Raw genomic sequence first — 44362 nt, forward strand, 5'->3', positions numbered from 1 at the left:
GAGCACCTGGACGCCATCGCCGATCAGATCAACGACAGGCCCAGGAAAGGCCTCGGGGTACGATCACCTCTGGCGGTCTACCGGGAGTTGCTCATCAACAGCCCGCAGCACTCCACCGAGATTCATTGAACCCAAGGTGTTGCACTTCACTTTTGAATCCGCCCTCCCTGATTTTTGAAAAGGGGATTTTTCAGGTGAATTTATGCAGGGTTAATGAATGATCGGCCTTTAAGGTAACTCAAGGTTAACAACCATCACGGAAAAAGGCCTGCGCGGACACCCGCGTAAATCAGTTGCGCCAGGCGAGCGAGCGGGCCTCGCCCTGGATCACCGGGGCCTGGGCATTGAGGGTTTCGCCCGCCAGCACGCGCTCGTACATGCGCAGGTAGTCGCGCGCCATGCGCTCGGCGCCGAAGTGGCGCACGGCATGGTCGTGGCAGGCCCGGGGGTCGAAACGGTTGGCGCGCACCGCCTCGGCCAGGGCGCCGGCGTTGTCGGCCAGCACGCCGCATTCCGCTGGCACCAGCTCGGGCAGTGCGCCGTAGGGGGTCGAAAACACCGGGCAGCCGAAGTACAGGCTTTCGATGACCGCCAGGCCGAAGGGCTCGTGCCAGCGCACGGGAAAGATCAGCCCGCGCGAGGCATTGAGCCGCTCGGTCTTCTGCGCGCCGCCCACCATGCCGAAGAAATGGATGCGGCGCGACAGCGTCCAGCGAAAGCCGCGGCGAAAGTTGATGCGGTCGCCGCCCAGCACGTCGAGCTCCACGCCCGCCAGTTGGGCCACGCGGATCGCGCCGCTCACGTTCTTCACGCGCCACGCGGCCTTGCCGAGGAAGTGGTAATGGTCGCGGGGCCGTGCAAAGTCCACGGCGCCGTAGCTCTCCCACTGCAGGCCGTTGTAGACGAACTCGGTGGAGCCGTAGCGCGCCGCGTGGTCGCGCGAGAGGAACACGGTGTTGCGCGGCAGCGGCTTGGGCTTTCGGGCGTTGCCGTGCTCGGTGACGAGGTAGGGCGTCGCGATCTCGGTGCGGGGGTTGAACTGAAAGTGCGTGATGTCCACGTCGGCGGGAATCTGCGAGTCCCACGGCGCATCGGGCCGGATGGGCAGCACGGCGCCGAAGTCGCAGGTGGAGCCTTCGGGCACGAGGTAGCTCACGCGGTGGCCCAGGCGCACCAGCATCTGGCCCAGGTCCCAGATGACCCGCTCGGTGCCGCCGTAGCCATAGACCGGGATCGGGGAATTGTTGACGAGCAGCACGTGCATGGCGGAACCCTTTATTCGGTCAGGCGGGTGGGACGGAATGCCCCGAAGCCACCGCGGGCGCGGTGGATGCCGACGGCCGCAGCCGCCGCCGCAGCGCCTCCCGCTCCCGGCCCTGCAGGATGGCCAGCACCAGCATGCCCATGAACAGGTAGAACATGGTGCCGCTGTTGTGGCCCAGGAATACCTGGGTGAAGCCGAAGCCGATGTAGCCGATCGGCAGCAGCACGCCCACCAGCCGCAGGCACAGCACCTGCGGGTCCATGCTGCCGTCTTCCGTGGCGCGGCAGACGCGCCGGCGCGTGGGCCAGAACAGGGCCAGCGGCACGGCGTAGAACAGCAGCAGAACCGCCACGCCCGGCAGGCCGCGCTTGGCGAAGATGTCCAGCACTTCGTTGTGCGCGTGGCTGAACTGCAGCACGAACGGATGGGCCAGGCCGGCGGCCACGCGCCGCTGCTTCTCGGCCTCGTAGCCGTAGCGGCCCCAGCCGGTCAGCGGCCGGTCGATGCCCATGGCCCAGGCCAGCTTCCAGTGGGCCAGCCGCTGCCCGACCGAGCTGGCGGCATCGCCCTTCGATTCGTATTGGGTGATCTCCTGGCGCGCCTCGTCCACGCGGCTGCGCACGTCGTGCGCGTTGAGCGCCATGAGCCCTGCCGCGCCCGCGAGGATCAGCGCCACGCCGGCCATGGCCAGCCTGCGCTGGCCGCAGCGGGCCTGCAGCCAGGCGCAGATGGGCAGCGCCAGCGGCAGCACCAGCCAGCCTCCGCGCGACTCCGACAGCAGCGAGCCTTCGAAGCCCAGCAGAATGCAAACGACCCAGCCCACGCGCTGCCAGGCTTTCCAGCGGCTCCACTGCACGAGCAGCGTGGTCGAGCACATCAGGCCCAGCAGCAGGCTCAGGCCGCCGAACTGGATCGCGTTGGTATAGCCGTTGGCGCGCAGCAGGTGCAGCACGCCGGTCTGGTAGATGCCGATGAGGCCCGCGCCGCATGCGCCCACCGCCAGGCCCCACCAGAGCCAGACGGCGCGGGGCGGATAGGCCAGCAGGTAGAACAGGCACGGCAGCGCCAGCAGGTATTTGGAGGGGCGGTCCAGGTTGGACCAGCCGCCCTGGGCGGGATCGAAGTCGAGCGCCCACACGAAGCCCATGGCCACGATGGAGGCGAAGAGCCACCACGCGTGGCGCCCCGGGGGCCGGCGCAGCCACACACCCGCCGTCGCCAGGCTGCACAGCAGCAAGACCGCCGCGCCCCACGAATAGCCGGAGCGCAGCCACAGCGCAAGGCCCGGCACCATGAAAGCCGCCACGCCGGACAGGCGCTCAAGAACATCCGAAGGTTTCACCGGCGCACGCTCTCGCTCAGGCGGTCCCGGTCGTACGCCAGCGCTGCGTACCGGAAGAACGCTTCCAGGGCGACGAACAGGCAATACAGAAAGCCGGCGCCGCCGCACAGAAACCCCAGCCGCAGCACATAAAGGCGCACGAACATGCTCGTGCCCGACGCCAGGCCGCGCACCACGCCGCCGCGCTTGCCGGCCGCCGCCCGCTTGGCGGCGCCCAGCATGGCGTACTGGGTGAGCTTTTCCAGGCTGCCGCGCACGGTCTCGCGCGAGTGGTGCAGCAGCTGCGCCCGCATCATGTGGCGGGGCACGCCGGGCTCGGTGAGCACGGCTTCCTCGTGGACCACGCCCACGTACTCGCGCACCATGTCGCGGCGAAACAGGCGCTCCACGGTCGAGGTGGTGCGCAGATGGCGCAGTTCGTGGCCGAAGGCCACCATGCGCCAGCGGATCTTCCAGACCGCGCGCTCGCCCGAGCGCACGATGGACTGCAGCTCCTCGCGAAAGGAAGGCGTCATCACCTCGTCGGCGTCGAGAAAGAAGATGTAGTCGCCCGTGGCATGCGCCAGCAGCCGGTTGCGCTGCACGGCGAAGCCCTGCCAGTCGGGATAGGAATGCACCTGCGCGCCCAGGCGCTGGGCAACGGCCACGGTGTCGTCCGTGCTGCCGCTGTCCACCACCACGATCTGGTCGGCGAACGAGGCGCTCGCCAGGCAGGCACCGATGCGGTGGCCTTCGTTCATCGTCAGCACCGCCACCGTGAGCGTGGCCCGTGCCACGCCGCCGTGTTCAGCCGGCATCAATCAGTGGCCGGAATGAACGCGCTCTCCCGCCTTCAGGCGGTACACCGTGCCGCAATACGGGCATTTGGCCTCGCCCGTGTGGGCGACGTCCAGGTACACCTTGGGGTGCGTGTTCCAGATCTTCATGTCCGCCTTGGGGCTGGGGCAGAAGACGCCGCCCTGGGGGTTGAGGTCTTTGGCGACCAGTTCGACGATGGCTTGCGACATGTTCTTCAGACCTTGGTGAGCCAGTGGGCGTATTGGGGGTTGCGGCCGTTCACGATGTCGAAGAAGGCGCTCTGGATCTTTTCGGTGATCGGGCCGCGCGAGCCGCTGCCGATGGCGAGGCGGTCGAGTTCGCGGATCGGCGTGACTTCGGCGGCGGTGCCGGTGAAGAAGGCTTCATCGGCGATGTACACCTCGTCGCGGGTGATTCGCTTTTGCACCAGCTCCAGGCCCAGGTCCTTGCAGATGTGCACGATGGTGTTGCGCGTGATGCCGTTGAGGGCGCCCGCCGACAGGTCGGGCGTGTACACCACGCCGTTCTTGATGATGAACACGTTCTCGCCCGCGCCCTCGGACACGAAGCCGGAGGCATCCAGCAGCAGGGCCTCGTCGTAGCCGTCGTCCAGGGCCTCCATGTTGGCCAGGATCGAATTGGTGTAGTTGCTCACCGCCTTGGCCTGCGTCATGGTGATGTTGACGTGGTGGCGCGTGTAGCTGCTGGTCTTGACGCGGATGCCGCGCTGCATGCCCTCTTCGCCCAGGTAGGCGCCCCAGGCCCAGGCCGCCACCATCAGGTGGATCTGGTTGCCCTTGGGCGACACGCCCAGCTTCTGCGAGCCGATCCAGGTCAGGGGGCGCAGGTAGCACGATTCGAGCTGGTTCTCGCGCACCACGGCCTTCTGGGCCTCGTTCACTTCTTCCTTGGTGAACGGAATGGTCATGCGCAGGATCTTGGCGCTGTTGAACAGGCGCTCGGTGTGCTCCTCGAGGCGGAAGATCGCCGTGCCGTCGGCCGTCTTGTAGGCGCGCACGCCTTCGAAGGCGCCGCAGCCGTAATGCAGCGTGTGGGTCAGCACATGGATCTTGGCGTCGCGCCAATCGACCATCTGGCCGTCCATCCATATCTTGCCGTCACGGTCGGCCATCGAGGGAGCTACGGGACTCATGGGTTTCCTTTGGAATTGCTGGAAGTCGCAAACCCGCGATTTTACGAGTCTGCGGGCATTCCGGCGCCAGGGCCCGGCACGTCGCCCTCTTGCACGGGCCGCACGAGTGCCCATTGCGCCAGCTTGCCACCCCGGAACTCGCACGTCACGTGCGACTGCGTGCCGTCGGTCCAGCGGTAGCGCTCGGGCTCCTCGCCGTCGGCCGACAGGGGCTCGCCCAGCGAGCGCGTCATGGCCACCACGTGCATGAGATTGACCCCCTTGCGCAGCTTGGCGTTGAGCATGACGGCGCTGCCCACGTGGCCGATGGGCCGGTCGGCCGCCTTGCGCATGACGTTCATGAGCCGGGTGAAATGCAGCATCGCCCACATGAACAGGCCGCCGCCCACGGCCAGGACGCCCTGCCAGGCATAAGAGCGGTAAGCGGCGAAGACCAGCACCGCGATGCCCACGGGAATGAAGAGGTTGCGCAGATTCATGGGGCGAGATTGTCCTATGGCCGCCGAAGCCCGCCGGTGTGGATGGTGCGTAGGGGCTTCAGCCCATGCCGCGCACCACTTCCATCGCCTCTTCCACCCGCTCCACCGCATGGATGGTGATGCCCTCGATGGGCTTTTTGGGCGCGTTGGCCTTGGGCACCACGGCCACGCTGAAGCCCAGCTTGGCGGCCTCCTTCAGCCGCTCCTGCCCGCGCGGGGCAGGACGCACCTCGCCGGCCAGGCCGACTTCGCCGAAGGCGATGAACCCGCGGGGGAGTGCTTTGCCGCGCAGGCTGGAGGTGATGGACAGCATCACCGCCAGATCGGCCGCCGGCTCGCTGATGCGCACGCCGCCCACCGCGTTCACGAACACGTCCTGGTCCATGCAGGCCACGCCGGCGTGGCGGTGCAGCACGGCCAGCAGCATGGCCAGCCGGTCGCGGTCCAGGCCCACCGACAGGCGGCGCGGGCTGGGGCCTCCCTCGTCCACCAGCGCCTGGATCTCCACCAGCATGGGCCGCGTGCCCTCCAGCGTGACCAGCACGCAGCTGCCGGGCACCGGCTCGCTGTGCTGGCTCAGGAAGATGGCGCTCGGGTTGGTCACGCCCTTGAGGCCCTTCTCGGTCATGGCGAACACGCCGATCTCGTTGACCGCGCCGAAGCGGTTCTTGATGGCGCGCACCAGGCGGAACTGGCTGTGCGTGTCGCCTTCGAAGTACAGCACCGTATCGACCATGTGCTCCAGCACGCGCGGGCCGGCGAGCGCGCCTTCCTTGGTGACATGGCCCACGAGGATGATGGTCACGCCCGAGGCCTTGGCCGCCCGCGTGAGGTGCGCCGCGCACTCGCGCACCTGGGCCACCGACCCCGGCGCGCTGGTGAGCTGGTCCGAATACACCGTCTGGATCGAGTCGATCACCGCCACGGCGGGCTGGGTGGCGTCGATGGTGGCCAGGATCTTCTCCAGCTGGATTTCGGCCAGCACGTTCACCTGGCTGTGGTCCAGGCCCAGGCGGCGTGAGCGCAGCGCCACCTGGGCGCCGCTTTCCTCGCCCGTCACGTAGAGCGTGGGCAGGCCCACGCGCTGCAGCGCGTCCAGCGCCTGCAGCAGCAGCGTGGACTTGCCGATGCCCGGGTCGCCGCCGATCAGCACCACGCCGCCCTCCACGATGCCGCCGCCCAGCACACGGTCCAGCTCGTCGATGCCGCTCGGGGTTCGGGCGATGTCGGTCGCCTCGATGGCCGCCAGCGGCATCACGGCCTGGGCCTGGGCCAGGCCCGAATACTGCGGCGCGCTCAGGCGGTTCTTGCCCGGGCCGGCCTCGGCCACGGTTTCGACCAGGGTGTTCCAGGCGCCGCACGCGGGACATTTGCCCAGCCAGCGCGGGCTGGTGCCGCCGCATTCGGAGCAGGTGAACAGGGTTTTTTCTTTGGCCATGGCAGGAAGCGGAAAAACGCGCAGGGGCGATGAAACAAGAAGGAAACGAGGGATGCACCGCGTTCGGCAGGCGGCCGGCACAGGGCCGAAGGCGCGAGGCCCGACGGACCGTATCGGCCCGCGGGAGCCCGCTGAGCAGGCCTGCCGGGAGCGCACGCGGCGCCTGGAAGTAAGCAATTGCGATGTCAACCCTATCCTACTCCGCAGTTCCGAAGCCCTGCCTAGCATGCTCACTCCAGCGGCAGTCCGCCGTACCCATCCAAGGAGATAAACCGATGTTCAACACCAACAAGACCCCTGCCCCCGCCTCGCGCCGCTGGCTCGCCGCCGCCCCGCTGATCGTCGTGTCCGCCCTGGCGCTCACCGCTTGCGACCGCAACAAGCCGGCCGACACGCCCACCAATTCGGCGCCAGCCGCCACGCCCGCGCCAACGACCCCTGCCACCCCCGCACCCACCACGCCGGCCACCCCTTCACCGGTCATGGGCGCGTCTTCCGCATCTTCCTCCGCACCCGCAGGCGGCGCCGTGTTCGGCGGCAGCAAGCCAGCGCCGGCCACGTCGGCCTCGGAGCCCGCCAGCGACGCCAAGTGATCGCGCGCTGGCCGCGCTGCCCCCTACGGAACACCCCGTACGCCGTGGGCAGCGCTTAACATCCACCGCTTCGCGGCCGCACGGCCGGTCATGCACAGGTGGATGTTTCGATGAAAGCATGTATCTATGGCGCGGGTGCCATCGGCGGCTGGCTCGCCGTGGCGCTGGCGCGCACGGGCTGCGAGGTCGCCATGGTGGCCCGCGGCGCCACGCTGCAGGCGCTGAGCGCGCACGGCCTTCGGCTCGTTCAATCCGATGGCACGGTCCACACGGCGCCGGTGCGCGCCCAGGCCGACCCGGCCGCTTTGGGCGTGCAGGACCTGGTGGTGCTGGCGGTCAAGGCGCCTGCGCTGCCCGACGTGGCGGCCCGCATAGCCCCGCTGATCGGCCCGCACACCCTGGTGCTCACCGCCATGAACGGCGTGCCCTGGTGGTTTCTGGACGGTTGCGGCGGCCCCGTGCAGGGGCGGGCGCTGCAGTCGGTCGATCCCTCGGGCGCCATCGCCCGGGCGATTCCGGCCGGCCAGGTGATCGGCGGCGTGGTCCACACCAGCTGCTCGCTCGACGCGCCCGGCGTGGTGCGCCACCATTTCGGCAACCGGCTCATCCTGGGCGAACCCGGCGGCGCTCCCACGCCGCGGCTGCAGGCGCTGGCCGATACGCTGCAGCGCGGCGGCATCGAGGCCGAAGTGTCCCCCCGCATTCAGCAGGACGTGTGGTTCAAGCTCTGGGGCAACATGACGGTGAACCCCATCAGCGCGCTGACCGGCGCCACCACCGACCACATCCTGGACGACGACCTGGTGCGCGCCTTCACCTCCGACGTGATGCGCGAGGCCAAGGCCATCGGCGAGCGGCTGGGCCTGCCCATCGACCAGCAACCCGAAGACCGCCATGCCGTGACCCGCAAGCTGGGCGCCTTCAAGACCTCGATGCTGCAGGACGTGGAAGCCGGCAAACCGCTGGAGATCGATGCCCTGGTGGGCGCCGTGCACGAGCTGGGCCGCCTCACCGCCGTGCCCACGCCGCACACCGACGCCCTGCTCGGCCTGGTGCGGCTGATGGCGCGCGAGCGCGGCCTGTACCGCACCCGGGTGACACAGCGCCGTGAACTCCTGAAAACATAGCTGCTTGTGCTTTATGGCAGGCGTTTTCCACGCTACAACGCATTGAACCCTTTGAATCACAAGCGCTACCAGCTTCTTTTTTTATAGCAAACCGCATTGAAGAGCCCACCATGCCGTCTCCACTGACCCTCTATTTCGCCCCTGGCACCTGCGCACTCGCCGTCCGGATCGCGCTGGAAGAAGCCCAGGCGCCCTACCAACTCCAGCGGGTGGATTTCCGCGCCCGGCAGCAGCAATCGGCCAGGTACCTGGCCCTCAACCCCAAGGGGCGCGTGCCGGTGCTGGTGACGGAAGAAGGCATCGTGCTCACCGAAACCCCGGCGCTGCTGGCGTATATCGCGCAGCGCTTTGCCTCGGCCCAGCTGGCGCCCACCGATGCGGTCGGTTTCGCGCGCATGCAGGAAGTGCATAGCTATTTGGCCTCGACCGTGCACGTGGCCCACGCCCACCGCCCGCGCGCCAGCCGCTGGGCCGATGAGCCCGAGGCCATCGTCGCCATGCAGACCAAGGTGCCGCAGAACATGACGGAATGCTTCGCGCTGATCGAACGCCACTACCTGCAGGGTCCCTGGGTGCTGGGCGAGGCGTACTCGGTGACCGACGGCTATCTCTTCACGATGGCCAGCTGGCTCGAAAGCGATGACGTGGACATCGGGCAGTTTCCGAAAGTGCAGGAGCACTTCGAGCGCATGGCGGTGCGCTCCGCCGTGCAACGCGCGCTGGCTGAGTAGCCAAGAGGCGAAGGTGCTCGACTCGCCGGATTCGGCACGGCCCTATGACACCCAGAGGCGGCTCGGGCCGCCTGGCTGGGGTAACGGCACGGCTCAGTTCACCTTCAGCAAACGCCAGTCGATCCGGTTGTCCGCGCGGTGAACGATCTCCACCTTCTGGGTGGCCGCCCACGGAATCACCTGGTTGTACAGCGGGATGTGCGAGATGAGCTGGTGGTCCTGCACCAGCGCCTGCTCGATCAGGCCGTTGCGCGTGGCGGTGTCGGTTTCCTTCTTGATGCGTTCGATCAGCGCGTCCTGCTGCGGGTCGCTGAAGCGGCCCAGGTTGAAATTGCCGTCGCCCCCGGCACCAGGCGAGCGGATCAGCGACTGCAGGGAATAGAACGCATCGAACGTGGGCACGCCCCAGCCCAGCAGGTAGATGCTGGCCTCGTTGCGCTGGATCATCGGGAAGTAGGTGGCGAACGGCAGCGAGCGCAGCCTGGCCTTCACGCCCACCTTGGCCCACTGCGCGGTGATGGCCTGGCACAGCTGCTCGTCGTTGATGTAGCGGCCCGCGCTGCAGGCGAAGTCCACGTCGAAGCCCTGCGGGTAGCCCGCATCGGCCAGCAGCTTCTGGGCCGCAGCGGGATCGTAGGGCCAGCGCACGTCGGCCTTCGGGGTCCAGCCGTTCACCTGCCGCGCGATGATCGCGCCGGTCGGCTGGGCCAGGCCGCGCAGCACCACGCGCTGGATGGCGTTGATGTCGATGGCCTGGTACAGGGCCTTGCGCACGCGCACGTCCTTGAGCGGGTTCTTGCCCTTCACGCTGGAGTTCTGCAGCTCGTCGCGGAACTGGTCCAGGCCCAGGAAGATGGTGCGGTTCTCGGCGCCGTCGAGCACCTTGAGCCCGGCGGTCTGGCGGATGCGGGGCACGTCCTGCAGGCTGGGGTCGAGCACGAAGTCCACCTCGCCCGACAGCAGCGCGGCCGTGCGCGTGGCGTCGGACTTGATGGGCGTGTAGACCACCTCGGTCACGTTGCCGCCGAACTGGCCCTTGCCCCACCAGTGCGGGTTGGCGGCCAGCACCAGCCGCTGGTCCGGCGACCACGACTTGAGCACGAACGGCCCGGTGCCCAGCGCGTTGCGGTGGGTGTAGGGCTCGTCGCTGGTCTTGATGTCCTTGGGGGTGCCTGCGTTGTTCTTGTCGGACCAGGCCTTGCTCATGATGCGCAGCTCGGTGAGCTGGTTCACCAGCACGGGGTTGGGCACGTCGGAGACGATGTCCAGCGTGCCGGCGTCGATCACCTCGACGCGGTCGATGCCCTGGGTGTACACGGCGTAGTTGGAGGTCTTGGCCTTGGCGCGCTCCAGGGAGAACTTCACGTCGTCGGCGGTCAGCACGGAGCCGTCGCTGAACTTCACGCCCTTCCTCAGCGTGATGCGCAGTTGCGTGGGGCTGATGCGCTTCCATTCGGCGGCCAGCTGCGGCTCGGGCTTGAAGGTTTTGCTGTTGTATTCGACCAGGGTCTCGTACACGGTGGAATGGATGGCGTTGTTGGGGCCGACGTTGTGGGCATGCACATCCCAGGTGGAGATGTCGGCCGAGCGGGCGAAGCGGAAGGCGGTGGCCTGTGCGGCCATCGGGGCGGTCACGGTCAGCACGGCGGCGGCCACGGCGGCCGCCAGGGAAGTCGAAAAGCGCATGGTGCAAAAGCCCTGAAGAAACGAACGGTGCGGGCACTATGCCCGGCGTTCATGGGTTGGCGAACGACTTGATCGTTCTAACGTTATGCAGGCCGTGGCATCGGGGCACCGCGCAGCGCAGCGCAACGACGCCGCCGCCCATCGCGCACCATCGCGCAAATCCAAGCTTCCATTTCAGCGCCCGCGCAGCATTCGCACGGCTTGCGGCAAGGAATTGGCGTGCGGCAGGAAGTGGTCGATGGTCCAGCCGAGCACCACGGCGCACAGCAGCGCCCCGAGCAGCGGCTTCCAGGTCAGCCGCACGGCGGCCGACAGCCACCCGGCCCGCTCCACGCCCATGGCCGCGCGCGCCGTGGCGTAGGAAAACGCCAGCTCCACCGCCACCGCCAGCAGCACGTCGAAACCGAAATACAGCAGCGCGAGCGCGCCCGCGCCCAACACCACGGCCGCGCCGATGAGGAAGATGGCCACCACGGGCACGATCACCACCGCGCCCTCGTCCGCACCGCTGGCGGCATCCAGCGCCCCGCTGGCCACGTCACCGAGGCCATCGCCCAGGCCGCTACCCAAGCCGTCACCCAGGCCATGACCCAGGCCGCCGCCGAAATCCCCGCTCGCCCCGCCCCCGCCGAAGTCCCCGCCGCCCCCGCTGCGCGGCCAGGGCGCACGCACGCCACCGGTGGGCAGGTCGGGCACCAGGTCGATGCCGTCCGCCAAGCCACCGTCGCCGCTGTCGCCGCCGTCGCGCCGGCCCGGGGGTCGCACCAGCCATGCCGCCCAGGCCCGCAGCACCAGCAGGTAGGCGAGGTAGCCCACGCCCAGGGTGATGCCGTAGCGCAGCGCGAGCGAGTCCACGCCCATCACCCTCTGCACGTGCGAGGTGGCCCACATGAGCGCCATCATGAAAGCGCCGATGCACCAGCCGTGCAGGTGCAGCCGGTGGCGCTGGCGCAGGGTGTGCACCAGTTCGCGGTCGGGCGCCTGCACCCGCCGCCAGGTCGAGGCCTTGCCGGGCCGGGGTGCCGGGGCGCGCTGGCCGGGCCGCATCAGGCCACCGCCACCGGCACGCGCGGGGCCAGGGCACACATCAGCTCCCAGCTCACCGTGCCGGCCGCGTGGGCCACTTCGTCGATGGAGAGCACGGCGCCGCTGGCGGCGCGCCCCCAGAGCGTGGCCTCGGCGCCGAAGCCGGCCTCCACGCCCGCATTCAGCACCGGCGTCAGGTCCACCGTGATCATGTCCATGCTCACCCGGCCCACCACGCGCGTGCGCACGCCGTTCACCAGCACCGGCGTGCCGGTGCCCGCGTGGCGCGGGTAGCCGTCGGCGTAGCCGCAGGCGATCACGCCGATGGTGAGCGGCGCATCGGCCGTGAAGGCCGAGCCATAGCCCACCGTGCCGCCGGCCGGCACGTGCTGCACCGCGATGACGCGGGCCGAGAGCGTCATCGACGGCTGCAGGTTCCAGTGGGCGGCGTCGTGCTCGGGATAGTCCGGCGCGCCGCCGTAGAGCACGATGCCGGCGCGGATCCAGTCGCCGCGCACGCGCGCATCGACCGCATGGCGCAGGGTGGCCGCGCTGTTGCACACGCTTTTCTCGCCGGGCAGGTCCTGCGTGGCGGTGTGAAAGGCCTGCATCTGGTGCGCGATGCCGCGGGGGCCGTCGGCGTCGCTGAAGTGCGTCATGTACGAGATTTCGTCCACCTGCGTGAGCGCGTTGAGCCGCGCCCAGGCCGAGCGGTAGCGCGCGGGCGTGAAGCCCAGTCGGTTCATGCCGGTGTTCATCTTGAGGAAGACGCGGTGCGGCGCCTGCGTCTTGTGCGCGGCCAGCCAGTCGATCTGCTCGTCGCAATGCACCGCGTGCCACAGCCCCAGGCGCGAGCACAGCTCCAGGTCGCGCGGCTCGAACACGCCCTCCAGCAGCAGGATGGGGCCGCGCCAGCCGAGGGCGCGCACACGCTCGGCTTCGGACAGATCCAGCAGCGCGAAGCCGTCGGCGCCGCGCAGCCCCTCGAACACGCGCTCGATGCCATGGCCGTAGGCATTGGCTTTCACCACGGCCCAGGCCAGCGCGTCCGGCGCACCGGCGCGCGCGCGCTCCAGATTTTGTTGCAGTGCAGCAGTGTGGATGGTGGCTTGGATGGGACGCGGCATGGGCTTGATCTGCGGAGCGAAAAGGAAGGAATTCTGGCATCGCCCTCTGGAAACCGCGTGATATAACCGCCAGTCACTTGCACCGGGTTCCGATATTTAACAGGGCATCAGGCCAACTGATGCACCCAACAGCCATTCGATGAAGCGCGGTTTCTACACCATCATGTCGGCGCAGTTTTTCAGCTCGCTGGCCGACAACGCACTTTTCGTGGCCGCCGTGGAACTGCTGCGCACCAACGGTTCGCCGGAATGGCAGCGCGCGGCGCTCGTGCCCATGTTCGCGCTGTTCTATGTGGTGCTCGCGCCCTTCGTGGGCGCCTTCGCCGACGCGCTGCCCAAAGGCAAGGTCATGTTCTTCAGCAACGCGATCAAGGTCGTGGGCTGCCTCATGATGCTGTTCGGCTCCCACCCGCTCATCGCGTATGCGGTCGTCGGCCTGGGTGCCGCGGCCTACTCGCCGGCCAAGTACGGCATCCTCACCGAACTGCTGCCGGCCTCGCAGCTGGTCAAGGCCAACGGGTGGATCGAGGGGCTGACCATCGCCTCCATCATTCTCGGTGTGCTGCTGGGCGGCCAGCTCGTGGGGCCCGCCATCTCGCACCTGCTGCTGTCGGTGGACCTGCCCTTCGTGGACACCGGCGTGGACACCGCGGCCGAAGCGGCCATCGCCGCGCTGATCGCGCTGTACCTGATCGCCGCGTGGTTCAACACCCGCATTCCCCACACCGGCGTGGAGATGCGCCCCCTGCCCCCCCATCCGCTGGCGATGCTGCCCGACTTCTGGGCCTGCAACAACCGCCTGTGGCGCGACAAGCTGGGCCAGATCTCGCTGTCCACCACCACCCTGTTCTGGGGCGCGGGCGGCAACCTCAAGTTCATCGTGCTGGCCTGGGCGGCGGCCGCGCTTTCCTACAACACCACGCAGGCCTCGGCCCTGACCGGGGTGGTGGCCATCGGCACCGCCGTGGGCGCGATGGTGGCGTCCATGCGCATGCGGCTCGACATGGCGACCAAGGTGATCCCGCTGGGCATCGCCATGGGCCTGCTGCTGGTGCTGATGGTGTTCATCAAGAGCATCTGGATCGCCATCCCGTTCCTGATCCTGCTGGGTGGCCTGGGCGGCTACCTCGTGGTGCCCATGAACGCGCTGCTGCAGCACCGGGGCCACAACCTGATGGGCGCGGGCCGCTCCATCGCGGTGCAGAATTTCAACGAGCAGGCCTGCATCCTGGCCCTGGGCGCGTTCTACAGCCTGTCGCTCAAGATGGGGCTGTCGGTCTTCGGGGCGATCACCGCTTTCGGTCTCGTGGTCGCCGGGGTGATGTGGCTCATCCGCCGCTGGCACCAGCACAACTGCGTGCGCTACCGCGAAGAGGTGGACCACCTGCTGCACCTGGCGCGGCACGACCACCACCACTGACCCCGGGCGCCGACGCACCGCCGGCCGGACGGCTTGCCGTGCTGCGGAATGGAAAGTACAACTTAACCACAGCCTGACATAGGGCCGTCTCGATTCCAAGGCAGAGAATCGGCCGATGCTGCGGCCCTTTCCTTCACATGCTCTCTCGACTGCCCGGCGGACGCACGGCTGCCGTCGCGCCACGATCTTCCATGCCCTCGCCGCTACCCGTTCTGGCCCTGCTGTTCAACGCCTTCGTCTGGGGGCTGGCGTGGTGGCCGTTTCGCGTGATGCACGGCGCGGGGCTGCACCCGCTGTGGGCGACCGCGGTGATGTACTGCGCCATCCTGCTCGGCCTGCTCGGCCTGCTGGCGCTGCGCCCCGGCCTGTGGGCCCAGGTGCGCCAGCACCCGCAGCTGTGGCTGCTGGCCCTGAGCTCGGGGCTGAACAACGTGGCGTTCAACTGGGCCGTGACGGTGGGCGACGTGGTCCGCGTGATCCTGCTGTTCTATCTCATGCCCGTCTGGGGACTGCTGCTGGCCTGGCGCGTGCTGGGCGAGCGGCCCACGCCCATGGCGCTGCTGCGGCTGGCCCTGGCCTTGACGGGCCTGGTGCTGGTGCTGCTGCCCGAGGGCGCATCGCCCGCCCGGCTCTGGGACAACCTGTCGATGGCCGACGGCCTGGCACTGATGGGCGGGTTCACCTTCGCGCTGACCAACGTCACGCTGCGGCGGCTGCACGCGGTGCCGGGCCAGGCGCGCATGTTCGTGATGTTCGGCGGCTGCATGCTGATGGCGCTGGCGGTCGCGTGCATCGGGCGGAAGGCGGGCATCGTGGAGCCGTTTCCCGCGGTGAACGCCACCTGGGCCGTCACGGCCGCCCTGCTGGCGGTGGCGCTGTGGCTGGGCAACGGGGCGCTGCAGTTCGGCGCGTCCCGGCTGGCGGCAGGCACCACGGCGGTGGTGCTGCTGTCCGAGGTGGTGTTCGCCAGCGTCTCGTCGGTGCTGCTCGCTGCCGCGCAATTGCAGCCGCGCACCTTGCTGGGGGGCGGGCTGATCGTGTTCGCGGCCCTGCTGGCCGCCCTGCGGCGCTGACGCGGCGCAGGGCGCATGCCCGGCACTTGACCGATTCGCACCCCGCGCCGCGCCAAGCACCGAACGCCGCAGGCAAGAAAACGGCTCTCACCGCCGTATTCAATGTGTCCAATGCTATTAATTCAATAGCAAATGCTTTATATGCACCCGCGCCGACCGGTCGCCGGTATAGTTATTGCAAGTTACACCCCAGTTACGCAAAGAGCGGCGGCCGTTGCCTTGCATTCGCAGGCCGGCTTCCCTCGCTACCGGAGATCTTTGTATGAAACGTCGTTCATGGTGTGCGCTTTTGCTGGCGCTCGGGCCCCTGGCTCTTTCGGGCGGGGCGTCGGCGCAGGCGCGCTGGACCCTCGCGACGGGCTATCTGCCCGAGGTGTTCCACACCGTCAACCTGCAGCAGTTCGCCAAGGAGGTGAACGAACGCACGAAGGGCTCGCTGGTCATCGACGTGCGGCCCGACAACAGCGTGGCCAAGCTGTCGGAGATCGCGGGCCAAGTCAGCGCCGGCAAGATCGCTGCCGGCGAAGTGCTGCTGAGCACGCTCGCGGCCGACACCAAGCTGGCCGGCGCCGACGCCATTCCGTTCATCGTGGGCAGCTACGACGACGCGCTGCGGCTGTGGAAGGCGCAGCGCCCCGTGCTGCAGGAAGCGCTGGATCGCCAGGGGCTCGTGCCGCTGTACGCCGTGCCGTGGCCGGCCCAGGGCCTGTTCACCACCAAACCCATCCGCCACGCCAGCGACCTGCGCGGCGCCAGGATGCGCAGCTACAGCCCCAGCACGGTGCGCATCGCCCAGCTGATGGGCGCCACGCCCGTGGATGTGCCCACCAAGGGCATCAACCAGGCGGTGCTGGACCGGCAGATCGACACCCTGTTCACCTCGCCCGTCACCGGCGTGGAGAACAAGGTCTGGGAGCTGCCCATCAAGTACTTCTACAACGTGCACGGCTGGTACCCCAAGAACCTCGTGTTGGTGAACAAGGCGCAATGGCAGGCGCTGCCGGAGGCCACGCGCAAGATCGTGCAGGAGGCCGCAGACAAGGCCCAGGCGCGCGGCTGGAGCGCGAGCGATGCGGCCTCCAGCGCGTCGATCGCGGAACTCGCCCGCAACGGCATCAAGGTGGAGACGCCCGACTTCGAGCTGCGGCGCGAACTGCGGCGCCTGGGCGAGCAGTTCTCGCTGGAATACATTCGCGAGACCGGCGCGGACGGCAACCGCATGATGATTCCGTACTTCGCCGGAGAGGCTGCCGCCGCCAAGACGCCGTGACGACCGCGGCGCTGGCTGCGCCGGCGCCCCGATCCACCGACCGTTTTGCAAGGATGCCCGCCATGACCTGCGCCTACGACTTCGAAGCCCGGCAGATGAACGGCCAGACCGTGCCGCTGCGGCAGTACCAGGGGCAGATCCTGCTCATCGTCAACACGGCCAGTGCCTGCGGCTTCACGCCGCAGTTCGCGGGGCTGGAGGCGCTGCACCAGCGATACGCCAGCCAGGGCCTGGCGGTGCTCGGGTTTCCCTGCAACCAGTTCGGCCGCCAGGACCCGGGCAGCAACGACGAGATCGCCAGCTTCTGCCAGCTCAACTACGGCGTGAGCTTTCCGATGATGGCCAAGATCGACGTGAACGGCGCACAGGCCGACCCGCTGTACCACTGGCTCAAGGCCGAAGCCCCGGGGCTGCTGGGCACGAAGGCCATCAAGTGGAACTTCACCAAGTTCCTGATCGGCCGCGACGGCCAGGTCCTGCGCCGCTACGGCCCGCGGGACACGCCGCAGTCGATGGCGGGCGACATCGAGGCAGCCCTCAAGCGCTGAGGCCGGCCGGCGCGGCGGCCACGGGCTTTTCGAGGTCGATGATCGCCATCGGCACCTTCTTGTAGGCCAGGTAGTCCCATTTCAGATACAGGAACTGTCCCCCGTCGGGTTGCGGGACCATTCCGTAGAAAGCCGGTCGCGGCGCTTTGGCATTGGTGACGATGAACTGCGCGGCGCGCATCAGGTCCTCCGTCTTGACCACGGCCATCGAACGCAGTGGGCCGCCCTGGCCGCTCAGGTACGCCTGCACCGTGAGGTGCGGGAACACGTAGCCTTCCTGCCGGGCATTGAGCGCCATCAGCCGCTTTTGGTATTCGGTCTCCGCGCCCGACGGGCGGGAATAGCGGATGGTGAAGCTGCGGTGGTTTTCATCGGTCCACTGCACACGGCTGGCCAGGCCCCGCAGCGCGCCGGGCTGGTTCATCACTTGCCAGGCATCGATGCCGGCCAGAAGATCCAGTTCGTCCTTGAAGTCGCGCGAAGCGTTGGCCTCGACCGAACGGATCTTGCCGCCTCCCACCAGCGGATCGTGCTGAATGGCGGGCCATACGATATTGGCGAAGTCCGCGGCGCTGGCGGACAGGTTTTTGAGCAACATGGTTTTCCTCCCGCGGGGATCTTAGCCGCCAGCGATTCGGCGACAGGAAGGCACCAGGCGCCGCGCCCGTTTCTGCAGGTTAGGCAGGTTCGGAGCGGGGCCTCTTTCCGTCAGCGCTGCGGCTGCGGATCGCCGCGCACCACGAAGTGCCGCGAAAAGCCGAGCGGCCGCGCCACGCCCTTCGGATCGGACACGAAGGGCATCCGAAAGCCCGGGGTTGGCAAGATCTCCACGCACCAGTCGGTGTCGCCGATGAAGCGAAAGCGCACGGCATTCCCCCCCTCGACCCCGATCAGCGAGAAACTGCCCGTCGTGTAGGCGCCGCCGAGGGTGGCCGCGTCCAGGGGCTGCCACTGCCCGTCGAACAGCGCGATGTGCAGCAGGTCTTCCTGCGGGATGTCGTCGGTGGTGAACAGCAGATAGAAATCGCGCCACTGGAAGGCCGCCTCCAGCACCACGCCGTCGGCACGCGACTCGGTGGGCTGGCCGTGCACGGTGATCCGGCTTTGCAGCGGGGCATCGCCGCCAGCGCTCGGCAAGGGCGCCAGGGCGACTTCGGCGCGGGTGAGGTTGCGCATCGCAGGCCCGCCGCTCACCACAGGAAGTCCACCCCGAAAGCCGCCAGCGCCCCGCCCACGAAGGCGCCGATGGCCACGCACGCCGGGGCGCCCGGGCCGCACGCCAGGCCCGCGAGCGCGCCCCCCGCGATGCCGCCGCCGATGCCGGCCCCGGTCACGGCGACCTCCTTGCCGGCCGCGGCGGTCTTGTCGGTCGCCGTGGCCACGTTGTAGACCGACAAAGCGATGGACAGCACGATCAGCCCCCGCCCCGCGCGCGACAGGCTGCGCATGGTCTGCGTCACGCGCGGATTGGATTTGCCGGCCGATTTGACGATCTCGCCATAGACCGCGTTCTGCTGCGCGGCGGTCAGGCGGTCGAACTGCACGGTGGGCCCGTGGATCTGCTGGGCCTTGCGGGCGATGAGCTCGTTGAGCGTCTTGCCCTCGGCCTTGAGGCTTTGCGCCATGGCCCGCCCGACCGGCGTGCTGCGCCCCCGGATGATCTCCATGATGGTGTTGCGCGCCTCCTGCGCCTGCTCGGCCGCCTGCGCCCAGGTGATGCGGCCGCTCATGGCCTCGAACTGCAGGTCGTTCGCCATCGCCTGGATCTGCCGGGTGTAGGCCAGGCGGGCCGAAGCGTCCAGCGAAAGGTGCGCCCCGGCATTGGCCACCTCGGCCTTCAGGGCCTGAATGGCCGAGTCGAAGGCGGCACGGTCTTTCGGATCGTCGTTTGCCATGGATTCTTGTCTCCTTCTCTGCTCTGGATGCGGTGCGTTGGGGGGCCGGTGGACGACCAGGGGAGGCCAGTCGCGGCTTTGTTGTGTGGCACCGGTGCGTGGGGACACGCACGCTGCCGAAATTAACCGCCAGCGCCCGATTTCTGGCGAAACCATTGGTCAAAGAAGTTTCAAACCGTGTGAAAACGGAACGGCTTGGGATGGGGCCGCAGCGCTTGTTGAAGGACGACGCACGGCAGCCCCCTGGCGCCAGCCTGCCGGCCGACTTGACAGGCCATGGGCCAAAAAGGCCTCCAGCGCATATTCCACTAGGGGATACCGCTATAAAAACAATAGCTTACATCGAGCAGCGCCCGGACACCGGGCACCCATTTTTCAACCGATGGCCGCTGCCCTGAAAGGCCGGCCCACTTCAAAGGAGCTTCTCACCGCCACGAACATCGACATGGTGGTGCGCGACAACGTCTTTCGCATGGACACGCGGACCGCGGACCTGCAGACGGCCTGCGAGTACCGCGGCACCTACCGCCTGTCGGGCGAGGGCCTGGACTCGGAAGGCACGCGCACCTGCACGGCCCCCAGCGGCACCACGAGCGAGGCCTACCGAGCCGAGCAATTCACGGTGGACCGCAATGGCCTGCTGCGCAGCATGGTGCGAACCGCATCCGGCAGCCGGTCTATCTTCCTGGGGGCTTGCTGGAACGGGCGCCTTTCCTTTGCACGCAGCCCGAACTGGAGCTACCACGCTGAAGCCACCGGCGGATCAGCCGGGGCCTGAGCCGGGGCCGGGTTCGGAATCCGCCCCGGCGCGGCGCCGGACCTCCCGCATCATGTCGGCCAGGGTGCGGCCCGGCTCCACCGCGAAGCGCTCCGGCCGCACGTCGAGCGACACGATGCGGTCCACGCGAAAACCGCGAAAGTCCTCGCGCAGTTCGCACCAGCTGGACAGCGTCCAGACCCTGCCCCCGTAAAAGCAACCCAGCGGCCGTACGCGGCGCTCGCTGGGGCGGCCCAGTTCGTCGGCATAGTTCAGCCGCACCACGTTGCGGGACTGCACCGCCTCGCGCAAAGGCCGCAGCAGGGCCTGGGTGCGCGGGTCCACCGCCATGGCCGGGGCGTAGAGCGCCTGCGCTTGGGCAGCGGCGCGCGCTGCGGGCGGCAGCACCGACAGGATCTTGCCCAGCGCGCTCTCCACCTGGACGGACAGGCCGGTGTCCAGCCAGGACTGCGCCAGCCGGGCGGCAGCGACCAGCGCGTTGGCCTCGCCCTGGCTGAACATGAGCGGCGGCAGGTCGAAGCCCGCGCCCAGGCGGTAGCCCACGCCGGCTTCGCCCTCGATGGGCACGCCCTGGTGCTGCAGGTCGGCCACATCGCGGTAGATGGTGCGGGCCGACACCTCCAGCCGCTTGGCCAGAAAGTCGGCCGTGGACAGCCGCCGCCCCCGGATGAGCTGGACGATCTGGAACAGGCGGTCGGCGCGGCGCATGGACGATGGCGGTCGAACGATGGAGATCGAAGGAGAAGCGTTCAGCCGAGCACGCCGATATAGACGGCGACCCGGTCCGGCCCTTCGTACGCTTCGAAATCGACGGCGAAGCGGCGGCGCACCGGAGGTTGCTGCTGCTGCTGTTGAAAGTAATGCCAGATGTCGATCCACGTGTCGATCACGGCCTGCGGCAGCGTGCCCTGCCGGCGAAACACGAGGTATTCGCCGGCCGGCACCGCCACCTGCGTGAAGCGGGGCGCCACGGGCACGTCAGGTACTTCAGGCACGCCGGTCGCGCCGCCGAGCGCCACGCCGGCCAGCACGTCGAAGTCACCGTCCTGGTCCGAGGCGTAGTGGCTGTACACGCCCATCACGCGCGGCTGCAGCGCACCGGGCTGCACCTGCTGCGCGATGCCTTCGGCAAAGAACCGCTGCCACAGGGCGCCGAGGCGGGCCTGCGCTGGGTCGCGTTCATCGCGGTTGTTGGTGCGCGTGGCGATGCCGGCCACGGTGAACGCGCCGACGGTTTCGCGGGTAGGGGTCATGGGGAAAAACTCCAGAACGGAAATGGAAAACTGCGGCGCTGCACCCTCGGTGCATGGTGCCAGCCGCTGCACTGCAGGGCGATGCAGGACGGGCAGCGGGCGCACCGGCCCGCATGCTACCGAACCGCGCCGCCCATCTGGTTGGAAAAAAAGCGGCTGCGCTCGGACGCGGCCAGCGCGATCAGCGCGCCATGGCGTGCAGCCCGACGGTGTTGCCCTCGGTGTCGCACACGTTGGCGATGAAGCCGATGCCGTTGGGCAGTTCGATGCAGGCGTCGATCACGCGGCCGCCAGAGGCCGCGATGCGTGAGACCGCGGCGTCCAGGCTTGCAGTCCAGGTAGATGCGCGTGCCGGCATCCGGCGCCACCTGGCGGCCCTCGATGAGGCAGCCGCCCGTGGCAGGCCGGTCGTAGGTGAAGACGGCCAGCGGATCGCCACCGCCGAAGGTCTGCCGGTGCATGGGGCGGCCGAGCACTTGTTCGTAGAACGCCTGCGCGCGGTCGAGATCGGCGCAGGGAATCTCGAACCAGGTAATGGCGCTGGTCGCCGCAGCGGGCGCGGCGCAGGAGGTGAAAGCGTGGGACGGTGCGGAAGTGAAAGCCATGGAGAAAGGTCCTTTCGGTCGTTGTTGCGAAGGACTCCATGGTGCGGGGGGGCTCCTGACAGCGTCATGTCAGTGGTGTGGCGCCCGAGCACCCACACCACTGAAAAAGCCCGCCCCCGCTGGCGGACTGACCAGCTGACGCGCTGGCGCGTTCAGGCTTCGACCGGGCCTTCCGATGCGGCTGGCGCGTCGAAGGCGTCGGGCGCATCGGATTCCTGCGGCGCCGCTGCTGGCGCGGCAGCGGGTGCGGCACGCAGTTGGCGGGCGCGGTGCAGCGAGCGTTCGGCGGTGCGCGGGTCCATGCCGTACATGTCGGCAAACTGCGCCACCGTGCTGCCGCTGGCCTCGAAGGCCCGCAGCAGCGCTTCGGCCTTGGCATCGCGCTCGGCCACTTCGGCGAAGGCTTCGTCCAGCAGCGCATTCGCGGCTTCGTCGCGGCCGCGCACCAGCGTGTCGTAGGCCTCGCGGGTGAGGCCCGAGGCTTCGTAGGCCAGCGCGATGCGGCGGCGCAGCTTGGCGGTCATGTCCTCGCCGTCGCGGGGCTTGCGGCGGCGGAACACTTCCAGCAGCGCATGGTGCACGTGCTCGGGCGCCATGGCCTCGACGGCATTGCCCTGCAGATCGTGGCGCTGGCGGCCTTCGGCCACCGCTTGCAGATAGCGCGTGGAGCGGGTGTGGATGCCCAGAGCGAGCTTGAGCGCATCGCGCTCGAACACCTCGGGGTGCGCTGCCAGCAGGTCCTGGAAGATGCCGCGCTTGAGCGGCAGGAACTGCGCGCCGAACAGGTGCGGGTACAGCGCGGCGAGCTGCTCCAGCGCCGGATGCGTGCGGCGCGGGCCTTGCGGGCCGGCGCCCTTCGGGTTCTGGGGGGCGGCCTGCGCTGCGGGCGCCGTGCCCGGCGCGCCTGCGCCGCCGGGCTTGCGGCGGTTGCGGCCGCCGCGGCGGGACGCGGGCCGGTCGCCGCGCGGTGCGGTGTCTTGCGCCGCTTCGCCGCCCGCCGGTTCGGCGGAGACGGGCGATTGCACTGCGGCAGTGTCAGGGGCGGTCGCAGCGGCATCGGTCCCGGCCGGTGCGGTGGGGGCCGGCGCGGGGACGTTGTTCTGTTGTTCTTGTGCGGTCACAGGGTCGGTCATGGCGAAGAAACGCGGTTGGTGCGCGGCAGCGCGGCGGTCAAAACCCGCCATCATGCCAGCCTTGGTGCGCGCAGGGTCAGCGGGCCGCGGCCGACAAGGCCTCGTCCAGCACTTCGATCCAGTGCCGCACAGGAATCGCCGTGCCGCTTTGCAGGTGGGTGATGCAGCCGATGTTGGCCGAAAGGATGGCCCCTGGCGGCTGCTCGCCGAACGCCTCGCCCAGCGCATCGAGCTTTCGGTCGCGCAGCGGATAGGCCAGCTCGGGCTGCAGCACCGAGTAGGTTCCGGCCGAGCCGCAGCACAGGTGCGATTCGGTGCGCGCCACCCGCACCCGAAACCCCAGTTCGCTCAGATGGCGCTCGACGACGCCGCGCAGTTTCTGGCCGTGCTGCAGCGTGCACGGCGGGTGGTAGGCGAACAGCGTGTCCGGCGGCACCACCCGGCCGTGCAGCGTGCCGGCCAGCTCGGACAGCAGTTCGGGCAGCCACTCGGACAGGTCCTGCGTCATGGCGCCGATGCGCGCGGCGCGCTCGGCATAGGCGGGCTCGTCCTTCAGCAGATGGCCGTAGTCCTTCACCGTGACGCCGCAGCCCGAGGCGTTCATGACGATGGCTTCGATGCCGCCCTGCTCCACATAGGGCCACCAGGCATCGATGTTGGCGCGCATCTGCGCCTTGCCGCCCTCCTGGTCGTTCAGGTGAAAGCGCACGGCGCCGCAGCAGCCGGCCTGCGGGGCGATCACCGCCTGGATGCCTGCCGCATCGAGCACGCGCGCCGTGGCCGCGTTGATGTTGGGCGCCATGGCAGGCTGCACGCAGCCCGCCAGCATGAGCACCTTGCGCGCGTGTTCACGCCCGGGCCACGTACCGGCCGCCTGCGGCGCCGGCACCTTGGCGCGCAGGCTTTTCGGCAGCAGCCCGCGCACGGCCTGGCCGGCTTTCATGGCGGGGCCGAACAGCGGCGAGGGCAAGCCTTCCTTCAAGGCCCAGCGCACGGCCCGCTCGCCGATGGGGCGCTCGACCTTTTCATCGACGATCTTGCGGCCGATGTCCACCAGGTGGCCGTACTGCACGCCGCTCGGGCAGGTCGTCTCGCAGTTGCGGCAGGTCAGGCAGCGGTCCAGGTGCAACTGGGTCTTGCGCGTGGGCTGCTCGCCCTCCAGCACCTGCTTGATGAGGTAGATGCGCCCGCGCGGGCCATCGAGTTCGTCGCCCAGCAACTGGTAGGTGGGACAGGTGGCGGTGCAAAAGCCGCAGTGCACGCATTTGCGCAGGATGGCTTCGGCCTCGCGGCCTTCGGGCGTGCCCTGGAATTCGGGAGCGAGCGTGGTTTGCATGGCGTGTCTCGAAGGGTGGGAAGGCCGTCACCGGGCCGGGGCGGCCGTAGCGCAGCGGGTGCAGGGGCAGACGCAGGGGCACGGCGCTACCGCCCGATGTCCATCCGGCCGGGGTTGAAGAGGCCCGCCGGATCGAAGGCCTGCTGGAGCCGGGCATGGATTTGTGCCAGCGCCCCGGCAGGATTTGGATCAAAACGTGCCGCTGCCGCCGTATCCACTGCGCTGGGTGCTATGAAAAGCGAAGCACCTCCCCCGACCGCCAGTGCGGCCTCGTGCAGCGCGGCACCGTCGCCCAGCGGGGCCTGCACCCAGCGCAGCGCGCCGTGCCATTCGATGAGCGGCGCCAGCGTGCCCGCAGGCAGCGCCAGCACGGGCGCGGCGGCCGGCACCGACAGGCGCCACAGCGCCAGATCCGGGCGGGCGACACGGCCGGCGAACCACGGCAGGGCCTGATCGCGGCAAGCCTGCCAATCGCGCGCGGCGGTGGGGGGGGCCACACGCTCGCCACCCATGCTGCGGCATGCGGCCTCCACGGCAGCCACCGCCCCGCGCAGGCGCACCCACAGCGACCCGGTGCCGCCCGCCCCGCCCTCCCAGCGGCTGGCATTGAGCGGCAGCGGCTGGCCGCCCCACGCCTGCAGACGGCGCAGCGCATCGGCCTGGTTGTTTTCAAAGCGCAAGGTGACCTCGGCCGGCGGCACCGGCAGCACCTTGAGGCTGACCTCGGTGATCAGGCCCAGCGTGCCCCAGGCGCCCACCATGAGCCGCGAGACGTCGTAGCCGGCCACGTTTTTCATCACCTGCCCGCCGAAGCGCAGCAGCTCGGCCCGGCCGTTGATCAGCTCCAGGCCCAGCACGTAGTCGCGCACGGCGCCCACGCTGGCGCGCGCCGGGCCCGACAGGCCCGCGGCCACCATGCCGCCCACGGTGGCGCCCGGCCCGAAATGCGGTGGCTCGAAAGGCAGGCATTGGCCCTGGGCGGCCAGCGCGGCTTCCAGGTCGGCCAGGGGCGTGCCGGCGCGGGCCGTGACGACCAGCTCGCTCGGCTCGTAATTCACGATGCCCGAGAGCGCGGAAGTGCTCAGCCGCTTGCCGTGCAGCGCCGCGCCGCCATGAAAGTCCTTGGTGCCCCCGCCGCAGATGCGCAAGGGGGTGCGCTGGCGGGCGCTTTCGCGCACGCGGTCGAGAATGTGGCTGAGGGCGGAATCCATGGCGTGGATCGTACCGGCCCGCTTTTGCCAGCGGGGCGCGGCGGGCCGTGAATTTTTTGAACGCCGTGCGTGAATCCCGGCGCGTGGGTCAATGCCAGTCAGTTAAACACTGAGTGGATGCGAAACCATCCGCAGGAACGCAAAGTAGCGCATCGCACTGGACAGCGATTCGGCTGGAGAGACTACGGCGCAATGCGGCGGGTCGAGCCCGCCTGCTCAGTCACCCATTCCAGGCTCTTGCCCTTGACGCACAAAGCCGGATCGCGCACCCAGTCGGTGAACCACATGGTGGGGTGGCCCTGCAGTTCTGAGCACACGGTATAGCCCACGCTGGGCATGTAGAAGCGCTGGGCCACCGACGTCACCGGGATCAGCACCATGGCGATCCCGCCCAACAGCACGGAGATCGTGAAGACCCGCTCGAATGGATAGATGACCTTATCGCTCGCGGGAATTGCCCTCATGCAGCTTATTACCGCCGCCAATATGCAGAAGACAGCGATGAACGGCGTGACCTGGGAGGCCGGCGCTATCCGCACCACAGGCGCGCGTGCCGCGATGGCTTCAAACGTCGGGATGACTGCATGCCATACCGCCCAGATGCAGCTCGCGGCGACTCCAATGAAAAGCGGGACACCCCATATCAAAGCTCTTCGGACTTTTTTTACTTCAAACATGGTCAATCGATTTTTTGACTAATAGCGCAAGCAACTGATGCGGCAAAGCCAATCCTTCATGCCTTGGTTAATCGCCTGACCCATTTCTGATTTCTTCTGCTCGACAGCAGTGCGGAGATCGTCTTGCCATGACTGGACCTTGGTGTCGATGTAATACACGCCTTGGGCCGTTTTTTCTGGCAGCATTTTCAGACCGGCAATGGCGTTGCCTTTTATCTTGTATTCGTTGTCTATCAGGTTCAGCACGATGCCGCCTCCGATAGCGACAACGGCCATGGCGATCAAAGGTGTGACAGCCACTGTCGTGACCAACGTTCCCAGTCCCGCAGCGATGCCATAGGCCACGAGTCCAGCCAATCCGCCCTTCACTGCCTCCACGCCGATACCGCCCACCAGGTCGTACATGGTCTTCTCGTCGTTGAACATGAAGTCCATCAACTCGATACCCGTGGATACCACCACACCCAGCATGAAGCCACCCTTGGCAATGCCCTGAAGGCTCTTGATCCCAAGGCCGAGCTGCAGCATCTTTGGATTGGTTGCCAGGTAACGGGTGCCCTGCAGGGCACTGCTGCGCCGTGCCGAATAACCTTTGATGATGATGTACGTGCCTGTCGCCGTGGTCTTGATATAGCTGCCGATGCCGGCCATGCCGATGGCGTTCAGCGTTTTGGTGATGGCAAGCGCATCATTGGCTCCCTGCGCTACCGGCCCAACCCACGGCTCACTTGCGTTGGGACTGAACTCCTTTTGCCAGTACTGGCCGAAGCTGGATTGGGACAGCATCTTGCGCAGGTTGAATTCCAGCGCCGCGTTGTTTCTGGCCTTGTCCTGCAGGATGCTCATGTACTGACTCTGTGTCAGCACCAGGACGTCCACCTGGTTCTTGTCCATGGACTGGGCCAATGTTTGCCCGTAGCCTGCGTTGAAGAACGTGGCCGCCAATTCTGCGCTCATGCAATCCTCCCTCAAAGATTTTTTTCGGGGCGGATGCTAACCACAGGCGCAAGCGGGACGGACGCCTTGATGCAACAAGGTGTTTAACCGGCTTTTCACCGTGCCAGAAAGGCACGCGGGCGCGTCTTTCCTGCCGGCTTGGTCAGGCGAGACCGGCGGGCAACTGCGCTTCTTCGTACCAGTTCACGGGCAGGCCGGCGACCGGCTGGCGCTCGCCGGCGGCCAGCAGGTGGCCGGAATGGGGAAGGCGCTCCAGCTCATCGGCAGGGCGGCCCTGGCGCGCGGTCGTGACGAACAGCGTGGCGCCATCCTGCCCATCGGCGGCCAGGCAGGGCATGGTCGGGCACAGGGCCGGCACGGCGATGTCGGCCACGATGCGTCCCTCCGGCGAGAGCCGCAGCACGCGCCCGCCCTCGTACATGGCGCACCAGTAGTGGCCTTCGGCGTCCACCGCAGCGCCGTCGGGCCGCCCGCCGTAGCCGGGATCGCCGGGTTTCCAGCCCTCGGGCTTGTGCGCGAAGGTGTGCAGCACGCGCGGCGCCCCGACGGGGTTGCCCGAATCGTCGCAGCGCCAGGCGCGGATCACATGCGAGGGCGTGTCCACCCAATACAGCGTGCGGCCGTCCGGCGACCACCCCAGGCCGTTGGCCGTGGCCACGCCGTCGAGCACCTGGCGCACGCCGGGCGCACCGGCCTGCCGCCCATCGACGCAGTACAGCGCGGCGACGGGCTGCCGCGGCCCCGACGCGGGTTCGTGCACCGTGCCCACCCAGAAGCGGCCCAGGGCGTCGCATTTGCCGTCGTTGGCGCGCTGCGTGGACGGGTCGATGGGCAGCCGGGCGATCGGCACCAGGGGCCCGCCCCAGGCCGTGGCCCGGCACAGGGTGTCCCGCAGCGCGATCACCAGGCCGCTGGGCTCGCCCGCGGTGCGGGCCGGCGCGATGCAGCCGGGCTCGGACGGCATGGCCCAGCGTTCGGCCCGGCCCGAGGCCGGGTGCAGCCGGCAGAGCGCGCGCCCGGCGATGTCCACCCAGTACAGGCGTGATTCGATCGGGTGCCAGAAAGGCGATTCGCCCAGTTGGTCGGGCTCGGAAACGGCGGGGCGCCAGTCCATGGGCATGTGGGGTGTCTCCTGGAAATCCGCACCATTATTCGCGGCACGCCCGCCGCGGCCAAAAAAAAGGCCCACCTTGCGGCGGGCCCAATGTCCAGGAGGAATATCTCGCTTGTTGTCGCACCGCCGCGATGCCACCAGTCACCGCGGCAGGGATCTCGCAAATCAGCGGTTGTAGGCGGTTTCGCCGTGCGACGTGATGTCCAGGCCCTCGCGCTCGGCTTCTTCCGGCACGCGCAGGCCCACCAGCAGGTCGGCGATCTTGTAGGCGATGAAGGCCACCACGCCGGACCACACGATGGTGACCAGCACGCTCTTGAGCTGAATCCACACTTGTGCGCCCATGGCGAAGGTGTCGGGGGTCAGGCCGCCCGTGCCGCCCAGGCCCTGCGATGCGAACACACCGGTCAGGATGGCACCGATGATGCCGCCCACGCCATGCACGCCGAACACGTCGAACGCATCGTCGGCGCCCAGCATCTTCTTGAGGCCACCCACGCCCCAGAGGCAGACCACGCCGGCGATCAGGCCGAGCACGATGGAGCCCATGGGACCGACGAAACCGGCGGCCGGCGTGACGGCCACCAGGCCAGCGACGGCACCGGAGGCTGCGCCCAGCATGGACGCCTTGCCCTTGTGCAGGGACTCGCCGGCCAGCCAGCTCAGCGTGGCGGCCGCGGTGGCCAGCACGGTGTTGATGAAGGCCAGGCCTGCGGCGCCGTTGGCGGCACCGGCGGAGCCGGCATTGAAGCCGAACCAGCCCACCCACAGCAGCGAGGCACCCACCATCGTCAGCGTCAGGCTGTGGGGCGTGAGCGCCTCCTTGCCGAAGCCGATGCGCTTGCCCACCATGTAGGCGCCCACCAGGCCGGCGATCCCGGCGTTGATGTGCACCACGGTGCCGCCGGCGAAGTCGAGCGCGCCGTCCTTCGCCAGAAGGCCGCCGCCCCACACCATGTGCGCCATGGGGATGTAGCTGAAGGTGAACCACAGCACGGCGAAGATCAGCACGGCGGCGAACTTGATCCGCTCGGCGAACGAGCCCACGATCAGCGCGACGGTGATGGCCGCGAAGGTGCCCTGGAAGGCCACGAACACGTATTCAGGGATGGTCGGCAGCGCGCCCGAGAGCGTGTCCGGCGCGATGCCCTTGAGGAAGATCTTGTCGAAGCCGCCGAAGAACGTGCCCTCGCCGCCGAACGTGAGGGTGTAGCCGTACACGGCCCACAGCACGCTCATCAGCGAAAAGATCACGAACACCTGCACCAGCACCGACAGCATGTTCTTGGAACGGGCCAGGCCGCCGTAGAACAGGGCCAGGCCCGGGATGGTCATGAGGATCACGAGCAGGGTCGAGGTCAGCATCCAGGCCGTGTCGCCCGAGTCGAGCTTTGGCGTGGGGGCTGCGGCCGGTGCAGCCGCTGCGGCGGCTTCGGCCGGTGCGGGCGCTGCGGCCATTGGAGCGGGAGCCGCAGCGGGCGCAGCGGCAGCCGGTGCCGTCGCGGCAGCGGGTTCGGACGCGGCGGGTGTCTGGGCCAGCACGGCAGTGCCGGAGGCCATCAGGCTCAACCCCAGCAGGAAGGAAGCAAGCATTTTTTTCATGGCGTTTTCTCTTGGGTCTGGTGAGAGGCGCGGGGGGCCGGGCCTTACAGGGCTTCCTTGCCGGTTTCGCCGGTGCGGATGCGAACGACCTGTTCCAGGTGGCACACGAAGACCTTGCCGTCGCCGATCTTGCCGGTGCGGGCAGCGCCTTCGATGGCTTCGATCACGCGGTCCACCAGCTCGTCGGACACGGCGGCCTCGATCTTCACCTTGGGCAGAAAATCGACCACGTACTCGGCGCCGCGGTACAGCTCGGTGTGGCCCTTCTGGCGGCCGAAGCCCTTGACCTCGGTCACCGTAATCCCTTGGACCCCGATGTCCGACAAGGCTTCGCGCACCTCGTCGAGCTTGAAGGGTTTGATGATGGCTGTCACCATTTTCATGTTGCTTTTCTCCATTGGAGGCACCCCTCGGCGCCTGTTGTCTTTACAGGGTTTTCGTGAGCGCAACGATCAGGCGCGACTTGTTGACCGGGCCGAAGAAGGCCTTCTTGTTGGCGCCCACCACGGCAGCCGACAGGGACAGGCCCGAGCCGAAGTCGTAGGCACCGCCCACGCTGTAGTCCATGTAGTTGGGCACGCCCAGGTCCTTGATGTCGCTGGCAAAGCGCGTGAAGCCGACGGAGGCCTTCAGCGTCGTCTTGGGGGCCACTTCCTGGGCATAGGCCAGGTTCAGGTAGCCGGTGTTGCGGCCCTTGTTGCTGGTCGTCTTGGCCGCGGCCCAGCCGAAGTAGTCCTTGGAGATGGTGTGCGAGTACTTGGCCGTCAGCGGGCCGTAGGTGGCGGCGCCGTACAGCTCGGTGGTGTTGCCGACCGAGTTGCCGGGGTAGGCATAGGTCAGTGCGCCCAGGTCCAGGTCCACGTCGCCGGCCTTGAATTTGTAGCCGCCGTAGAAGTCCATCTCGATGGAATTGCCCGGCAGCCAGTCCACGCTGGAATTCCAGTTGCCCACGTACCAGCCGGTGTCGCCGAAGCTGTAGTCGAACCCGCCCTGGATGGCCGGCTTGACCGCCTTGACCCGGCTGGCGTCCTGGTCCTGCCCACGGAACTTGTAGTTGGTGGTCAGGCTGACGTTGCCCGTCAGTTGCGCGCTGGCCAGCAGAGGCAGGGCGACGACGAGGGCGGCGCTCAAGGACTTCATGGATACACGGGGCATGGTTCCTCCGGGGTGGCTGATTAGGGATGAACCCGTTCAAAGCATGGACCGTGCCATGCCTTGTCGGCGCTCTCCTGCAGCCATCCCACCGGCGAAGGCGATATGCCAAAAGTGGTTACACGCCATGCAGAGGGGTAACGTTTTGCACCATTGCAGTGCCGATTCCGCGCAAACCCGGCTTGCGCCCGAGTCGGCGCACCGTCTTGGGGACGACAGGGCAATGCGCACTGCCTTGGGCCATTGCGCCCGATTCGAGGCCCCCTGACCGTGCCGTACCTGGGCGCGGCACGGTCAAGGGTGCATTCGGCAGAGCCCGTCAGCGCGTCGAGCGGGGCTTGAGCCAATGCAGGGGATGGGGCCGCTCGCCATCCGCAGGAAGCACGGCAGCGGCCGTCTGCGGCATCGAACGCAACTCGACATGGACCCCGCGCTCCTGCGCGTGGGCCACGAAGTCATCCAGCGCTTCGCGGATGTCGCGGTCCATGAAGCCGCAGTTGCAGCCGTCGATCACCAGGGAATGGCCCGGCTTCACCCGGTCCAGGTAGCGGCGCAGCGTGGCCTTGCTGAAGAACGACACGTCCTTGCTGAGCCGCATCAGATGCACGTTGCCGTCGGAGATCATCGTCAGCGCGCCCCGCGTGTTGGCCTGGATCAGGAACAGCATGCTGCACGCCAGGCCGATCAGGATGCCGATGAGCAGGTCGGTGGCGAGAATCGCCCCCACCGTCACGGCGAACGGCACGAAGACCGACCAGCCTTCGCGCCACACGGCCGCGATCATGGCCGGCTTGGCCAGCTTGAAGCCGGTGTGCAGCAGCACGGCGGCCAGCGCCGCCAGCGGCACCCACTGCAGGAACTCCGAAAGGAACAGCACGCTCGCCAGCAGCAGCAGCCCGTGGAACACCGCAGACAGGCGGGTGCGCGCGCCGGACTGGATGTTGGCCGACGTGCGCACGATCACCGCCGTGATCGGCAACCCGCCCAGCAGGCCGGCCAGAACGTTGCCCACGCCCTGCGCCTGCAGTTCCCGGTTGGGCGGCGCCACGCGCTTGAGCGGGTCGAGCCGGTCGCCGGCCTCCAGGCTCAGCAGCGTCTCCAGGCTGGCCACGACGGCCAGCGTGAAGGCGATGGTGTACACCTCGGGCCGCGCCAGCGCCGACCAGTCGGGCGAAGCGAGCTGCGACCACAGCGCGCCCAGGCTGTTGCCTTCGGGCAAAGCCACGCGTTGCGATTCGGGCAGCGCCACCGACGGCTCGGTCGCCATGGCGATGGCCTGGTAGGCAATGCCCCACAGCACCGCCAGCAGCGGCCCGGGCAGCCGGCCGATCAGCGGCAGGCGCTTGGCCCAGGGGGAATCCCAGGCAAACAGGATGGCCAGCGCGCCGGCAGCGATGATCACGGCGCTGCCGGTCACGGCACCGACCAGCCGGCCCAGGTCGTCGAAACCGTCGATGGTGGGAGGCACCAGGCGCATGGCCTGCTCGCCGGAGGCGAAACCGAACGCCACGGGAAGCTGCTTGAGGATGAGGATCAGGCCGATCGCGGCCAGCATGCCCTTGATGACCGGCGAGGGAAAGCAGGCGCCGATGTCGCCGGCCTGCAGGCGGCCGAACAGCCACTGCAGCGCGCCGGCGATCACCACGGCGACCAGGAACGCCTCGAAGCTCCCCAGCTTGACGATCGCATCGACGACGATCACGACCAGCCCGGCGGCAGGGCCGCTCACGCTGAGCTGCGAGCCCGAGAGCCAGGCCACGACGAGCCCGCCCACGATGCCGGAAACCAGCCCTGCCAGCAGCGGCACGCCGCTGGCCAGTGCGATGCCCAGGCACAGCGGCAGAGCGACCAGGAAAACGACGAGGCCCGCGGGCACATCATGGCGCCAGTGGGCCAGCAGGCCGGTGGCCGATGCGTCGGCACCGGGGGTGCGAAGGGTGTCTTGCATGGTGAGGACTCCTTCGCGTCAGGCCGCTGCGGCCAGTTGGGTACTGCTGGCGTCCACTTCCAGCACCTGGCGCAGGCGCCCGTCGCGCAGCGCATAGACCCAGCCCAGCAGCTGCAGGGGTTGCCCGCGTTCCCACGCGCGCCGCACCTGCGGCGTGGCGGCCAGCGTGTGCACCTGTTCGGCGACGTTCAGTTCGACGAATCGGCCGACCCGGGCCGCCAGTTCCTCGGCAGATTCGGGATCGGGAGCCGCGTCGCCGTCGATCTCGCCAGCACGGCGGCGGTAGAGGGCCCGCAACGGCCGCAGGTGCTCGGCCAGGTAGTCGCCCCGCGCCGGCACCGCACTCTCGGCCGGCACCAAAGCGGCCCGGACCCCGCCACAGCCCTCGTGGCCGCACACGATGACGTATTCGACCTGGAGCACGTCCAGCGCGTACTGGAGCGCGCTCATGATGTTGGGGTCGTCGGGCCGAACCAGGTTGGCCACGCTGCGGTGCACGAACAACTCGCCAGGCAACGCGTTGGTGACGCTCTCGGCCGGCACCCGGCTGTCGGCACAGCCGATCCAGAAGACGCGCGGCTGCTGCCCCGCCACCAGATTTTCGAAAAATGCCGGATCGCGCGAGGTCATCTCGTCGGCCCAGGCACGGTTTTGAAGCATGAGACGCGTGGTCAGATCCATGGAAACCTCCGTGTTAGGTAGATGCTGCAGTGCAACACGGTATTAGGCTAGATCAAAAATCGCACCCATGTAAATATGGGGTTTTTATTTTTCATTTGCTTTCGTGTGACACGGAAAAATGGGTCGCAGCCTTGCTCCATCCCATCCGATATAAGGAAAATTTATTTTATTCATGCTGCGAAATCGATATTAAAACCACCAATAAAGTACAGATATGTACATTATTAAATGGTGGTTTATCTTTATCGAAAGACCCTTCGATGGCATTAACCCTTGAATGTCTGAGGCCGTCCGCGATTAACCCGGATGAACGCTTGCGTTCCGAGGAACGCTGGGGCATCGGAAAGCAAAGTCGCTGCGTCCTGACGCCCTGTTTCTCTTGCTCGCACCTTGGGGAACTGGAGTCTCAATCCAGGCAATCACCGCGTTGGAGGCCATTGCCGCCGCGTCGGCAGGGGTGATTGCCTATATCCTCGCCTTTCGAAATTCAGGCGCGGGCTGCGAGCCGGCGTTCCAACGAGGGGAGAGAATCAAGATGGGTCTTGCTTTGGTGCAAAGTCGGGCATTGCTGGGACTGCAGGCGCCGAATGTGACGGTCGAGGTGCATCTGGCCAATGGACTGCCCAGCTTCACGCTGGTCGGTCTGGCGGATGTCGAAGTGAAGGAAGCCCGGGAGCGCGTGCGCTCGGCCCTGCAAAATGCCGGGCTGGAATTCCCGAATAACAAGAAAATCACGGTCAATCTGGCCCCGGCCGACCTGCCCAAGGATTCGGGTCGGTTCGATCTGCCGATTGCCCTGGGCATTCTCGCGGCGAGCGGGCAGATCGACAGCGCGCGCCTGGCGGGCCATGAGTTCGCCGGCGAACTGTCTTTGTCCGGCGAACTGCGCCCCGTGCGCGGCGCGCTCGCCACCAGCCTGGCCCTGCGGTCGGCCGGCGTGGCCGTGCGCATGGTGCTGCCGCCCGGCAGTGCCGAAGAGGCAGCGCTGGTGCCCGGCATCGAGGTGTACCGGGCGCGCCATCTGCTCGATGTGGTGCAGCACTTTCTGCCGGCTTCGGGCAACGCCCCGGTCGAGCCGGCGGGCGATGGCTTCGTGCGGCTGCAGGCCTCGCCCCTTCGGGCCGGCGCACCCGAGGCAGACCTGGCGGACGTCAAAGGCCAGGCGGCGGCCAAGCGGGCGCTGGAAATCGCGGCGGCCGGGGGCCACGGCCTGCTGCTGGTGGGCCCGCCAGGATCGGGCAAATCGATGCTGGCGCACCGCTTTGCCGGGCTTCTGCCGCCCATGAGCGTGGACGAGGCCTTGGAGAGTGCCGCCGTCGCCAGCCTGGCCGGGCGGTTCGGGCCGGAAAAATGGGGCGTGCGGCCTACGAGTGCGCCGCACCACACCTGCAGCGCCATCGCCCTGGTGGGCGGAGGCTCACCCCCGCGCCCCGGCGAAATCTCGCTGTCCCACCACGGCGTGCTTTTCCTGGATGAATTTCCCGAGTACGCACGCAGCGCGCTGGAGGCGCTGCGCGAGCCGCTGGAGACCGGCCGCATCACCATCGCACGGGCTGCGCAGCGGGCGGAATACCCGGCGCGTTTCCAGCTCGTGGCGGCCATGAACCCCTGCCCCTGCGGCTTTTTCGGCTCGGGGCAGCGCACCTGCCGCTGCACGCCCGATCAGGTCGGCCGCTACCAGGGAAAGCTCAGCGGCCCGCTGCTGGACCGCATCGACCTGCACGTGGAGGTGCCGGCGCTCCCTGCCGATGAGTTGCTGCAGGCCCCGCCCGGCGAGGCCACGGCGGCGGTGCGCGAGCGCGTGGTGCGGGCCCGGCAGCAGGCGATCGACCGCCAGGGCCAGCCCAACCAGGCGCTGCAGGGCCAGCAGATCGACACGCACCTGGTGCTGGACGACGCGGCTGCGCGCTTCCTGCAGGCGGCGGCAACCCGCCTGGCATGGTCGGCACGCAGCACGCACCGGGCGCTCAAGGTGGCGCGCACGATTGCCGACCTGGCGGGCGCCATCGCGATCGCGCCCGCCCATGTGGCCGAAGCGGTGCAGTACCGGCGCGTACTGCACCGCGGCGCCGCTTGAGGCCTACAGGAACATGCCACCCGAGGCCTCGATGCGCTCGCCGTTGACCCAGCGGCTGGCCGGCAGCAAAAGCGAGGCGATCAAGCCGCCGATGTCGTCCGGCAGGCCCACGCGGCCGAGCGCGGTCTGCGAGGCGATGAAGGCATTCATCTGCGCGTTGTCGCGCACCGCGCCGCCGCCGAAGTCGGTCTCGATGGCCCCCGGGGCCACCACGTTCACCGCGATGCCGCGCGGGCCCAGTTCCTTGGCCAGGTAGCGCGTGAGCACCTCCACCGCGCCCTTCATGGCCGCGTAGGCCGCGAAGCCCGGCAGCGCGAAACGCGCCAGGCCGGTGGACACATTGACGATGCGGCCCCCGTCGTTCATGAGCGGCAGCAGCTTTTGCGTGAGGAAGAACACGCCTTTGAAATGGATGCCGACGAGCTGGTCGAACTGCTCTTCGGTCGTCTCCATGAAGCTGGCATGGATGCCGATGCCTGCGTTGTTCACCAGAAAGTCGAAACGCTCGCGCTGCCAGTGCTGCGCCAGCGCTTCGCGCACCTGCCCAGCGAACGCCGCGAAGGAGCCGCTTTGCGAGACGTCGAGCGGCAGCGCGATGGCGCGGCGGCCCAGGCTTTCGATCTCGGCCACGGTGTCCCGGGCTTCCTGCGCCTGCGTGCGGTACGTGAGGATCACGTCGATGCCCTGCCGGGCGATGTGCAGCGCGGCATTGCGGCCCAGGCCCCGGCTGCCCCCGGTGACGAGGGCGATGGGCGAGGCGGGGGTTGATGGGGTCGGAGAAGTGGAAGAAACCGAAGAAGCGGTCATGGCGGGCCTTTGAAAGCAAGGGTTGGAGGGTGAGGGGTGAATCAGAACGCTTTGCAGTCTATTGAGCGGCTATCCTTCGATAAACCCTCTGAAACCGATCAGTTTGTTCACCCCAGCAAAACAATGAACCCTCTTGACCGCATGCTGGTGTTCGTCCGCGTGGCTGAGTTGTCCAGCTTCACGCAGGCGGCCGACGCTCTGGGCATTCCGAAGGCCGGGGCCTCGGTGGCCGTACAGCACCTGGAAAGCCAGCTCGGCACACGGCTGTTGCACCGCACGACGCGGCGCGTGCAGCTCACGCAGGACGGACAGGCCTATTACGAGCGGTGCAAGAATCTGCTGGCCGATGTGGACGAACTGCAGTCCATGTTCCAGCAGCAAGGCGGCGAAGCCCTGCGCGGGCGGGTGCGCATCGACATGTCCACCGGCGTCGCGCGCCGCGTGGTCCTGCCGCAGTTGCCCGGCCTGCTGGAGCGCCCCCCCCCCGCCTGGAGATCGAGATCAGCAGCACCGACCGCCGCTTGGACCTGGTGCGCGAAGGTTTCGATTGCGTGGTACGCGTCGGCGCCGTGGCCGAGCCCGGCCTGGTGGCCCGGCCCCTGGGGCTGTTGCGCATGGTCAACTGCGCCAGCCCGGAGTACCTGGCGCGCGCCGGCACGCCGCAGTCCCTGCAGGATCTGGCGCACCACCACCTGATCCACTACGTGACCACGTTGGGCGCGAAGTCGGGCGGCTTCGAGTACCTGCACGATGGCAAGACCTCGCGCCTGCCGATGGCGGGGCCCATCACGGTGAACGGGGCCGAGGCGTACCAGGCCGCCTGCCTGGCGGGCCTGGGCATCGTGCAGGCACCGCTGGTCGGCATGCACGGCCACCTGCAGCGGGGCACGCTGGTATCGGTGCTGCCCGGGCATCCTGCGCCTGCGATGCCCATCACCCTGCTCTACGCGCACCGCCGCCATCTGCCCCGCCGCGTGCGCGTGGTGATGGACTGGATGGCGCAGGGGATCGAAGGCTACGTGGCCCGCATCGATGCGCTCGCCTGAGGCGCAGCGCCACCGCCTGGGCCCGGCTGGCATAAGCACATGCCCAGATGCCATAAGGCCGCAGGCCCGGTTTGCCTGACAATGTGCGGGTTTGCCCGCATGGCAGGGGGCAGCCCAGGTCGCGCGACGCGTCCACACGCCACCGGCCCTGCCCCTGACGGTTTCTTTCGTTTCACACCCAATCTGCCACCATTCCATGAGCGCATTCAACGAAGAACGAGTCCTCTCCGTCCACCACTGGACCGACCGCCTGTTTTCCTTCACCACCACGCGCGATCCCGCGCTTCGGTTCTCCAACGGCCACTTCACCATGATCGGCCTCAAGGTGAACGACAAGCCGCTGCTGCGGGCCTACAGCATCGCCAGCGCCAACTATGAAGAGCACCTGGAGTTCCTGTCGATCAAGGTGCCGGAGGGCCCGCTGACCTCGCGCCTGCAGAACATCCAGGTGGGCGATTCGATCGTCGTGGGCAGAAAGCCCACCGGAACGCTGCTGATCGACTACCTGCTGCCGGCCAAGCGCCTGTACCTCATCTCCACGGGCACGGGCCTCGCGCCCTTCCTGTCGGTGATCCGCGACCCCGACACGTACGAGAAGTTCGAAGAAGTCGTGCTGGTGCACGGCGTGCGGGAGGTCAAGGAACTGGCCTATCACGACTTCATCACCGAAACCCTGCCCAAGCACGAGTTCCTGGGCGAGACGGTGGCCAGGCAGCTCAAGTACTACCCCACGGTGACCCGCGAGCCGTTCCGCAACCAGGGCCGCATCAACGACCTGATCGAAAGCGGCAAGCTCTTCACCGACCTGGGCGTGCCGCCGCTGGACCCGCTGATCGACCGCGTGATGCTGTGCGGCAGCCCCGAAATGCTGGCGTCGCTCAAGGCCATCCTGGAGCACCGCGACTTCGAGGAGGGCAACACGACGAAGCCCGGCGACTTCGTGATCGAACGCGCGTTCGTCGAGAAGTGATGCGGCCTGCGAGGCCCCAGCCGGTGCCCATGCGGGGCCATGGGTTGGGCCCTCCAGGAAATTGCTATTAAATTAATAGCAATATGCCCTAGTGTTTATTGCGGTGGAGGCTTAAAACACCTCAAGCCTGCTCAGCGGAAAAATCGACGGGGCCACGCCCACTCCGCGCCCTGACTCCTCAGCCCATGCAAAAAGGGCGGCCATGGCCGCCCTTCCTTTCGATCACGGACCGTTCGGTCCGATGATCAGTAGCCGTTGTTGGCCACGCGCATCGACTGCGCGCCCTACGTATAGCTGCCCTCGCCCTGCTGCGACGATGCGCGGCTGTCCACGCGGAAATTGCGGCCTTCGACGCGCATCGGCGTGCCTTCGGCCACCGGCTGCGAGCGCGTGAAGGTGCGCACCGAGCCGTCTTCCATGCGAACGCGCATCTGGTAGGCCGTGGTGGTGCGGGTGCGCTGCTCCACGGTGTGGCCCAGGTAGCCGCCGCCGACGGCCCCCAGGACCGTCGCCGCCGTGCGGCCCGATCCCTTGCCCACCTGGTTGCCGACCACGGCCCCCAAGACGCCCCCCGCCACCGCGCCGACGCCGGTGGCCGGTGCGGCCTGCTGAACGGCCTGCACGGATTCGACGCGGCCGCAGATGTTGCACACCGGCGCCTGCATGGCCACCGGACGGCCGGCGCTGGCGGGAGCGTCGTAGCCGCCGCCGTATCCGTTGCCGCTGCCATAGCCGCCGCCTGATCCGCTACCGGTCTGCGCCTGTACCGGTGCCCGGTTCACGATGTTCTGGGCCAGGGGTTGCACCGGCCGGGCGGGTGCGGCGCCAGCGCGTTCGTTGATGACTTCGGATTCCGGCGTGCGCTGCGCACCGGGGGCCAGTTGGGCGACTTGCGCGGCGGGCTCGGCCGGCGCGTTGCCGCGCTGCTGCACGACCAGGGTGGCTCCCAGCGCCAGCACACTCACGCCCAGGGCGCCGACGGCGGCCCAGAGCCATTTGACGGAAGCGCCTCCGGCAGCAGCCGAGGCATGGGTGCCGGTGGACGGCGTGAGCGAAGGATCGTTTCGGATGATGAGACTCATGGTGTTCTTCCTTCTACGGGTATTTTGCAGGTAGCGTACACGCGGCCCTGCTTCACACACGGAGGCGTTCTGTAAACGAAGTAAGTAGCTGTACGCCTGCTCGGTCGTGCGCCCGCAGGCCGTGGCAGGGGTGTGCGCCAGCCGCCACACTCACCCCACTCACCCCACTCACCCCTCAATTCACCCCAAATCGGCAGGTTTGCAGGAGGCTCTCAGAGGGCAGCACAGATCCGCATTGGAGTGTCCGGCTGGCGCTATGCGGCGCGGCGCGTTCTACCCCGAAGGGCTGGTCCAGGCCAAGGAGCTGGCCTTCGCCTCGCACCAGTTTCCAGCGATCGAGCTGAACGGCTCGTTCTACGCGCTGCAGCGCCCGACCAGCTATGGGCACTGGGCGGCAGACACGCCCGACGGTTTCGTCTTCACCGTGAAGGCGCCGCGCTACATCACCCACATCCTGCGGCTGCGCGACGCGCGTGCGGCGGTGGCCAATTTCTTGGCGTCGGGACTGTTCGCGCTGGGGCCGAAGCTCGGGCCCATCCTGTGGCAGTTGCCGCCCAGCCTGTCCTTCGACGCACGGCTGCTGGAGGAATTTCTCGCCCTGTTGCCGCACGACACGCAGGATGCGGCCGCCCTCGCCCAGGAGCGCGAAGACCGCTTGCGGGGCCGCGAGCTGCTGAAGCCCGCCTGCCCGTGGCGCGTGCGCCATGCCCTCGAAGTGCGGCACGACAGCTTTCGAGACCCGGACTGCATCGCATTGCTGCGCCGCCAACGCGTGGCACTGGTGGTGGCGGACACCGGAGGCCGCTGGCCCGAGCTGGGCGACGTGACCGCGGATTTCATGTACCTGCGGCTGCATGGGGCCCAGCAGCTTTACGCCAGCGGCTACAGCGATGCGCAGATCGCCCACTGGGGTGAGCGCATCCGCGCCTGGTCCCATGGCCAGTCGCCGCACGGCGTGGCTACGGCAGCCCTGCCAGCGAAAGACATGCCGGCCAAAGAGCGCGACGTGTTCTGCTTTTTCGACAACACCATGAAAATCCACGCGCCCCAGAACGCGCTGCGGCTGGCGCAGTATCTGCAACTGGGCACCCGGCTCAAGGCCGCGCCCCACGGGGGCTGAGCACGCTGCCGGGCCCGCGGGGGAGTTCTTCAGCGCTTTGCCGGGGGCCCTTCCAGGTTCTCTTCGCGCACCTCCTGGAAGGCGCGTGCGCAGCTGGCCGAGAACAGCAGCACGGCCGATGAAAAATAGATCCACATCAGCACCACCACCAGCGAGCCTGCCGCGCCATAGGCCGACACCACGGCGGCCGTGGCGAGGTACAGCGCGAGCAATTGCTTGCCGACAGTGAACAGGATGGCGCCCACGACGGCGCCGAAAACCAGGCAGATGAGTGGTGGCTTCTCGCCGCCCCCGATGCGCATCAGCCCCACGAACAGCAGCACCGCGATACCGAAGGCCACCATTTCGTTGGCGACCTGCAACAGCGGGCCCGTGGCGATCGGCGTCCGTGCGCTCGCCCAGGTGACCACCACATGGATCACCGTGGACACGACCAGCGAGATCAGCAGCAGGAACCCGATGGCCAGCACATAGGCCAGGCCTCGCACCCGCAGCGATGCCATGCGCCACCAGGCTTTTTGCTCCTGCACGGGCGGTGCGCCGCGCGACCACAGCCGCTCCAGCGCCGACTGCAGTTCCACGAACACGCCCGTGGCGCCGGACAGCAGCAGCACGAACCCCGCGATCGAGGCGAGGCGCCCTTCCGACGGCTCGCGTGCGCTGGACAGCGCCAGCTGCACCACTTCGGCCACGCGGTCGCCCATCACGCCGCGCACCTGGCCGACCATGGTGGTTTCAAGGTAGGACTTGTCGATCCACCAGCCCAGCACGCCCACCAGGAGCAGCAGCACCGGCGCAAGGCTCAATAGCCCGTAGAACGACATCGCCGCACTCATGCGCAGCCCGTCCGCATCGAGCCAGAGATTGGCCGCCCGCACCAGCGGCATGATCGGGCTGGCGAGCGCTTTGGCGCGCTCGATCCATGGCGTGAGGAACGAAGAAGACATGGCGCCCATTGCACCCCATGCCAGAGCTGGCAGGTGTCGGCGCAGTTCGCCAGTCCGTTTTCAAACTCCGCCGACCTGGCCCATGGCGGGGTCGGACACCGAGTCCTTGCCCGTTTCGATGCGGCCCGCGAAACGGCGCTGGAAGGCCGGCGCAGCGCTGCAACGCACCACGAAGTCGTACCAGTTGCCGCTGTCCCCCAAAGGCCAGGCCAATTCCTCCACCGCGCCCGGATCGACGCTGCGCGTCCACGGGCCATCCGCGCGGTAGGCCATGGCCTGGGCGGAGAACGTCATGGCGCGGCTGCTGCGGTTGTACAGCTTCACCCGCACCTGGGGCGGGCTGCACAGCTCGTAGCACACCTGCACTTCCGGGCCGCCCGCAGCGCCCTGCTGCTTCAGGTCACCGATGAATTCGCGGTGGTAGCCATTGGGGCCGAGCACCCACAGGTGGTATGCGCCGCCGTCGGCCGCCGCGTTCCAGACGCCATTCAGGGTCTTGCCCGATTCGACGACGTAGCGGCGCGGAATCCGGTCGAGGTGATTCTTGTCATAGACGTGGAACACCGCTGCGGTGCCGGCCTTGCCGGTGTTGGCGAACAGCAGCGTGACCGTGCCCGCGCTGGCGCTCACCTGCGCCGTGGTGTGCAGCTCGTAAGGCAGCGCGCGCGAGGGCCGCACGCCTTCGGCCTGCGCGGGCAGGGCGGCGCCGGCCGCCGCCGTGGGCTGGGGCAGCTTGGCGGCCTGGGCTTGCGCCGCCACCCGGGCATCGACCGCGCTCTTGTTGGTGCGGCCAGCGAGGGTCGGCAAGGTTTCGGTGTTGGGGTTGACGAAGTTGAAGCAGCTGGTGAGGTCTCCGCACACGGCACGGCGGTAGGCGCTGACCTGCGGCTCGGCCACGCCGAAGCGCTTTTCCAGAAACAGCAGCGTGGAGGTGTGGTCGAACACCTGCGAATTGACCCAGCCGCCACGGCTCCACGGCGACACCACCCACATCGGAACGCGGGGGCCAGGGCCGTAGGGCTTGCCGTCGGCCGGGGGCTGGCTCGCCGTGGCGGGCTGGAAGTCGTGGTATTCCACGGCCACGTCGGCCGCTGGCAGCGTGCAGGCGCCCGCCAGGCTGCCATCCGGATTGCGCGACGGCGCCGCAGGCGAAGGCACGTGGTCGAAGAAGCCGTCGTTCTCGTCGAAGTTGATCAGCAGCACGGTCTTGCTCCAGACCTCGGGGTTGGCCGTGAGCGCATCCAGCACTTCCTGCACGTACCAGCCGCCCTGCGCAGGGCTCGAAGGCCCCGGATGCTCGCTGTAGACCGAAGGCGGAATGATCCACGACACCTCGGGCAGGGTGTCCTGGCGAATGTCCTCGCGGAAGGTTTCCAGGAAGCCCTGCGGCATGGTGTTGCCGAAACCCTTGGCGAGGGGGCTCAGCGCGTCGTCGATCCGGGCGTCGTAGAACGGGCCGGCGAGTTCGACCGGCTGCGTGATGTCGGTCTTGGCGACATAGACGGGCTTGCGGTCCGCGGGCATCTTCTCGATCTCGGCGCGCCAGTGGCGAAAGCCCATCATCTCGTTGCAGCCGAAGTTGTCGATCAGGCTTTGGTACACCTTCCACTTCACGCCCGCTTTTTCCAGCCGGTCGGCGTAGGTGGTCCAGGTCCAGCCGTCGGTGGACGCGCCGATGTCGTTGCCTCCGTTGAACTGGTTGTTCAGGCCCGCCACGCGCACCTTGGAGCCGTCGATGGGGCTGATGCCGTTCGGGCCGTTGGTGCCGGTCCAGTAAAAGAGCCGGTTGGCGATGGTGCCGGTGTGCATGCCGCAGTGGTATTGGTCGCACAGCGTGAAGGCTTCGGCGAGCGCGCGCTGGAACGGCACTTCCGCCGTTTCGTAATAGCCCATCGACAGCGGCAGCTTGGCGTCGGGCCACTTGTACATGCGCCCATGGTCCCAGGCCGCCTGCGAATCCACCCAGGTGTGGGGCGTGCTGCCGGCGCGCTGGGCATTGCCCTTGGCTTCGTCCAGGCGGTAGGGCACGTAGGTGCTGGCGGGAGACGTCTTGGTGTACGTCTGGTAGAAGACGTTGCGGCCGTTGGGGGTGGGGATCGGGAAGCGGTCACCGAATCCTCGCACGCCCTTGAACGTGCCGAAGTAGCCGTCGAACGAGCGGTTTTCCATCATCAGCAGGACGACGTGCTTCACGTCCTGGAGGGTGCCGGTCACGTTGTGGGCTTCGATGGCGAGGGCGCGCCGGATGGCGGGTGGAAAGGCGGTGAGCGTGGCCGAGGCGGCGCCTACGCCGAGCGCGGTCGTGAGGAAATTGCGTTTGGAGGAATCGACGGTCATCTGGAGGATTCTTTCTTGTCCGTGGGGCGGTGCCCGCTCAGGGCTTGGGTGCGCAATGCGTGTCGGGATTGGCGCAAGTGGCGGACGCCGCCGGGGCGTTGGCGCCGCTGCCGCCCTTACCGCCGCCGCAGCCGGCCAGCAACAGGGCGAAAACGAGCGTGCCGGCGCCCAGCAACGGGCGGCCGATCCGGGACAGCGGGGAGTGCTGCGTGTGCATGGTCATGGCAGTGAGGGAATGAAGGAACGAAGGCCTTCATTCTTCCTGCCGACTGTGGCGCCGCAGTGACGGCGATGTGACTCGGCCCTAGCGGCCGGCCAGCATGCGGGTCAGAGATTGGGCGCGAGCAGGCGCCGCAGGATGCCTTCGTCCATGCCGCGCCGCGTGGCAGGGTCGTGGTATCTCAGCCAGTGCGCATATCCCAGTGATCTAGATGTCGAGTTGCAATAGGTTATACCCGGCAAGTCGGGAAGCTGGAGGTCTGTAGCCCAAGGCCGAGTGGGGCCTCCTGGCGTTGTAGTAGCTCAGGAACGCAGGCAACCATGCTGTGCGTTCCTTGCT

Annotated in this window: 45 protein-coding genes and 2 pseudogenes; 14 read left to right on the forward strand and 33 right to left on the reverse strand. The window is 68.1% G+C overall.

Translation table 11 applies throughout. From position 1 onward, the window contains the following. Positions 1-129 (forward strand): annotated as a pseudogene (locus AVHM3334_RS24075) (IS30 family transposase); the annotation flags it as partial. Positions 130-289: 160 nt separating this feature from the next. On the opposite strand, the gene AVHM3334_RS18350 reads toward AVHM3334_RS24075, so the two are convergent. The 7 genes from AVHM3334_RS18350 to radA are packed head-to-tail and all read right to left on the reverse strand — an operon-like array spanning position 290 to position 6474. Then, positions 290-1264 carry a glycosyltransferase gene (locus tag AVHM3334_RS18350; RefSeq protein WP_284414702.1) on the reverse strand — a complete coding sequence of 325 codons (975 nt, stop codon included), beginning with the start codon at positions 1262-1264 and terminating at the stop codon, positions 290-292. A gap of 19 nt (positions 1265-1283) precedes the next feature. Continuing rightward, positions 1284-2606 (reverse strand): O-antigen ligase family protein, encoded by a 1323-nt coding sequence (locus AVHM3334_RS18355; RefSeq protein ID WP_284414704.1) that lies wholly within the window; start codon positions 2604-2606, stop codon positions 1284-1286. Further along, a complete protein-coding gene (locus tag AVHM3334_RS18360; RefSeq protein ID WP_284414706.1) occupies positions 2603-3403 on the reverse strand; it encodes a glycosyltransferase family 2 protein in 801 nt (266 codons plus the stop codon). Before AVHM3334_RS18360 ends, AVHM3334_RS18355 begins: the two co-directional genes overlap by 4 nt. A gap of 3 nt (positions 3404-3406) precedes the next feature. Further along, on the reverse strand, positions 3407-3613 hold the full coding sequence (locus tag AVHM3334_RS18365; protein WP_272549760.1) for a zinc-finger domain-containing protein: 207 nt from the start codon (positions 3611-3613) through the stop codon (positions 3407-3409). Positions 3614-3618: 5 nt separating this feature from the next. Further along, positions 3619-4557 carry a branched-chain amino acid transaminase gene (locus AVHM3334_RS18370; RefSeq protein ID WP_284414708.1) on the reverse strand — a complete coding sequence of 313 codons (939 nt, stop codon included), beginning with the start codon at positions 4555-4557 and terminating at the stop codon, positions 3619-3621. A gap of 41 nt (positions 4558-4598) precedes the next feature. Further along, positions 4599-5036 (reverse strand): glycerate kinase, encoded by a 438-nt coding sequence (locus AVHM3334_RS18375; RefSeq protein WP_284414710.1) that lies wholly within the window; start codon positions 5034-5036, stop codon positions 4599-4601. 58 nt (positions 5037-5094) lie between these two features. Next, positions 5095-6474, reverse strand: coding sequence for a DNA repair protein RadA (gene radA, locus AVHM3334_RS18380; RefSeq protein WP_284414712.1), 1380 nt, complete (start codon positions 6472-6474; stop codon positions 5095-5097). 275 nt (positions 6475-6749) lie between these two features. On the opposite strand from radA, the gene AVHM3334_RS18385 reads away from it, so the two are divergent. The 3 genes from AVHM3334_RS18385 (at position 6750) to AVHM3334_RS18395 (ending at position 8925) form a co-directional block, all read left to right on the forward strand. Next, positions 6750-7067 carry a hypothetical protein gene (locus AVHM3334_RS18385; RefSeq protein ID WP_284414713.1) on the forward strand — a complete coding sequence of 106 codons (318 nt, stop codon included), beginning with the start codon at positions 6750-6752 and terminating at the stop codon, positions 7065-7067. A gap of 110 nt (positions 7068-7177) precedes the next feature. Then, a complete protein-coding gene (locus tag AVHM3334_RS18390; protein WP_284414715.1) occupies positions 7178-8194 on the forward strand; it encodes a 2-dehydropantoate 2-reductase in 1017 nt (338 codons plus the stop codon). 110 nt (positions 8195-8304) lie between these two features. Beyond that, a complete protein-coding gene (locus AVHM3334_RS18395; RefSeq protein WP_284414717.1) occupies positions 8305-8925 on the forward strand; it encodes a glutathione S-transferase family protein in 621 nt (206 codons plus the stop codon). Positions 8926-9018: 93 nt separating this feature from the next. Here the strand turns inward: AVHM3334_RS18395 and AVHM3334_RS18400 are convergent, their stop codons facing one another. From AVHM3334_RS18400 to alr, 3 genes are all read right to left on the reverse strand, one after another. Then, positions 9019-10611 carry an ABC transporter substrate-binding protein gene (locus AVHM3334_RS18400; protein WP_284414719.1) on the reverse strand — a complete coding sequence of 531 codons (1593 nt, stop codon included), beginning with the start codon at positions 10609-10611 and terminating at the stop codon, positions 9019-9021. A gap of 174 nt (positions 10612-10785) precedes the next feature. Then, entirely contained in the window at positions 10786-11658 is an 873-nt protein-coding gene (locus AVHM3334_RS18405) for a hypothetical protein (protein WP_284414769.1), read from the reverse strand. After that, positions 11658-12764 carry an alanine racemase gene (gene alr / locus AVHM3334_RS18410; RefSeq protein WP_284414721.1) on the reverse strand — a complete coding sequence of 369 codons (1107 nt, stop codon included), beginning with the start codon at positions 12762-12764 and terminating at the stop codon, positions 11658-11660. The genes AVHM3334_RS18405 and alr overlap by 1 nt, the downstream gene beginning before the upstream one ends. Before the next feature lie 139 nt (positions 12765-12903). Here alr and lplT point away from each other — a divergent pair, with 139 nt between their 5' ends. From lplT to AVHM3334_RS18430, 4 genes are all read left to right on the forward strand, one after another. After that, on the forward strand, positions 12904-14184 hold the full coding sequence (gene lplT, locus AVHM3334_RS18415; RefSeq protein WP_284414723.1) for a lysophospholipid transporter LplT: 1281 nt from the start codon (positions 12904-12906) through the stop codon (positions 14182-14184). A 191-nt stretch (positions 14185-14375) separates the two neighbouring features. Further along, a complete protein-coding gene (locus AVHM3334_RS18420) occupies positions 14376-15257 on the forward strand; it encodes a DMT family transporter (RefSeq protein WP_284414725.1) in 882 nt (293 codons plus the stop codon). A gap of 262 nt (positions 15258-15519) precedes the next feature. Further along, positions 15520-16527, forward strand: coding sequence for a TRAP transporter substrate-binding protein (locus AVHM3334_RS18425; protein ID WP_284414727.1), 1008 nt, complete (start codon positions 15520-15522; stop codon positions 16525-16527). 62 nt (positions 16528-16589) lie between these two features. Next, a complete protein-coding gene (locus tag AVHM3334_RS18430; protein ID WP_284414729.1) occupies positions 16590-17075 on the forward strand; it encodes a glutathione peroxidase in 486 nt (161 codons plus the stop codon). Here AVHM3334_RS18430 and AVHM3334_RS18435 read toward each other — a convergent pair. The 3 genes from AVHM3334_RS18435 to AVHM3334_RS18445 all read right to left on the reverse strand — a co-directional run bounded on the left by AVHM3334_RS18435 (position 17065) and on the right by AVHM3334_RS18445 (position 18970). Then, positions 17065-17673, reverse strand: coding sequence for a hypothetical protein (locus AVHM3334_RS18435; protein WP_284414731.1), 609 nt, complete (start codon positions 17671-17673; stop codon positions 17065-17067). The genes AVHM3334_RS18430 and AVHM3334_RS18435 overlap by 11 nt on opposite strands. A gap of 110 nt (positions 17674-17783) precedes the next feature. Then, positions 17784-18251 carry a hypothetical protein gene (locus AVHM3334_RS18440; RefSeq protein WP_284414732.1) on the reverse strand — a complete coding sequence of 156 codons (468 nt, stop codon included), beginning with the start codon at positions 18249-18251 and terminating at the stop codon, positions 17784-17786. Positions 18252-18265: 14 nt separating this feature from the next. After that, the gene (locus tag AVHM3334_RS18445; protein WP_284414734.1) at positions 18266-18970 is read right to left on the reverse strand and encodes a hypothetical protein; all 705 of its coding nucleotides are present in this window, start codon (positions 18968-18970) and stop codon (positions 18266-18268) included. Positions 18971-19352: 382 nt separating this feature from the next. Here AVHM3334_RS18445 and AVHM3334_RS18450 point away from each other — a divergent pair, with 382 nt between their 5' ends. Next, a complete protein-coding gene (locus AVHM3334_RS18450; RefSeq protein WP_284414735.1) occupies positions 19353-19748 on the forward strand; it encodes a hypothetical protein in 396 nt (131 codons plus the stop codon). On the opposite strand, the gene AVHM3334_RS18455 is transcribed toward AVHM3334_RS18450, so the two are convergent. The 7 genes from AVHM3334_RS18455 to AVHM3334_RS18485 all read right to left on the reverse strand — a co-directional run bounded on the left by AVHM3334_RS18455 (position 19734) and on the right by AVHM3334_RS18485 (position 25750). Continuing rightward, the gene (locus tag AVHM3334_RS18455; RefSeq protein ID WP_284414738.1) at positions 19734-20456 is read right to left on the reverse strand and encodes a helix-turn-helix transcriptional regulator; all 723 of its coding nucleotides are present in this window, start codon (positions 20454-20456) and stop codon (positions 19734-19736) included. The genes AVHM3334_RS18450 and AVHM3334_RS18455 overlap by 15 nt on opposite strands. 41 nt (positions 20457-20497) lie before the next feature. Beyond that, positions 20498-21001 carry a GyrI-like domain-containing protein gene (locus tag AVHM3334_RS18460; protein WP_284414740.1) on the reverse strand — a complete coding sequence of 168 codons (504 nt, stop codon included), beginning with the start codon at positions 20999-21001 and terminating at the stop codon, positions 20498-20500. A gap of 116 nt (positions 21002-21117) precedes the next feature. Further along, positions 21118-21606, reverse strand: coding sequence for a VOC family protein (locus AVHM3334_RS18465; RefSeq protein WP_349816631.1), 489 nt, complete (start codon positions 21604-21606; stop codon positions 21118-21120). A gap of 152 nt (positions 21607-21758) precedes the next feature. Then, the gene (locus AVHM3334_RS18470) at positions 21759-22739 is read right to left on the reverse strand and encodes a ProQ/FINO family protein (RefSeq protein ID WP_284414742.1); all 981 of its coding nucleotides are present in this window, start codon (positions 22737-22739) and stop codon (positions 21759-21761) included. A 76-nt stretch (positions 22740-22815) separates the two neighbouring features. After that, positions 22816-24075 (reverse strand): glycolate oxidase subunit GlcF, encoded by a 1260-nt coding sequence (gene glcF, locus AVHM3334_RS18475; RefSeq protein WP_284414744.1) that lies wholly within the window; start codon positions 24073-24075, stop codon positions 22816-22818. Positions 24076-24161: 86 nt separating this feature from the next. Then, the gene (gene glcE, locus AVHM3334_RS18480; protein WP_284414746.1) at positions 24162-25286 is read right to left on the reverse strand and encodes a glycolate oxidase subunit GlcE; all 1125 of its coding nucleotides are present in this window, start codon (positions 25284-25286) and stop codon (positions 24162-24164) included. A 182-nt stretch (positions 25287-25468) separates the two neighbouring features. Continuing rightward, positions 25469-25750 carry a hypothetical protein gene (locus tag AVHM3334_RS18485; RefSeq protein ID WP_349816632.1) on the reverse strand — a complete coding sequence of 94 codons (282 nt, stop codon included), beginning with the start codon at positions 25748-25750 and terminating at the stop codon, positions 25469-25471. On the opposite strand from AVHM3334_RS18485, the gene AVHM3334_RS18490 reads away from it, so the two are divergent. Further along, positions 25749-25985 carry a hypothetical protein gene (locus AVHM3334_RS18490; RefSeq protein ID WP_284414775.1) on the forward strand — a complete coding sequence of 79 codons (237 nt, stop codon included), beginning with the start codon at positions 25749-25751 and terminating at the stop codon, positions 25983-25985. The genes AVHM3334_RS18485 and AVHM3334_RS18490 overlap by 2 nt on opposite strands. Here AVHM3334_RS18490 and AVHM3334_RS18495 read toward each other — a convergent pair. The 7 genes from AVHM3334_RS18495 to AVHM3334_RS18525 form a co-directional block, all read right to left on the reverse strand. Next, the gene (locus tag AVHM3334_RS18495) at positions 25982-26920 is read right to left on the reverse strand and encodes a hypothetical protein (RefSeq protein WP_284414748.1); all 939 of its coding nucleotides are present in this window, start codon (positions 26918-26920) and stop codon (positions 25982-25984) included. The two genes, AVHM3334_RS18490 and AVHM3334_RS18495, sit on opposite strands and share 4 nt — an antisense overlap. A 142-nt stretch (positions 26921-27062) precedes the next feature. Then, positions 27063-28040, reverse strand: a complete 978-nt coding sequence (locus AVHM3334_RS18500) for an SMP-30/gluconolactonase/LRE family protein (protein WP_502869938.1) — start codon at positions 28038-28040, stop codon at positions 27063-27065. Positions 28041-28199: 159 nt separating this feature from the next. Further along, entirely contained in the window at positions 28200-29636 is a 1437-nt protein-coding gene (gene amt / locus AVHM3334_RS18505; RefSeq protein WP_284414752.1) for an ammonium transporter, read from the reverse strand. A 44-nt stretch (positions 29637-29680) separates the two neighbouring features. Next, positions 29681-30019, reverse strand: a complete 339-nt coding sequence (glnK, locus tag AVHM3334_RS18510; protein WP_092744562.1) for a P-II family nitrogen regulator — start codon at positions 30017-30019, stop codon at positions 29681-29683. Between the two features lie 43 nt (positions 30020-30062). Next, positions 30063-30791, reverse strand: a complete 729-nt coding sequence (locus tag AVHM3334_RS18515) for a TorF family putative porin (protein WP_284414754.1) — start codon at positions 30789-30791, stop codon at positions 30063-30065. A 316-nt stretch (positions 30792-31107) separates the two neighbouring features. Next, positions 31108-32736, reverse strand: a complete 1629-nt coding sequence (locus tag AVHM3334_RS18520; RefSeq protein WP_284414756.1) for a SulP family inorganic anion transporter — start codon at positions 32734-32736, stop codon at positions 31108-31110. 18 nt (positions 32737-32754) lie between these two features. Then, complete coding sequence (locus tag AVHM3334_RS18525; RefSeq protein ID WP_284414757.1) at positions 32755-33417, reverse strand: carbonic anhydrase; 663 nt, start codon at positions 33415-33417, stop codon at positions 32755-32757. Positions 33418-33952: 535 nt separating this feature from the next. Here AVHM3334_RS18525 and AVHM3334_RS18530 point away from each other — a divergent pair. Next, positions 33953-35494 (forward strand): YifB family Mg chelatase-like AAA ATPase, encoded by a 1542-nt coding sequence (locus AVHM3334_RS18530; RefSeq protein ID WP_284414759.1) that lies wholly within the window; start codon positions 33953-33955, stop codon positions 35492-35494. A gap of 3 nt (positions 35495-35497) precedes the next feature. Here AVHM3334_RS18530 and AVHM3334_RS18535 read toward each other — a convergent pair whose 3' ends face one another. Beyond that, positions 35498-36301 carry an SDR family NAD(P)-dependent oxidoreductase gene (locus tag AVHM3334_RS18535; RefSeq protein WP_284414761.1) on the reverse strand — a complete coding sequence of 268 codons (804 nt, stop codon included), beginning with the start codon at positions 36299-36301 and terminating at the stop codon, positions 35498-35500. Between the two features lie 123 nt (positions 36302-36424). Here AVHM3334_RS18535 and AVHM3334_RS18540 point away from each other — a divergent pair. Continuing rightward, positions 36425-37347: pseudogene (locus AVHM3334_RS18540) on the forward strand (LysR family transcriptional regulator). A gap of 196 nt (positions 37348-37543) precedes the next feature. Further along, the gene (locus tag AVHM3334_RS18545; RefSeq protein ID WP_284414763.1) at positions 37544-38317 is read left to right on the forward strand and encodes a ferredoxin--NADP reductase; all 774 of its coding nucleotides are present in this window, start codon (positions 37544-37546) and stop codon (positions 38315-38317) included. Between the two features lie 284 nt (positions 38318-38601). On the opposite strand, the gene AVHM3334_RS18550 is transcribed toward AVHM3334_RS18545, so the two are convergent. Then, positions 38602-39399: an outer membrane lipoprotein gene (locus AVHM3334_RS18550; protein ID WP_284414764.1), complete on the reverse strand. Its 798-nt coding sequence runs from the start codon at positions 39397-39399 to the stop codon at positions 38602-38604. A gap of 256 nt (positions 39400-39655) precedes the next feature. Here AVHM3334_RS18550 and AVHM3334_RS18555 point away from each other — a divergent pair, with 256 nt between their 5' ends. Beyond that, positions 39656-40519, forward strand: coding sequence for a DUF72 domain-containing protein (locus AVHM3334_RS18555; RefSeq protein ID WP_349816633.1), 864 nt, complete (start codon positions 39656-39658; stop codon positions 40517-40519). Between the two features lie 29 nt (positions 40520-40548). Here AVHM3334_RS18555 and AVHM3334_RS18560 read toward each other — a convergent pair whose 3' ends face one another. From AVHM3334_RS18560 to AVHM3334_RS18575, 4 genes are all read right to left on the reverse strand, one after another. Beyond that, entirely contained in the window at positions 40549-41466 is a 918-nt protein-coding gene (locus AVHM3334_RS18560; protein ID WP_284414765.1) for a YihY/virulence factor BrkB family protein, read from the reverse strand. Between the two features lie 60 nt (positions 41467-41526). Further along, a complete protein-coding gene (locus AVHM3334_RS18565) occupies positions 41527-43803 on the reverse strand; it encodes a phosphocholine-specific phospholipase C (protein ID WP_284414766.1) in 2277 nt (758 codons plus the stop codon). A 37-nt stretch (positions 43804-43840) separates the two neighbouring features. Continuing rightward, entirely contained in the window at positions 43841-44026 is a 186-nt protein-coding gene (locus AVHM3334_RS18570) for a hypothetical protein (protein ID WP_284414767.1), read from the reverse strand. A 204-nt stretch (positions 44027-44230) separates the two neighbouring features. Beyond that, positions 44231-44362, reverse strand: a 132-nt coding sequence (locus AVHM3334_RS18575; protein ID WP_284414773.1) for an integrase core domain-containing protein, incomplete at its 5' end; no start/stop codon positions are given.

Origin of the sequence: Acidovorax sp. SUPP3334, from assembly GCF_030159055.1 — a bacterium.
Classification (GTDB): Bacteria; Pseudomonadota; Gammaproteobacteria; order Burkholderiales; family Burkholderiaceae_C; genus Paracidovorax.

What these genes read in the sequence shown, in the direction of transcription:
- AVHM3334_RS18350 (WP_284414702.1), bottom strand. Translation starts at nt 1,264, where the DNA reads ATGCACGTGCTGCTCGTCAACAATTCCCCGATCCCGGTCTATGGCTAC.
- AVHM3334_RS18360 (WP_284414706.1), bottom strand. Translation starts at nt 3,403, where the DNA reads ATGCCGGCTGAACACGGCGGCGTGGCACGGGCCACGCTCACGGTGGCG.
- AVHM3334_RS18365 (WP_272549760.1), bottom strand. Translation starts at nt 3,613, where the DNA reads ATGTCGCAAGCCATCGTCGAACTGGTCGCCAAAGACCTCAACCCCCAG.
- AVHM3334_RS18370 (WP_284414708.1), bottom strand. Translation starts at nt 4,557, where the DNA reads ATGAGTCCCGTAGCTCCCTCGATGGCCGACCGTGACGGCAAGATATGG.
- AVHM3334_RS18375 (WP_284414710.1), bottom strand. Translation starts at nt 5,036, where the DNA reads ATGAATCTGCGCAACCTCTTCATTCCCGTGGGCATCGCGGTGCTGGTC.
- radA (WP_284414712.1), bottom strand. Translation starts at nt 6,474, where the DNA reads ATGGCCAAAGAAAAAACCCTGTTCACCTGCTCCGAATGCGGCGGCACC.
- AVHM3334_RS18385 (WP_284414713.1), top strand. Translation starts at nt 6,750, where the DNA reads ATGTTCAACACCAACAAGACCCCTGCCCCCGCCTCGCGCCGCTGGCTC.
- AVHM3334_RS18390 (WP_284414715.1), top strand. Translation starts at nt 7,178, where the DNA reads ATGAAAGCATGTATCTATGGCGCGGGTGCCATCGGCGGCTGGCTCGCC.
- AVHM3334_RS18395 (WP_284414717.1), top strand. Translation starts at nt 8,305, where the DNA reads ATGCCGTCTCCACTGACCCTCTATTTCGCCCCTGGCACCTGCGCACTC.
- AVHM3334_RS18400 (WP_284414719.1), bottom strand. Translation starts at nt 10,611, where the DNA reads ATGCGCTTTTCGACTTCCCTGGCGGCCGCCGTGGCCGCCGCCGTGCTG.
- AVHM3334_RS18405 (WP_284414769.1), bottom strand. Translation starts at nt 11,658, where the DNA reads ATGCGGCCCGGCCAGCGCGCCCCGGCACCCCGGCCCGGCAAGGCCTCG.
- alr (WP_284414721.1), bottom strand. Translation starts at nt 12,764, where the DNA reads ATGCCGCGTCCCATCCAAGCCACCATCCACACTGCTGCACTGCAACAA.
- lplT (WP_284414723.1), top strand. Translation starts at nt 12,904, where the DNA reads ATGAAGCGCGGTTTCTACACCATCATGTCGGCGCAGTTTTTCAGCTCG.
- AVHM3334_RS18420 (WP_284414725.1), top strand. Translation starts at nt 14,376, where the DNA reads ATGCCCTCGCCGCTACCCGTTCTGGCCCTGCTGTTCAACGCCTTCGTC.
- AVHM3334_RS18425 (WP_284414727.1), top strand. Translation starts at nt 15,520, where the DNA reads ATGAAACGTCGTTCATGGTGTGCGCTTTTGCTGGCGCTCGGGCCCCTG.
- AVHM3334_RS18430 (WP_284414729.1), top strand. Translation starts at nt 16,590, where the DNA reads ATGACCTGCGCCTACGACTTCGAAGCCCGGCAGATGAACGGCCAGACC.
- AVHM3334_RS18435 (WP_284414731.1), bottom strand. Translation starts at nt 17,673, where the DNA reads ATGTTGCTCAAAAACCTGTCCGCCAGCGCCGCGGACTTCGCCAATATC.
- AVHM3334_RS18440 (WP_284414732.1), bottom strand. Translation starts at nt 18,251, where the DNA reads ATGCGCAACCTCACCCGCGCCGAAGTCGCCCTGGCGCCCTTGCCGAGC.
- AVHM3334_RS18445 (WP_284414734.1), bottom strand. Translation starts at nt 18,970, where the DNA reads ATGGCAAACGACGATCCGAAAGACCGTGCCGCCTTCGACTCGGCCATT.
- AVHM3334_RS18450 (WP_284414735.1), top strand. Translation starts at nt 19,353, where the DNA reads ATGGCCGCTGCCCTGAAAGGCCGGCCCACTTCAAAGGAGCTTCTCACC.
- AVHM3334_RS18455 (WP_284414738.1), bottom strand. Translation starts at nt 20,456, where the DNA reads ATGCGCCGCGCCGACCGCCTGTTCCAGATCGTCCAGCTCATCCGGGGG.
- AVHM3334_RS18460 (WP_284414740.1), bottom strand. Translation starts at nt 21,001, where the DNA reads ATGACCCCTACCCGCGAAACCGTCGGCGCGTTCACCGTGGCCGGCATC.
- AVHM3334_RS18465 (WP_349816631.1), bottom strand. Translation starts at nt 21,606, where the DNA reads ATGGCTTTCACTTCCGCACCGTCCCACGCTTTCACCTCCTGCGCCGCG.
- AVHM3334_RS18470 (WP_284414742.1), bottom strand. Translation starts at nt 22,739, where the DNA reads ATGACCGACCCTGTGACCGCACAAGAACAACAGAACAACGTCCCCGCG.
- glcF (WP_284414744.1), bottom strand. Translation starts at nt 24,075, where the DNA reads ATGCAAACCACGCTCGCTCCCGAATTCCAGGGCACGCCCGAAGGCCGC.
- glcE (WP_284414746.1), bottom strand. Translation starts at nt 25,286, where the DNA reads ATGGATTCCGCCCTCAGCCACATTCTCGACCGCGTGCGCGAAAGCGCC.
- AVHM3334_RS18490 (WP_284414775.1), top strand. Translation starts at nt 25,749, where the DNA reads ATGCAGCTTATTACCGCCGCCAATATGCAGAAGACAGCGATGAACGGC.
- AVHM3334_RS18485 (WP_349816632.1), bottom strand. Translation starts at nt 25,750, where the DNA reads ATGAGGGCAATTCCCGCGAGCGATAAGGTCATCTATCCATTCGAGCGG.
- AVHM3334_RS18495 (WP_284414748.1), bottom strand. Translation starts at nt 26,920, where the DNA reads ATGAGCGCAGAATTGGCGGCCACGTTCTTCAACGCAGGCTACGGGCAA.
- AVHM3334_RS18500 (WP_502869938.1), bottom strand. Translation starts at nt 28,040, where the DNA reads ATGCCCATGGACTGGCGCCCCGCCGTTTCCGAGCCCGACCAACTGGGC.
- amt (WP_284414752.1), bottom strand. Translation starts at nt 29,636, where the DNA reads ATGAAAAAAATGCTTGCTTCCTTCCTGCTGGGGTTGAGCCTGATGGCC.
- glnK (WP_092744562.1), bottom strand. Translation starts at nt 30,019, where the DNA reads ATGAAAATGGTGACAGCCATCATCAAACCCTTCAAGCTCGACGAGGTG.
- AVHM3334_RS18515 (WP_284414754.1), bottom strand. Translation starts at nt 30,791, where the DNA reads ATGCCCCGTGTATCCATGAAGTCCTTGAGCGCCGCCCTCGTCGTCGCC.
- AVHM3334_RS18520 (WP_284414756.1), bottom strand. Translation starts at nt 32,736, where the DNA reads ATGCAAGACACCCTTCGCACCCCCGGTGCCGACGCATCGGCCACCGGC.
- AVHM3334_RS18525 (WP_284414757.1), bottom strand. Translation starts at nt 33,417, where the DNA reads ATGGATCTGACCACGCGTCTCATGCTTCAAAACCGTGCCTGGGCCGAC.
- AVHM3334_RS18530 (WP_284414759.1), top strand. Translation starts at nt 33,953, where the DNA reads ATGGGTCTTGCTTTGGTGCAAAGTCGGGCATTGCTGGGACTGCAGGCG.
- AVHM3334_RS18535 (WP_284414761.1), bottom strand. Translation starts at nt 36,301, where the DNA reads ATGACCGCTTCTTCGGTTTCTTCCACTTCTCCGACCCCATCAACCCCC.
- AVHM3334_RS18545 (WP_284414763.1), top strand. Translation starts at nt 37,544, where the DNA reads ATGAGCGCATTCAACGAAGAACGAGTCCTCTCCGTCCACCACTGGACC.
- AVHM3334_RS18550 (WP_284414764.1), bottom strand. Translation starts at nt 39,399, where the DNA reads ATGAGTCTCATCATCCGAAACGATCCTTCGCTCACGCCGTCCACCGGC.
- AVHM3334_RS18555 (WP_349816633.1), top strand. Translation starts at nt 39,656, where the DNA reads ATGCGGCGCGGCGCGTTCTACCCCGAAGGGCTGGTCCAGGCCAAGGAG.
- AVHM3334_RS18560 (WP_284414765.1), bottom strand. Translation starts at nt 41,466, where the DNA reads ATGTCTTCTTCGTTCCTCACGCCATGGATCGAGCGCGCCAAAGCGCTC.
- AVHM3334_RS18565 (WP_284414766.1), bottom strand. Translation starts at nt 43,803, where the DNA reads ATGACCGTCGATTCCTCCAAACGCAATTTCCTCACGACCGCGCTCGGC.
- AVHM3334_RS18570 (WP_284414767.1), bottom strand. Translation starts at nt 44,026, where the DNA reads ATGACCATGCACACGCAGCACTCCCCGCTGTCCCGGATCGGCCGCCCG.